This is a genomic window from Dokdonia sp., assembly GCF_039945015.1.
Classification (GTDB): domain Bacteria; phylum Bacteroidota; class Bacteroidia; order Flavobacteriales; family Flavobacteriaceae; genus Dokdonia.
This window is the reverse complement of record NZ_JBDUXP010000020.1, coordinates 173,015-219,093: the sequence shown is the minus strand read 5'-3', so window position 1 is coordinate 219,093 and position 46,079 is coordinate 173,015. Positions and strand designations below refer to the sequence as shown.

46 protein-coding genes and 1 pseudogene (1 of these 47 cut by a window edge) are annotated in these 46,079 nt (G+C 35.0%); 28 read left to right on the top strand and 19 right to left on the bottom strand.

All coding sequences use genetic code 11. The features are described 5' to 3' along the window. The 4 genes and pseudogenes from ABJD27_RS16220 to ABJD27_RS16205 form a co-directional block, all read left to right on the top strand. Positions 1-2,687: pseudogene (locus tag ABJD27_RS16220) on the top strand (hypothetical protein); the annotation flags it as partial. 3 nt (positions 2,688-2,690) lie between these two features. Continuing rightward, complete coding sequence (locus ABJD27_RS16215; RefSeq protein WP_348166025.1) at positions 2,691-3,842, top strand: gliding motility-associated C-terminal domain-containing protein; 1,152 nt, start codon at positions 2,691-2,693, stop codon at positions 3,840-3,842. 73 nt (positions 3,843-3,915) lie between these two features. Beyond that, positions 3,916-4,878, top strand: coding sequence for a GNAT family N-acetyltransferase (locus ABJD27_RS16210; RefSeq protein WP_348166022.1), 963 nt, complete (start codon positions 3,916-3,918; stop codon positions 4,876-4,878). Beyond that, complete coding sequence (locus ABJD27_RS16205) at positions 4,878-5,618, top strand: M15 family metallopeptidase (protein WP_348166019.1); 741 nt, start codon at positions 4,878-4,880, stop codon at positions 5,616-5,618. The genes ABJD27_RS16210 and ABJD27_RS16205 overlap by 1 nt, the downstream gene beginning before the upstream one ends. Here ABJD27_RS16205 and ABJD27_RS16200 read toward each other — a convergent pair. From ABJD27_RS16200 to ABJD27_RS16180, 5 genes are all read right to left on the bottom strand, one after another. Beyond that, the gene (locus tag ABJD27_RS16200) at positions 5,615-6,583 is read right to left on the bottom strand and encodes a tetratricopeptide repeat protein (protein ID WP_348166016.1); all 969 of its coding nucleotides are present in this window, start codon (positions 6,581-6,583) and stop codon (positions 5,615-5,617) included. The two genes, ABJD27_RS16205 and ABJD27_RS16200, sit on opposite strands and share 4 nt — an antisense overlap. A 58-nt stretch (positions 6,584-6,641) precedes the next feature. After that, the gene (locus tag ABJD27_RS16195) at positions 6,642-7,166 is read right to left on the bottom strand and encodes a DUF4136 domain-containing protein (protein WP_348166013.1); all 525 of its coding nucleotides are present in this window, start codon (positions 7,164-7,166) and stop codon (positions 6,642-6,644) included. Positions 7,167-7,221: 55 nt separating this feature from the next. Beyond that, entirely contained in the window at positions 7,222-9,351 is a 2,130-nt protein-coding gene (locus tag ABJD27_RS16190; RefSeq protein WP_348166010.1) for a T9SS type A sorting domain-containing protein, read from the bottom strand. 142 nt (positions 9,352-9,493) lie between these two features. Then, positions 9,494-10,492 (bottom strand): GTPase ObgE, encoded by a 999-nt coding sequence (gene obgE, locus ABJD27_RS16185; RefSeq protein ID WP_348166007.1) that lies wholly within the window; start codon positions 10,490-10,492, stop codon positions 9,494-9,496. Between the two features lie 106 nt (positions 10,493-10,598). Further along, positions 10,599-11,711, bottom strand: a complete 1,113-nt coding sequence (locus tag ABJD27_RS16180; protein ID WP_348166004.1) for an adenylate kinase — start codon at positions 11,709-11,711, stop codon at positions 10,599-10,601. A gap of 213 nt (positions 11,712-11,924) precedes the next feature. Between ABJD27_RS16180 and ABJD27_RS16175 the strand changes: the two genes are divergently transcribed. The 3 genes from ABJD27_RS16175 to ABJD27_RS16165 all read left to right on the top strand — a co-directional run bounded on the left by ABJD27_RS16175 (position 11,925) and on the right by ABJD27_RS16165 (position 15,861). Beyond that, on the top strand, positions 11,925-13,070 hold the full coding sequence (locus ABJD27_RS16175) for a 5-(carboxyamino)imidazole ribonucleotide synthase (protein WP_348166001.1): 1,146 nt from the start codon (positions 11,925-11,927) through the stop codon (positions 13,068-13,070). An 18-nt stretch (positions 13,071-13,088) separates the two neighbouring features. Further along, positions 13,089-13,568: a 5-(carboxyamino)imidazole ribonucleotide mutase gene (purE, locus tag ABJD27_RS16170; protein ID WP_348165998.1), complete on the top strand. Its 480-nt coding sequence runs from the start codon at positions 13,089-13,091 to the stop codon at positions 13,566-13,568. A gap of 259 nt (positions 13,569-13,827) precedes the next feature. Further along, the gene (locus ABJD27_RS16165; RefSeq protein ID WP_348165996.1) at positions 13,828-15,861 is read left to right on the top strand and encodes a M3 family metallopeptidase; all 2,034 of its coding nucleotides are present in this window, start codon (positions 13,828-13,830) and stop codon (positions 15,859-15,861) included. A gap of 33 nt (positions 15,862-15,894) precedes the next feature. Here ABJD27_RS16165 and ABJD27_RS16160 read toward each other — a convergent pair whose 3' ends face one another. Continuing rightward, on the bottom strand, positions 15,895-17,124 hold the full coding sequence (locus tag ABJD27_RS16160; RefSeq protein ID WP_348165993.1) for a glycosyltransferase family 4 protein: 1,230 nt from the start codon (positions 17,122-17,124) through the stop codon (positions 15,895-15,897). Between the two features lie 109 nt (positions 17,125-17,233). Here ABJD27_RS16160 and ABJD27_RS16155 point away from each other — a divergent pair, with 109 nt between their 5' ends. From ABJD27_RS16155 to ABJD27_RS16105, 11 genes are all read left to right on the top strand, one after another. Continuing rightward, the gene (locus ABJD27_RS16155; RefSeq protein ID WP_348165990.1) at positions 17,234-17,737 is read left to right on the top strand and encodes an ArsR family transcriptional regulator; all 504 of its coding nucleotides are present in this window, start codon (positions 17,234-17,236) and stop codon (positions 17,735-17,737) included. A 56-nt stretch (positions 17,738-17,793) separates the two neighbouring features. Beyond that, the gene (locus tag ABJD27_RS16150; RefSeq protein WP_348165987.1) at positions 17,794-18,120 is read left to right on the top strand and encodes a hypothetical protein; all 327 of its coding nucleotides are present in this window, start codon (positions 17,794-17,796) and stop codon (positions 18,118-18,120) included. A 12-nt stretch (positions 18,121-18,132) separates the two neighbouring features. Next, positions 18,133-18,567, top strand: coding sequence for a hypothetical protein (locus tag ABJD27_RS16145; RefSeq protein ID WP_348165984.1), 435 nt, complete (start codon positions 18,133-18,135; stop codon positions 18,565-18,567). Between the two features lie 11 nt (positions 18,568-18,578). Further along, positions 18,579-19,466 (top strand): methyltransferase domain-containing protein, encoded by an 888-nt coding sequence (locus ABJD27_RS16140; protein WP_348165981.1) that lies wholly within the window; start codon positions 18,579-18,581, stop codon positions 19,464-19,466. Positions 19,467-19,474: 8 nt separating this feature from the next. After that, positions 19,475-19,804 carry a hypothetical protein gene (locus ABJD27_RS16135; RefSeq protein ID WP_348165978.1) on the top strand — a complete coding sequence of 110 codons (330 nt, stop codon included), beginning with the start codon at positions 19,475-19,477 and terminating at the stop codon, positions 19,802-19,804. Then, entirely contained in the window at positions 19,794-20,147 is a 354-nt protein-coding gene (locus ABJD27_RS16130; RefSeq protein WP_348165975.1) for a hypothetical protein, read from the top strand. Before ABJD27_RS16135 ends, ABJD27_RS16130 begins: the two co-directional genes overlap by 11 nt. 11 nt (positions 20,148-20,158) lie before the next feature. Continuing rightward, on the top strand, positions 20,159-20,557 hold the full coding sequence (locus ABJD27_RS16125; protein WP_348165972.1) for a hypothetical protein: 399 nt from the start codon (positions 20,159-20,161) through the stop codon (positions 20,555-20,557). 3 nt (positions 20,558-20,560) lie between these two features. Continuing rightward, positions 20,561-21,487, top strand: a complete 927-nt coding sequence (locus ABJD27_RS16120) for a TIGR01777 family oxidoreductase (RefSeq protein ID WP_348165969.1) — start codon at positions 20,561-20,563, stop codon at positions 21,485-21,487. Continuing rightward, a complete protein-coding gene (locus ABJD27_RS16115) occupies positions 21,484-21,933 on the top strand; it encodes an SRPBCC family protein (RefSeq protein WP_348165966.1) in 450 nt (149 codons plus the stop codon). The genes ABJD27_RS16120 and ABJD27_RS16115 overlap by 4 nt, the downstream gene beginning before the upstream one ends. A 561-nt stretch (positions 21,934-22,494) precedes the next feature. After that, positions 22,495-23,046, top strand: a complete 552-nt coding sequence (locus tag ABJD27_RS16110) for a sigma-70 family RNA polymerase sigma factor (RefSeq protein WP_348165964.1) — start codon at positions 22,495-22,497, stop codon at positions 23,044-23,046. A 28-nt stretch (positions 23,047-23,074) separates the two neighbouring features. Beyond that, positions 23,075-23,317 carry a hypothetical protein gene (locus ABJD27_RS16105; RefSeq protein ID WP_348165961.1) on the top strand — a complete coding sequence of 81 codons (243 nt, stop codon included), beginning with the start codon at positions 23,075-23,077 and terminating at the stop codon, positions 23,315-23,317. On the opposite strand, the gene ABJD27_RS16100 is transcribed toward ABJD27_RS16105, so the two are convergent. Next, positions 23,306-23,956: a hypothetical protein gene (locus ABJD27_RS16100; protein ID WP_348165958.1), complete on the bottom strand. Its 651-nt coding sequence runs from the start codon at positions 23,954-23,956 to the stop codon at positions 23,306-23,308. The genes ABJD27_RS16105 and ABJD27_RS16100 overlap by 12 nt on opposite strands. A 308-nt stretch (positions 23,957-24,264) precedes the next feature. Between ABJD27_RS16100 and gcvP the strand changes: the two genes are divergently transcribed. The 7 genes from gcvP to ABJD27_RS16065 all read left to right on the top strand — a co-directional run bounded on the left by gcvP (position 24,265) and on the right by ABJD27_RS16065 (position 32,621). After that, a complete protein-coding gene (gene gcvP, locus ABJD27_RS16095) occupies positions 24,265-27,114 on the top strand; it encodes an aminomethyl-transferring glycine dehydrogenase (RefSeq protein ID WP_348165955.1) in 2,850 nt (949 codons plus the stop codon). Between the two features lie 226 nt (positions 27,115-27,340). Continuing rightward, complete coding sequence (locus tag ABJD27_RS16090; RefSeq protein WP_348165952.1) at positions 27,341-28,399, top strand: 3-oxoacyl-ACP synthase III family protein; 1,059 nt, start codon at positions 27,341-27,343, stop codon at positions 28,397-28,399. Positions 28,400-28,481: 82 nt separating this feature from the next. Beyond that, positions 28,482-29,009 carry a methyltransferase gene (locus ABJD27_RS16085; RefSeq protein ID WP_348165949.1) on the top strand — a complete coding sequence of 176 codons (528 nt, stop codon included), beginning with the start codon at positions 28,482-28,484 and terminating at the stop codon, positions 29,007-29,009. Then, on the top strand, positions 29,006-29,857 hold the full coding sequence (locus tag ABJD27_RS16080) for a glycosyltransferase family A protein (RefSeq protein ID WP_348165946.1): 852 nt from the start codon (positions 29,006-29,008) through the stop codon (positions 29,855-29,857). The genes ABJD27_RS16085 and ABJD27_RS16080 overlap by 4 nt, the downstream gene beginning before the upstream one ends. Before the next feature lie 71 nt (positions 29,858-29,928). Then, positions 29,929-31,044, top strand: coding sequence for an alkaline phosphatase (locus ABJD27_RS16075; protein ID WP_348165943.1), 1,116 nt, complete (start codon positions 29,929-29,931; stop codon positions 31,042-31,044). 75 nt (positions 31,045-31,119) lie between these two features. Further along, positions 31,120-31,857, top strand: a complete 738-nt coding sequence (locus ABJD27_RS16070; RefSeq protein ID WP_348165941.1) for an ABC transporter permease — start codon at positions 31,120-31,122, stop codon at positions 31,855-31,857. Further along, positions 31,857-32,621 carry an ATP-binding cassette domain-containing protein gene (locus ABJD27_RS16065; RefSeq protein ID WP_348165938.1) on the top strand — a complete coding sequence of 255 codons (765 nt, stop codon included), beginning with the start codon at positions 31,857-31,859 and terminating at the stop codon, positions 32,619-32,621. Before ABJD27_RS16070 ends, ABJD27_RS16065 begins: the two co-directional genes overlap by 1 nt. Before the next feature lie 31 nt (positions 32,622-32,652). Here the strand turns inward: ABJD27_RS16065 and ABJD27_RS16060 are convergent, their stop codons facing one another. The 3 genes from ABJD27_RS16060 to ABJD27_RS16050 are packed head-to-tail and all read right to left on the bottom strand — an operon-like array spanning position 32,653 to position 35,828. Next, positions 32,653-34,095: a DUF389 domain-containing protein gene (locus tag ABJD27_RS16060; protein ID WP_348165935.1), complete on the bottom strand. Its 1,443-nt coding sequence runs from the start codon at positions 34,093-34,095 to the stop codon at positions 32,653-32,655. Between the two features lie 35 nt (positions 34,096-34,130). Further along, entirely contained in the window at positions 34,131-35,219 is a 1,089-nt protein-coding gene (locus tag ABJD27_RS16055; protein ID WP_348165933.1) for a mannose-1-phosphate guanylyltransferase, read from the bottom strand. Positions 35,220-35,231: 12 nt separating this feature from the next. Next, positions 35,232-35,828 (bottom strand): SprT-like domain-containing protein, encoded by a 597-nt coding sequence (locus ABJD27_RS16050; protein WP_348165931.1) that lies wholly within the window; start codon positions 35,826-35,828, stop codon positions 35,232-35,234. A gap of 315 nt (positions 35,829-36,143) precedes the next feature. Between ABJD27_RS16050 and ABJD27_RS16045 the strand changes: the two genes are divergently transcribed. Then, on the top strand, positions 36,144-36,350 hold the full coding sequence (locus tag ABJD27_RS16045) for a hypothetical protein (protein WP_348165929.1): 207 nt from the start codon (positions 36,144-36,146) through the stop codon (positions 36,348-36,350). Between the two features lie 63 nt (positions 36,351-36,413). Here the strand turns inward: ABJD27_RS16045 and ABJD27_RS16040 are convergent, their stop codons facing one another. After that, complete coding sequence (locus tag ABJD27_RS16040; protein WP_348165926.1) at positions 36,414-37,268, bottom strand: DUF4349 domain-containing protein; 855 nt, start codon at positions 37,266-37,268, stop codon at positions 36,414-36,416. Positions 37,269-37,535: 267 nt separating this feature from the next. Between ABJD27_RS16040 and ABJD27_RS16035 the strand changes: the two genes are divergently transcribed. Together ABJD27_RS16035 and ABJD27_RS16030 are read left to right on the top strand one after the other, a co-directional pair. Next, positions 37,536-38,306 (top strand): hypothetical protein, encoded by a 771-nt coding sequence (locus ABJD27_RS16035; protein WP_348165923.1) that lies wholly within the window; start codon positions 37,536-37,538, stop codon positions 38,304-38,306. Then, on the top strand, positions 38,299-38,751 hold the full coding sequence (locus ABJD27_RS16030) for a hypothetical protein (protein ID WP_348165920.1): 453 nt from the start codon (positions 38,299-38,301) through the stop codon (positions 38,749-38,751). The genes ABJD27_RS16035 and ABJD27_RS16030 overlap by 8 nt, the downstream gene beginning before the upstream one ends. A gap of 19 nt (positions 38,752-38,770) precedes the next feature. Here the strand turns inward: ABJD27_RS16030 and ABJD27_RS16025 are convergent, their stop codons facing one another. The 8 genes from ABJD27_RS16025 to porU all read right to left on the bottom strand — a co-directional run. Then, positions 38,771-39,268, bottom strand: coding sequence for an NAD(P)H-dependent oxidoreductase (locus tag ABJD27_RS16025; protein WP_348165917.1), 498 nt, complete (start codon positions 39,266-39,268; stop codon positions 38,771-38,773). Positions 39,269-39,284: 16 nt separating this feature from the next. Continuing rightward, complete coding sequence (locus ABJD27_RS16020) at positions 39,285-39,965, bottom strand: SDR family oxidoreductase (RefSeq protein WP_348165915.1); 681 nt, start codon at positions 39,963-39,965, stop codon at positions 39,285-39,287. After that, the gene (locus ABJD27_RS16015; protein ID WP_348165912.1) at positions 39,965-41,005 is read right to left on the bottom strand and encodes a M28 family peptidase; all 1,041 of its coding nucleotides are present in this window, start codon (positions 41,003-41,005) and stop codon (positions 39,965-39,967) included. The genes ABJD27_RS16020 and ABJD27_RS16015 overlap by 1 nt, the downstream gene beginning before the upstream one ends. A 67-nt stretch (positions 41,006-41,072) precedes the next feature. Next, positions 41,073-42,707, bottom strand: a complete 1,635-nt coding sequence (locus ABJD27_RS16010) for a pyruvate dehydrogenase complex dihydrolipoamide acetyltransferase (protein WP_348165909.1) — start codon at positions 42,705-42,707, stop codon at positions 41,073-41,075. Positions 42,708-42,710: 3 nt separating this feature from the next. Further along, positions 42,711-43,709: a pyruvate dehydrogenase (acetyl-transferring) E1 component subunit alpha gene (gene pdhA, locus ABJD27_RS16005; RefSeq protein ID WP_348165906.1), complete on the bottom strand. Its 999-nt coding sequence runs from the start codon at positions 43,707-43,709 to the stop codon at positions 42,711-42,713. 185 nt (positions 43,710-43,894) lie between these two features. Beyond that, positions 43,895-44,377, bottom strand: a complete 483-nt coding sequence (locus tag ABJD27_RS16000) for a cytidine deaminase (RefSeq protein WP_348165903.1) — start codon at positions 44,375-44,377, stop codon at positions 43,895-43,897. A gap of 33 nt (positions 44,378-44,410) precedes the next feature. Beyond that, on the bottom strand, positions 44,411-45,559 hold the full coding sequence (gene porV, locus ABJD27_RS15995; protein WP_348165900.1) for a type IX secretion system outer membrane channel protein PorV: 1,149 nt from the start codon (positions 45,557-45,559) through the stop codon (positions 44,411-44,413). Positions 45,560-45,606: 47 nt separating this feature from the next. Then, positions 45,607-46,079, bottom strand: the final stretch of a protein-coding gene (porU, locus tag ABJD27_RS15990; RefSeq protein ID WP_348165897.1) for a type IX secretion system sortase PorU. 3,343 nt of this gene lie beyond the right edge of the window; the window shows 473 of its 3,816 coding nt (coding positions 3,344-3,816); its start codon lies off the right edge, out of view; the stop codon is at positions 45,607-45,609.

The window sequence follows — 46,079 nt, the reverse complement described above, 5'->3', positions numbered from 1 at the left end:
ATGGAATCGATGGCGCACAAGGACCACAAGGTGATGTTGGACCACAGGGACCGGCAGGAAATGATGGTGCGAACGGAGCTGATGGTGCTGACGGAATAAATGGAACTGATGGAGCTGACGGCGCACAAGGTCCACAAGGCGATGTTGGACCACAAGGACCAGCAGGAAACGATGGTGCGAACGGAGCAGATGGAATTGACGGAATAAATGGAACTGACGGTGCACAAGGACCACAAGGTGATGTTGGCCCGCAAGGACCAGCTGGAAATGATGGTGCGAACGGTGCTGATGGTGTTGACGGAATAAATGGAATCGATGGCGCACAAGGATCACAAGGTGATATTGGACCACAAGGACCAGCAGGAAACGATGGTGCACAAGGACCACAAGGTGATGTTGGACCGCAAGGACCAGCAGGAAATGATGGTGCTGACGGAATAAATGGAACCGATGGAGCACAAGGACCACAAGGTGATGTTGGACCACAAGGACCAGCAGGAAACGATGGTGCAAACGGTGCTGATGGAGCTGATGGTGCTGACGGAATAAATGGAACAGATGGTGCACAAGGGCCACAAGGAGATGTTGGGCCTCAAGGACCAGCAGGAAACGATGGTGCGAACGGTGCTGATGGAACTAACGGAATAAATGGAACTAATGGAACTGACGGCGCACAAGGACCTCAAGGAGATGTTGGACCGCAAGGACCGGCAGGAAATGATGGCGCAAACGGAGCAGATGGTACTGACGGAATAAATGGAGCCGACGGTGCACAAGGACCACAAGGTGATGTTGGGCCGCAAGGACCAGCAGGAAACGATGGTGCGAACGGTGCTGATGGAACTGACGGAATTAATGGAACCGATGGTGCTGACGGCGCACAAGGTCCGCAAGGTGATATTGGACCGCAAGGACCAGCTGGAAATGATGGTGCAAACGGTGCTGATGGTACTGACGGAATAAATGGAACTAATGGAACTGACGGTGCACAAGGACCGCAAGGTGATGTTGGACCACAAGGACCAGCAGGAAATGATGGTGCGAACGGTGCTGATGGAACTGACGGAATAAATGGAACCGATGGTGCACAAGGACCACAAGGTGATACTGGACCGCAAGGACCGGCAGGAAACGATGGCGCAAACGGTGCTGATGGTGTAGACGGAATAAATGGAGCCGACGGTGCACAAGGACCTCAAGGTGATGTTGGACCGCAAGGACCAGCAGGAAACGATGGTGCGAACGGAACAGATGGAGTTGATGGAACCGATGGAGCCGATGGTGCACAAGGACCGCAAGGTGATGTTGGACCGCAAGGGCCGGCAGGAAATGATGGTGCGAACGGTGCTGATGGTACTGACGGAATAAATGGAACGGATGGAGCCGACGGTGCACAAGGACCGCAAGGAGATGTTGGACCGCAAGGACCAGCAGGAAACGATGGTGCAAACGGTGCTGATGGTGTTGATGGAACTAATGGAACCGATGGAGCTGACGGCGCACAAGGACCGCAAGGTGGTATTGGACCTCAAGGGCCGGCAGGAAATGATGGTGCGAACGGAGCTGATGGTGCTGACGGAATAAATGGAACTGATGGAGCTGACGGCGCACAAGGACCACAAGGTGATGTTGGACCACAGGGACCGGCAGGAAATGATGGTGCGAACGGAGCTGATGGTGCTGACGGAATAAATGGAACTGATGGAGCTGACGGCGCACAAGGTCCGCAAGGCGATGTTGGACCACAAGGACCAGCAGGAAACGATGGTGCGAACGGAGCAGATGGAATTGACGGAATAAATGGAACCGATGGAGCACAAGGGCCACAAGGTGATGTTGGCCCGCAAGGGCCTCGAGGAATACCTGGAAATGACGGAACAAATGGAATTGATGGCGCACAAGGACAACCAGGACAGGACGGGCAAGACGGAGCAACTGGACCTCAGGGACAACCAGGTCAAAATGGACAGGACGGAGCAACTGGACCGCAAGGACAACCAGGACAAGATGGCCAAGATGGTGCAACAGGGCCAACAGGTGCTACTGGACCACAAGGAGCCCAAGGACCTATAGGACCACAAGGAGTACCTGGTGCTCAAGGACCACAAGGACAAACTGGAGCAACAGGGCCAGCAGGTACAGATGGAGCAGATGGTGCAATTGGACCACAAGGTGAGGTTGGACCGTCTAATGCATATACTGGATTTTTTATAATAGACAATACTACACTAACGGACACAGGTACTTATGAACAAGTAATTGATATGCTACCTTTTGAACCTTCTCAAGTCACCTTTGTCGCTCATCCAAATATTACCGGGTTTGATATAAATGATGATAATGGTACATCAGGTGATAATACCGCTTTATTAGAAAATACATTTGGAACGATGAATGGTTTTGCACGTGCGGGAACACCTCTTAGCCAGGCAGTTATTTTTAGTGGAGGAAGCGGAAGCTCTATAAATGATATTTCGAGATATTCAAATGATGACCAATGTATTGGACTACGCTATACGAATAACAACGGTGATAATATGGGAGTCATTGCTGCAAAATTAACTTCATTTGAAACTGATGGATTTAAATTAGATGTCACATATACTGAGGGAACATCAGGCAATGCTAACAGGCAAGATGATATCTTAGATGAATCTATCGTTGTAATGTTCACTGCTTATAAATAAAAGATGAAAAAAATAGCTTTAAGTTTTATAAGTATTGTTTTTGTTTTTGCTTTCGCGAAAGCGCAAACAGCATTTCATAATTTTGGAAATGTACAGATACACGATGAAGGACAAATAGGCTTTCATATTGATGTGATCAATGATGGAGATTTTGATAACAATCTTGGTTTAGCAGGATTTTATAATGTAGCTAATAGTCTCACCATATCTGGAACCAACGAACCTATATTTTTTGATATGGAGGTAGATGTTTCTAATGATCTATTTTTTGAAGTGTCTACAGGAGTAGATAATTTTTTTGACTTTATAAATGGCAGAATCATTACACCTAGAGATAATATTGGTGTTACTTTAGATTTTAGGAATAACGGAATCTATTCTGGCGAAGGTGATAATACACATGTAGATGGGTATGTAAATAACGCAGGTGATTTGGATTTTAGATTTCCAATAGGAGATGATTTTAGACTACGAACAATGACTGTACTTCCATTAGATAATACTTTTACTTTATATAAGGCAGCCTATTTCTTTGAAAATCCAAATTCTCCTTCTACCCTAACTGGTTTTTTTAATACAGATTCATTTCAAAATACATTATCCATTATTAGTGAAAAAGAATACTGGGATTTAGATGGGACACTACCTGCAAGAGTTACATTAACGTGGGATGAACAAAGTGATATCCCAATACTAGCCGATGAATTATCATCACTGAGGGTTGTTGGTTTCTCTACAACTCTTAATCAATGGATTAACCTAGGTAATAGTTCATTTTCAGGGACTATGAACTCTGGGGAAATTACATCAGATGTTATAGAACCTAATTTATACAGTGTACTTACTTTTGGATCTGTATTAAAGGGTAATGGAGCCATTACTGTATATACCCTTATCTCTCCAAATGGAGATGGGAAAAATGACACCTTGATTATAGAAGGACTAGAAACTAGTCCTGACAATGAGCTAATACTTTTTAATAGATGGGGTGTTGAAGTATTTAGAAAAAAGAATTATGACAACTCTTTTAACGGAATTTCTAATGGGCGAGCAACCATAGATGGAAGTGCAGAACTTCCTGTAGGCACTTACTTTTATGTTTTAAAATTACAAGATCAAAAAGATCTAGCGGGTGCATTTTATATTAATCGTTAGACATTATACTATCTAGAAAGTGTTTTCTTAGGATGCTTCCAAGTTTCTTGTTATTTTTAAACAAAAAGGAGACGTGCTTTCTAGAAACAACACAAATAGTAGACAAGCAATTATAGAAACAGATAGGCTCTATTTACGAGCATTTACTGAAGGTGATGGGGTCCATTTTTATAAGATAAATGCTGATCCTGAAGTGATACAATATACTGGAGATGTTCCTTTTGAAGATCTTGCTAGTGCTCATAAATTTATTGCCAATTATGATGCATACGTAAAAACAGGTATTGGTCGTTGGGCCGTGATACGTAAATCCGATCACGAGTTCTTAGGTTGGTGTGGTTTAAAATATCATCCTGAAGAACGAGTTGTAGATATAGGCTTCCGTTTTTACAGATGTTATTGGGGACAAGGATATGCTACTGAAATAGCAAAAGCAACTATAACATATGCTTTTGATGAATTAAAATACCCTTTTTTGGTTGCTCATGCACACCTAGACAATAGCGCTTCACATAAAGTGATTAAAAAATGTGATATGCTTTTTGTAAAAGACTTTGACTATGATGGACTTCCTGCAAAGTTATATCGTCTTGAGAATTCTAAGTATGATTTGAGACAAATCACTTCTGAAGAAACGTGGCCAGTACGTCATCCTGTTTTACGTAAAGGGAGACCCCTTGAAGATGTCTACATGGAGGCAGATGAAAAAGAATCTACATTTCACGTAGGCATGTATTATAATGAAAACATTATAGGTGTGGCATCATTTATGAAAGATGCAAATAGTATTTTTACAGGAACGCAATATAGACTTAGAGGTATGGCAGTATTACCTGCATATCAAAAACGAGGTATTGCTGAACTCTTACTAAAAAAAGGAGAGAAAATTCTAAGAGAAAGAAAATGTACGTTACTTTGGTTTAATTCACGAATTATAGCTGTACATTTTTACCTAAATTTAGGATACAAGAAAATAGGTGCCGAATTTAATATTCCATTAATAGGACCACATTATCTAATGAAAAAAGAATTGTAATGAACCGTAGAAACTTTACCAAAATAACTTTTTTAGGAGGTATTGCTACTACTCTTCCCTTAGATCTTTTTGCTTCCATTGTAGGTGATTCTATTTCTGAGGAAGAATTGTTAGGAAAAGGGTCTCCGCTATTGCATACTGGGACAAATTATAGATTACGACCCGAAGCAGCTACAGCATTTGAAGATATGAGAAAAGCTGCTTTAAAAGATAAAATTCAGATTAAAGCGGTATCAAGTTATAGGGATTATGCGCATCAAAACAGAATCTGGGAGCGCAAGTATAATCGTTTTCGCGAAAGCGGACTTTCCCCAATAGCATCGATTCAAAAAATAATAGCATACTCTACAATACCTGGTACTTCAAGACACCATTGGGGTACAGATATAGATCTCATAGATGGAACTCCAAAAGTAAATGGAGATGTATTGGTCCCTTCAAAGTTTCATGGATCTGGACCTTTTTGCGATTTTAAAGAATGGATGGATGAACACTCTCAAGAGTTTGGTTTTTACTTAGTATATACAGATACTCCCTCTCGTAAAGGATTTAAATACGAGCCTTGGCATTATAGTTATGCACCTCTTTCTAAAAAATATTTAAGGACATATAAAACCCTAGATATCAAAGCAATTTTGCAAAAAGAACAACTAGTAGGTAGTAATGATTTTACCTCATCATTTATTGAACATTATATAAATGAAAACATTCTGGATATTAACCCTGATTTGTTAGGTTAAAGGTTTTTGATAATTTCTTTTTCGGCGAGTGCTTCTTTAAAATCTGGGCGATCTTGTAATGCTTTTGTAATCCAAGTAGTAGCTTCCTGTTTTCTTCCTTTATGTTTATAAATTTGAGCAAGTCTGTAATATGCCCAATCTTTAGGAACTCCATCTTCAGGAGAATAATTCATAATATACTTATCTAGGCATTCTATTCCTTGATCAAGTCCTATTCCGTATTGTCCTGCAATCTTACCTAACTGATAGTGTAACCTGTTTTCTGCGCTATGTTTTTTACGAGCTTCATCTAGTACTTGGATTGCTTTTGCAGGGGCTTCATTTTTTTCATAATGCTCGTAGAGTTTTGTATAACAGATTACAGATCCTCCTACAGCAACAGCATCTTTATAATGACGTTCGGCATCTTTAGGGCGATCGTTATACTCTGCTATATATCCATGGGCTAGAAATCCATCTACGGGGGACAACTTTGCGAGTTCATCGGCATATTGTTTTGCTTTGCTTTCGCTTCCTCCTATAATCCCTGGTAATTGAATATAGAATTCTACAAGAGCCCACCGAGTTTCTATGTGCTTAGGGTCTAAATTTGCGGCTGTTATAAAGGCTTCTTTAATATCTCCTATAAGTCCTAGCGCTCTTATTTTACTAATCGCTAATGCCTTCATCCCTAAAACTCCTCCGTATTTATAGTGATAATTTGCCGTTTTAGGAGAGAGTTCTACCAATTTCTCGTAATAGTCTATTGCTGTATCCCAATCTTTTGCATATCCGGAAATATCACCTAAATATTCTATTGTCTTAAGATCATTTGGGTGTTGTTTTAGATAGGTCTTAAAGATCGGTTTTGCATGTGTATATTGTTTATTGTTAAAGTAGGTTTCTGCTTTCGCGAAAGCAGAATTAGTATCAGATACTTGTCCAAAACAAAATATAGGAAAGCACAAAAAAAGTAGCCACTTCATGGTATTCATCATTTTTGCAAATATATACGAAAATAGTGCCAAGATAGTTCTAGTCGGATTAAGATTTTGGAGGGTATTTTTTAAAGATTTTTTCTATGAGTTTTTTAAAGTACGCATCTCTTTGGTTTGGGGTTGATTTTACCTTTACGTCACTCTCACTAATGGCTTGCCAAACAAGTGTACCACCATGATCCATATCATAAAACTCAAGAATAATTTGTTGGTGTTGCTCTCTCCCTCCTATAGGAATTCCTCCACTCACTCCTACCCCAACATTACCACCTCCACTACCAATACCTACTCCTAATGTATTACGGGATGTAGTCTCATATTCTGACGCTTGAATCACAATAGAGAGACTATTATAATCTGTTCTTTGGTATCCTCTTGACTGAAGAACACTATCTGTAAATTTTACAAAACGACGTTCGTCAAATTCTGAGAGTCCAGAAGGTTCTCTAAAATCATATTGATAGGTTTTATACGTATCAAAAGAAGCTTTCTCATCATAATCATAGTCTACAAAAGTAGATCCACAACTAGTTATAAAAACTGCTACACTAAGCAAAAGTAGTAATCGCATCACGGTATTATTTGTTTAAAAGTAAACAAAAGGATACGAGTTATATTGTGTTTTGTTATTTCTTAACTATTTTTTTTGTGATCACTCCTTTACTAGTTGTAACACGAGCAAAATACATTCCCTTTGCTAATGATGAAAAATCAATAATTACATCTTGAGTTGTATATACCTTTTTCCCAGTTACAGAAAATACATCTATAGCCTGTAGTTCTATCTCAGATGGAAGTGCGATATTTAAAATACGTGTTGTAGGATTAGGATACAATTTGATACTACTTTCCAGAAACTCTTCTTCTATTCCTAGCAAGCACTGCTCTTCTACCTCTTCTACAGAGTTGCAATTTGTAGCGTTATTATTTATTGATATATCCTGAGATGGTTCTAGATTACTTATAAATGAGCATACCACTTCTATATCGCAAACAGATAAATTAGGGTTATTAGTAATAACGACATACATTGATGGGTCTAGCAATTCTGATAAGGCAGTAATATCTATAAGCGTTTCATTTCCTGAAATAGTAAATCCAAAACCAACCGAATTTAAATTCTCTAGCCCTTCTAAAGAAGTAAGGTTATCATTATTTACAATCTCTAGAATTTCTCCTATATTTTCAACTTGATTTAATGATAGGATATCCACCATTGATGGATTATTACGTATGCTTAAAGCTAATGTGCCAAAAGCCCCTATACCATCCATTGAGGTAAGTGCTATGTTATTTACTATAGAAAGAGCATCTCCACCATTATAATTCATCAAACCTCCTAGGTTTTCTAAGGAATCATTATCTTCTATAGATAAATCTCCATCTGTAGAAGTTAAAGATCCTAAACCTATTAAGTCTTCAAGACTATCATTATTTATGATAGACAAATCATCTGTATGTGTCAAATTATTCAATCCTGATAAGGATGTAAGTGCTGCATTATCTCTAATAACTAACATATCTTCCATAGATGTAAGACCTTCCAGCCCTTGAAGATTTTCTAAAGATGGGTTATTTAAAATCTGTACATCGCCCGCTGTTTGATTGATTTCAAGACCTGTTAATGTAACAAGGTTTACATTATCTCTTATGATTACACCTTCTATCACTGATGTAATTCCTGATAGTGGAGATAAGTCTGTTATATCATCTCCAGAAATTTGTAATTGTCCTTCTATTATAAAACAGCTTAAGGAATTTAATCCAAATTCATCTACTTCAGCTTGAGAGGTTAAGATAACATTTCCAGAAGAGCAAAGGGAGCAATCTTCAGCTACTTCTTCTACAGTACCACATCCAGGTGCATTATTAGCAATAGTAATTAAGTCTGTATCAGCAATGTTATTACACAATAAAGCAATTCTACAATCTGAAAGGTTTGGATTATTAGTTACCTCTATAAATTGTGAAGGTGTTTCAAAATCAGATAATGCAGATATATCTACAAGAGCATCATTATCAGAAATTATAAATCCAGCTGAAGCTTCAAAAGTGGCACCTGCAGTTTGCAAACCGTCTAAATTAACTAATAAATCATTATTTATAATTTCAAACAAAACTACTATTTGTTGTAAATTTTCTAATGAAGAAATATCTGTTAACATAGGGTTATCTTCAATTATTAAATTTTCAACAGAACTTAAAGCATTCAATCCATCTAAAGAAGACAGACTTATATTATTCCTTATTGTATTTTCTCCTCCAATACTATAGTTATCTAAACCTGATAAACTTTGCAACAAATCATTGTCCTCAACTACTATAGAAAAACTCTCTATCAATTCTTCTAAGCCTTCTAAGTTGACTAAAGCATCGTTGTTAATGATTTGTACTGAAGAAAAACCAAAACCACCTAATCCATTTAAAGATGACACCATTGGATTATTAGATATTACTAAGTTATTACCAATATCAGCAAGGTTCTCTAGCCCTTCTAAACTAACTAATTGCGAATTATTGTCTATAGTCAAATTATCATCTATAGAAATGATTTGAGACAATGGAGTTAAATCAACAATATCTGCCCCAGAAATGGTTACATTGTTTGGAAAAGAAATCGTAGTACAGTCAGGAAAATTAATAGGAAAAGCATCTATTTGAGCTTGAGAAGTAAATATTACATTCCCTGGAGGGCATTGTCCAAATCCAACAAAAAAAGAAAATAAGAATCCTATAAAAAGTATAAATTGTCTCATAAAGTAAGTTAATTACTTCGTGAAAATATAGAATATTTTACCTCTATCAATTCGAAATCATCATAAATACATCACATTACTTATAAAATACGTAGTTACACGTATATAATTCTCACCTGTTTTTATACATTAATAGTAATTACTACTCATTAAGCATTTTCCAAAGCGCATCTTTAAGCTCCACAAGACCTTGCTGTGCAACAGAAGAGATAAACATATAGGGTATAGGTAGCTCTCTATCTAATTCTTCTGTAAGTTCTGCTTTGAGTTCCTCATCTAGCATATCACTTTTAGTAATAGCTATAAGGCGAGATTTATCCAGCATTTCTGGATTGTATCTTTGTAGTTCGTGTAGTAATATATCATATTGACTAGAGATACTATCTGCATCTGCAGGAATCATAAACAATAATGTAGAATTACGTTCTATATGACGTAAAAAACGATGTCCTATTCCTTTACCTTCGGCAGCGCCTTCTATAATTCCAGGAATATCTGCCATTACAAAAGATTTATAATCTCTGTATTGTACAATTCCAAGGTTAGGCTTGAGAGTCGTAAACTCGTAGTTGGCAATTTTAGGTTTTGCGGCTGTAATTGCAGCCAGCAGTGTCGACTTTCCTACGTTAGGATATCCTACTAATCCTACATCGGCTAGGACTTTAAGCTCTATAGTAAGCTGTACTTCATACCCATCTATTCCAGGTTGTGAATATCGAGGCGTTTGGTTTACACTATTTTTAAAGTGCCAGTTACCACGGCCTCCCATACCACCTTTGGCAGCGATAAATTCTTCACCATCTTCGGTGATTTCAAAAATCACTTTATCTGTTTCGGTATCTCGTAATGTTGTCCCTAATGGCACATCGATATACTCATCTTCTCCATCATGACCTGTAGATCTAGATTTTGCTCCATTACCACCATGTCCTGCACGTAAATGTTTCTTATACTTAAGATGTAATAAGGTCCAGAGATTAGAATTCCCTCTTAATATGATATGACCTCCTCGTCCTCCATCTCCTCCATCGGGACCTCCTTTTTCAATAAATTTTTCTCTATGTAAATGTGCAGATCCAGAACCTCCATTTCCAGAGGTTACGTGTATTTTTACATAGTCTACAAAATTCCCTTCAGTCATATCCTTAATTTAAAAATTGAAGTGCTTATATATACGTATAAACCCTTCTTAATATCGCTTTCGCGAAAGCGTAAGAAATCAAAACAATCTCTTCTATTTTGTGTTTTTATAACGTATTAATCACAGTACTTAAGCGTTCTGTGATATCTGCAACACTCCCAACTCCATCTACTCCAAAGTACTTATTTTGCTTCTCATAGTATTCTTTGAGAATAGCAGTCTCAGTATAATATACTTTTATACGATTGCGTATCACATCTTCATCAGCATCATCTGCTCTCCCAGAAGTTTTTCCTCTTTCTAGAAGGCGTTGCACAAGTACCTCATCATCTACCTCTAAAGCCACCATTGCAGCAATTTCCGAATTTTTTGAAGCTAGTAATGTAGCTAAAGCATCTGCTTGTGCTTCTGTACGTGGGAATCCATCAAAAATAAATCCTTGTGCATTTGGATTTTTTTCTACCTCTGCATTAAGCATCTTTATCGTCACAGCATCCGGTACCAATTGTCCTTTATCCATATACGACTTTGCTAGCATTCCTAGCTCGGTAGCATTTTTTATGTTGTATCTAAAAACATCTCCAGTAGAGATATGGACAAGATTGTACTTTTCTTTTAAGACTTCTGCTTGCGTCCCTTTCCCAGCACCTGGAGGGCCGAACAAAACGAGGTTCTTCATTGTTGACTTTTTAAGTTTATAAATAGAAGTAAGATTACGTCCTAGTCCGTTATAATCTAGTCCAAATCCTACTACAAAATCATTTTCTATTTCTAAGCCTATATAATCTATCGTATAAGGCTTTGTATATGCTTTAGGTTTGTAAAATAGTGTGGCGATTTTAAAAGAAGCGACTTGTTCTTGCTCAAGAATCTCGATAATAGTTTCTATTGTATTTCCAGAATCTACGATGTCTTCTATCACAACAACATCACGGCCTTTAAGCGATGGTTCTGCTCCCATAACCGTAAAAATCTCATCACTTTGCTCAAGTCCATCATAACTCGCCACCTTAATAAAGCTCATCTCGCACTCCCCATCAAACTTTTTTATAAGCTCTGCGGCAAAAAGGAAAGCCCCATTAAGCACCGTAAGAAACACAGGTCTTCTTCCTTTGTACTCATCATTTACAAGTACAGCAACCCCATTTACGGCTTGTTGTACTTCGGTTTTTGAAATACATTCTTCAAAAGTAAGTTCGTGTAATTGTACTGTCTTCATAAAGTTTTACAAAGGCGCAAAGATACTACCAGAAAACCACAAATCACAACTTCAAATTCTTTAAACTTTAATTATCCAAGAAGGTGATAAAATCTGAAAGAAAGAAGCAAGATTAGAAACAAGGTTTTTTGTATTTTTGAGTTTTAATTTTTTATGCTTGTCGTACTTCGGCAAGCTCAGCATAAACCTCAACATTGTTGAGAGCGTACTTCTATGAAAAACTATTTTTCTTCTCAATTTACATTAGGCATTTTAGGTGGTGGTCAACTAGGCAAAATGATGCTCTATGACACCCGAAAATACGATATCAAAACAGCGGTACTTGATCCAAGTCCAGATGCTCCTTCTAGAATCGCTTGCGATTATTTTGAGCAAGGAAGTCTCATGGACTATGATACGGTTGTTCAATTTGGAAAAAAAGTAGATGTACTTACTTTTGAAATTGAATCTGTAAACGTAGATGCATTAGAAACTTTAGAAAAAGAAGGAATTACTGTATATCCCTCTTCTGGGACATTGCGTAAGATTCAAGACAAAGGTGTGCAGAAACAATTTTATACAGATCAAGATATTCCAACAGCATCCTTTAAGAAATATACATCTTCTAAAGAAATTTTAGAAGACACCCCTTCATATCCGTTTGTATGGAAATCCTGTCAAGGTGGATATGATGGAAAAGGAGTTGCTGTGATACGAAATGCGCAAGACTTAGAAGAACTACCACAAGTTCCTTGTATAGCAGAAGCTATGATTCCTTTTAAAAACGAACTTGCTGTTATTGTAACTCGTAATCCATCTGGAGAAGTAACGACATATCCCGTTGTAGAGATGGAATTTCACCCAGAAGCAAATCAAGTAGAATATGTGATTTGTCCAGCTCGCATCAATGAGCAAGTTGCACAAAAAGCACGTGCTATTGCAACGCAAGTCTCAAAAGCATTTGCCCATGTAGGATTACTAGCTGTAGAAATGTTTCAGACAGAAGATGATCAAATTCTTGTAAATGAAGTTGCTCCTCGACCACACAATAGCGGTCATTATAGTATAGAAGGTAGTTATACAAATCAATTTGAACAACACATACGTGCCATCTTAGATTTACCATTAGGAAAAACAGCGAGCAAGGCTGCCTCTGTGATGGTCAACCTAGTAGGTGCCGAAGGGCATCAAGGTCAAGTACATTATAAAAATATAGAAGACATTATGAGTATGGACGGTGTTACTGCCCATATATATGGCAAAAAAGAAACACGCCCTTTTAGAAAAATGGGACATGTAACGATCATAGATGAAGATATAGCTATTGCCAGAAAAAGAGCCGAAGAAGTAAAGAGTCTGATTAAAGTAATCGCTCAATAATAATATAAATATATAAGTATGAAAGTAGGAATCATTATGGGAAGCACGAGTGATCTTCCAGTAATGCAAAAAGCGATAGATGTTCTTGAGCATTTAGGCATTACTACAGAAGTAGATATTGTAAGTGCTCATCGTACACCAGAAAAACTTTTTGATTACGGAAAAAATGCGCATACAAGAGGTGTAAATGTGGTTATTGCTGGAGCTGGAGGTGCTGCACATTTACCTGGTATGGTTGCATCTTTATCGCCATTGCCCGTTATAGGAGTTCCAGTAAAATCTAGAAATTCTATAGATGGTTGGGATTCTGTACTCTCTATTTTACAGATGCCTGGTGGTGTTCCTGTGGCTACAGTGGCACTAGATGGAGCTCAAAATGCAGGAATACTTGCTGCTCAAATTTTAGGAGCTACAAACACAGAAATACGAGAACGTATTTTAGCCTATAAAGAAAGTCTTAAACAAAAAGTAATCGAAGGGGCTAAAAGCTTGAAATAAAAGAAAAAGAAAAGACCACTCTTACGAGTGGTCTTTATCAATGTAATTCGGGTATTGAATTAGTATTTATTAACCATTCTAAATAGTATCAAACCTTATTATTTTACATTGAATTGGGGAATTCTCACTAAAACTCCCTCCAAAGATATTATTCCGTTTCAATATTGTTTAAAACACGGGTGATGTTTTACTATTATCGATGAACTGTATGTAAAAATCGATGAAATACATATAAATTCAACAAAAAAAATTGCTTATCATGAAGCCTACAGATAACCCATTATTACATTCTTTTAACGAAGCTCCATTTTCTTCTATTAAGAATGAGCATTTTAAGCCTGCATTTGAGACAGCGATCAGCATGGCAAGAGAAGAAATAGAAGAGATTGCAAATAATTCGAAAACTCCTACATTCCAAAATACCATCGTGGCCCTTGATTATTCAGGCGCACAATTAGATCGTATCTCTAGTGTGTTTTTTAATCTCAACAGTGCAGAGACCAATGAACATATTCAAAAAATAGCGCAAGAAGTCTCCCCATTACTTTCTGAGTTTGGAAATGACATTACGCTTAATGAAGATTTATTTAAACGTATCAAAACGGTGTATGATCAAAAAGAAGGTTTAAACCTTTCTGTAGAAGAGCATACTCTTTTAGATAAAAGGTATAAAAGCTTTTCTCGCAATGGAGCCAACCTCCCTGAAGATAAAAAAACAAGGCTTAGAGAGATTGACGCTTCACTAGCAAAACTTAAACTTACCTTTGGAGAAAATGTACTTGCCGAAACAAACAGTTATGAATTACACCTTACCCAAGAGAGTGATCTAGACGGTCTTCCAGAAAGCGCAAAAGAAGCTGCTGCAAGCGAAGCTACATCTCGAGATAAAAAAGGATGGATCATCACATTAGATTATCCTAGTTATATTCCATTTATGAAGTATGCTACCAATAGAGCATTACGTAAGGAACTCTCTATTGCCTTTGGTAGCAAAGCATTTAAGGACAACGAGTTTAGTAATAAAAATAATGTCTTAGAGATTGTTAAGCTAAGACACGAACGTGCCAATCTTCTAGGATATGCAACGCATGCCAATTTTGTACTGGAAGAGCGTATGGCAGAAACTCCTGAGAAAGTAGTTTCGTTTCTAAATACATTATTAGAAAAAGCAAAACCCGCTGCTGAAAGAGAATTTGCACAATTAGAAAATTTTGCAAAAACAGAAGATGGTATTGATCGATTAGAAAAATGGGATGGCTCTTATTATTCTGAAAAATTAAAGCAAAAGTTATTTAGTCTAGATGACGAGCAACTCAAACCCTATTTCAAACTAGAAAATGTGATCGATGGCGTTTTCCAAGTAGCTCAAAAATTATTTGGACTACAGTTTGAAGAAGTATTTGACATAGATATATATCACGAAGAAGTAAAAACATATCGTGTGCTTGACATCGACGGAAATTTTGTCTCCTTATTTTATGCAGATTTCCATCCACGTAAAGGGAAACGAGGAGGCGCTTGGATGACGTCATTTAAATCTCAGATGATAAAAGATGGAATAAATGAACGCCCACATGTATCAAATGTATGCAACTTCACTCCTTCTACACCTAGCAAACCATCATTACTTACGTTTAATGAAGTAACAACACTCTTTCATGAGTTTGGACATGGATTGCATGGAATGTTAGCAAATACAACCTATCCTAGTTTATCAGGAACATCTGTATATTGGGATTTTGTGGAGCTTCCTAGTCAAATGCTAGAAAACTGGTGTTATGAGAAAGAAGCTTTAGAACTTTTTGCAACACATTATGAAACGGGAGAAGTTATCCCTATGGAGTTGGTTCAAAAAATTAAGGACTCTGCTACTTTCCAAGAAGGGTTACAAACCCTCAGACAAATAAGTTTTGGATTATTAGATATCGCTTGGCACGGTAATGATCCGTCAGGGATTACTGATGTAAAAGCATTTGAAAGCAACGCTTTCTCAGATACTAGTTTGTATCCAAAGACTCCAGAAACGTGCATGAGTACCGCCTTTTCTCATATTTTTCAAGGAGGATATTCTTCGGGATATTATAGTTATAAATGGGCAGAAGTACTAGATGCAGATGCCTTTGAATACTTTAAAGAAAACGGTATTTTCAATAAAGACGTTGCTCAAAAATTCCAAGAGCACGTTTTATCAAAAGGAGGCACTGAGAATCCTATGACATTGTACAAACGTTTTAGAGGACAAGAACCTCAACCAGAAGCATTACTTAGGAGAGCTGGATTATTGAAAGATTAACATCACTACCTAATTCATTATAAATCCCAAGAGTCAGGTAGATTCTTGGGATTTATTTTTTTCGGTAATCCACTTAGACATAAACTTGGTGCTTTGCATGGTGTGATGTTGTAACATCTGTCCTGTAAAGTTTTTTAGTCTTCGTTCTACAAGTGTCTTTTTATAATGAGTTATAGTATCATAAAAATCTTCTTCAAAATCCAATTTCTGAAAACGATTATTGATAAGGATTCGTCCATGATCCTGAGCTACTTTCCATACATTTTTATAGGTGTATAAAGTTGTGGCCGCTTTCGCGAAAGCGTATACATCATCCTCAATAGTTCCTCCCCATCTATATTCTCCTTGCATCGCCTCTGCTCCTATTGCTGTAGTCACACTTGGGGTACCACACTGCATGGCATCTATAAACTTCCCTTTAAGACCAGCGCCAAAACGTAAAGGCGCGAGTAACACTTTTGCTTTTGAAATGACTTTTTTTGCATTTTCTGCGCGTCCTTTTATATAAAACCCATCTTTGGGATTATGCAACTGCAATACTTTTTCTGAAGGATATGCGCCATATACGTGTAACTGTGCATCAGGAATTGACTTACGTATTTCTGGCCAGATTGTATGTTTGAGAAGTAAGGTTGCATCCCAATTGGGTGCGTGTAAAAAATTACCTATCGATATAAAATGCGCTCTTGCGTCAAAAGAAGTAAAGTCTTCCAATAAAGGTGATAACAGAAATGGCACATAATACAATACATCTTTAGGAACGCCAAAAACGTTTTGAAGCAATTCCATCTCATATTCAGAAATCATCAATGTCAGATCACATCTATATATACTTGCAATCTCTCTCTTTGCAACATCAGACATAAGGTCTATTGTTGTCATTTCTCTTTCTTCTTTAATTGCTTGATGTCTTGCTTTGCGAAGACAGTGTAAATCTTCTGTATCTAGTATGCGTAACGCCTGAGGGCACTGCTTTGCAATACGCCATCCAAACTGCTCTTCGACCATAAAGCGATCAAAAAGAACTATATCCGGCATGAGTTCTTTTGCAAAAACATCAAAGCTTGGATCATTCATCTGGACGGTTCCTGTTGTAATTCCCATTTCCTGTAAATCAACAGCATAATGACTCTCTGAAGCAGTAGATACGTATGTAACTGTCCAATTTTTACTAAGGAACAAGTCCAATAACTGCAACATACGACTGCCTGCCGCCGAAGAATCTGGCTCTACCCAAACATTTGAAATAACTAATACATTCACTTGGTAAAAATAGAGCTTGAAAAATAAAGAATGAATTGCTTTAAAAATATTTTTATTATTAAACTTTCAAAACATTTTGAAAGTTAGAAAATATATGTATATTTGATCTATGAAATTTGAAGAAGCAAAATCAAAATTTATTCAAACCTGGGGAGCTTTAGGTTCGCAATGGGGTATTAATAAAACAATGGCGCAGATTCATGCTTTATTAATGGTTTCTCCAGATGCCCTTAGTATGGAGGATATCATGGAACAACTTCAAATTTCTAGAGGGAATACAAGTATGAACCTTCGTGCTTTAATGGACTGGGGAATTGTGTACAAAGAATACAAACCTGGGGAACGTAAAGAGTTTTTTGCCGCCGAAGGAAATATTGATGAACTGGCTCGTAAAATTGCAAGAGAGCGTAGTCGTAGAGAAATTAAGCCTACCCTACGTGTACTTAAAGATGTAAGTTCTATCGATAAATCTACCTCTAGTGAAGCAGCTCATTTTAAAGCAAAGACAGAAGAGTTATATGATTTTGTCTCAAGAGCAGATAATATGCTAGAGAAAATAACAGAACAAAAAGAAAACTGGATTACAAAGACAATTCTCAAGCTAATGCGTTAAATATATTTTTTAATTATAAGTTTCACTATTTTCTGAAACTTTAAAAATTTATGATTATGAAAACACTACAGAATATGAATAACATCATTCTCACTATTTGTATAGTGTCTGGGCTTCTAGGTTTTATGGATAGTGGTTTCTGGGCTGGCATTGGATGGCTTAGTGCTCCTTTGGGTTTATTTCAATCTGTTACAGGAATCATTCTTTTTATTTCTAGGCCTAGAAGTATACGATTTCAATTATATATAGGAGGTCTCATTTTATTTATTATTACCTGTTACCTCCCTATCGAGAATGCTTGGATGATTTTACCGGTACCACTTGCTCTGTATTTTACATTTATGATTCATACCGTGCATCAAAAAAGAACATTATCATTCTAAAAACTAACTATCATGAACTTTTCTATTCCAAATTGGCTGATTATTATAGGAGGATGTGGACAGATATTTACAGCACTTATTTATCCATATATCCGTCATCGTGTTTTTGATTGGTATACAGATGTAAAGCAATTAAAACCACTTAACCAAGAAATAGCAAAAACGTATGGACGGTACATTCAAGGACTTAATTTTTCTTTTGGAATCATTGCACTTACGCTTACTAATGATCTTAAAAACCAAACGCCCTTAGCCTTAGCAATCACTGGGTTAATTGGCGCATACTGGGTAGGAAAAGTAATTACTCAGATTGCCTATTATCCTATGTATGAGATCCCTCAAAAGTTCATTTTCAAAATAGGAAGTTATTTTATGAATGCACTTTTTACACTCTTTGCTATCGTATTTACAGTATTGTTTATCTATAATCTTATAGGAATCCTTTAAAAGAAACCAACATGAGAACGACCTTACAGCATACCATATCTACAAACTCAAAAAGGGTAACAGCAACTCAAAATGAAATCAAGGCTTTTTATGATGAGGCTACAGAAGATTATTCTTTTTGGAGTCATGATCTTAATATGCATTTTGGATATTTCTCTTTAGGAAAAACAAATCCTTTACGACGTGATACTATGCTTAATGAGATGAATGCTCAAGTCTTAAAAAGATTACAGCTTACCTCTTTAAAACAAATGGTAGCAGATTTAGGATGTGGTATGGGAGGAACTATGCGTTATTTTTTAAATAGACACTCATCATTATCTATGATTGGTGTAACCCTTTCTGATTTTCAAATAGTAGAAGGGAACAAACTATTAAAAAAATATCCAGCGGTCATTATAAAAGAAGATTTTCGAAATACTTCTATACAATCCAATAGTGTGTGTGGTGCTATTGCTATGGAAAGTTTTTGTCACGCTGGGCATAGTTACTCCTCCCTAAAAGAGGCGTATCGCATCTTACAACCTGGAAAACGTTTTGTAATGGCAGATGCGTTCTTAAAAAAAAATCCTGACCAACTCTGTTTAGGGAGTCGGTATAGTTATCGAAATTTATGTAAAAAATGGAGTTTAGAAGGTCTCGGAACTATTTCTGAAGTAGAAAAAAACTTAAAGCAAATTGGTTTTTCAAAAGTAATTATAGAAGATATATCGTTGCGAGCTGCACCATCGGTTTTACATGTTCCATTTGCAATTCCTTTATTCTTAATAAAGAAAATACTAAAAGGAGAATCTATCAAAACACAAAGCTGGAACAATCTAAAAGCTTCTTTTTATGCACTTATATCTGGATTACACCTGAGAAGCTTTGGATACTATATCATCACAGCAGAAAAATAATTAAGATTATGAAACATATATATAAAATCAATAAATGGTGGATTATTACAACCATTGCTTTATACTTCACTTTTTGGGGAGGTATTCTATTCCAAATTCTTCTTGGAATACTACAACTCATCTCTTTTAGTATATATATCGCAAATTGGTCTAAAATAAAACCTTCCATAAAATCATTTCTATATATCTACGGTATCATTACATCTCTCCTCATAGCATTACTGTTTTCAAGACTCAATGAATCGGTATTTATTGTTTGGGTAATTTCTGGAGGTGTTGCGTTTTACTTTTTATATATCACATATCAACAAAACAAATTCTTAAGCCGTGAATTATAACATCATCACCTATCTTATTTATGGATGCATGATGACCTATATCATATACAAAATAGGTCTTATATGTTATCGTAATGGGAACATCTTTGTCTTAAATCTTATGCCAAATAATGCACAATTATGCTTATATATAAATAACATTTTACTCACCGGATACTACTTAGTAAACATAGGATATGTCGTCTTTATAATCTCTACTTGGGAAACTGTACAGAATATACATGCTATCATAGGATCAATAGCATCACATTCAGGAAACATTATACTCATTCTAGCGATGCTACATTATATGAACATCGTAGCATTACAACTTTTATTTAAATCACAAAAACAACACTTATAAATTACACTACTATGGAAACTTCAAAAATTATTATTGGTTATCTTATTTACTTACCTGTTATTATTTTACTCACCTTTTTTGTTTCAAAAACTTTATTTAAAAATGGACGAATTTTTATGATCGAAATTTTTAAAGGACGGGAAGAAATTGCACTATCAACAAATCGATTATTTGAGGTAGGCTTTTATCTACTCAATATTGGTTTTGGGCTCTCAATACTCAAAATATCTAGTTATGGTTTTAATGAAACTTATCAAGAACTCATTGAGATATTGAGTACAAAAGTTGGTGGATTTTCAATCTATCTTGGGATCATGTTGTTCTTAAATTTATTCCTATTTTTAAGAGGTCGTAAAAAGTCTAGACCAAATATTGTTCAAAAGATTCAAGGGCCAACAGTTAATCTATAATTCATGAAAAAATTAATCATAGCTGGAGGTTCAGGATTCTTAGGCGCTGTTATTACAGATGCTTTTAAAGATACGTTTGATGACATTGTTTTGCTTTCGCGCCTGCCTGCCGGCAGGCAGGAAAGCAGCATCAAAAATAATATAAGAACTGTAATTTGGGATGCAACATCTCTAGGTCAATGGGCTACTGAATTAGAAGGGTCTAATGTTGTGATTAATATGACAGGAAGGTCTGTAGATTGTAGGTATACCAAAAAAAACAAAGATATCATTTTAAGGTCTCGCGTAGAGAGTACTCATATTTTAGGAAAGGCAATTACGCAATGCAAAAATCCTCCAAAAATATGGTTTAATTCCTCTACGGCTACTATCTATAGACATTCTTTAGATAAAGAAATGGACGAAGAAACTGGAGAAATTGGTCAAGGTTTTTCTGTACAAGTCGCAAAGGCTTGGGAAGAAGCATTCTTTAGCCATCATACACCAAATACTAGAAAAGTGGCTTTACGCACATCTATTGTTTTGGGGAAAAATGGAGGCGCTTTAAGACCTATGATTACTATGACCAAACTAGGTTTAGGAGGTAAACAAGGATCTGGTAATCAGAAATTCAGTTGGATACACGAAGAAGATTTTGTAAGAATCATTCAATTTATTATGGATGATACAACAATAGAAGGCCCTATTAATGTAGTAGCTCCAATACCATCTGATAATAAAACACTCATGCGTATATTACGAACTTCTTTAAAAATTCCTTTAGGTCTTGCTGCGCCAAGACCATTACTGGAAGTAGGTGCTTTTTTAATTCGCACAGAAACAGAGTTGCTATTAAAAAGTCGAAATGTGGTCCCAAAAAAATTAATAAACAAAGGTTTTAAGCATATATATAGTAATTTAGAACACGCAATAAAGGATTTGACTTCATGACAACCATACAACTAGATACAGAAATACATACTTCTATAGAAAAAGCATTTAATCTTTCGTTAGATATTGATTTTCATAAAAAATCTGCCGCTCAAACTAATGAAGAGGCTATTGCTGGTGTAACATCTGGTATCATTAAATTAAATGAAACAGTTACTTGGAGGGGAAAACATCTTGGAATAGTTCTAACTCACAAATCTATTATAAGTGCATTAGAACATCCATATCACTTTATAGATGAAATGGTACAAGGGCAATTTAAATCCTTTAAACATCGACATTATTTTGAAGAAAAAAATGGTGTTGTACATATGAAAGATATTATTACATACACAACGCCTTATGGTATTTTGGGAAAATTACTAGATGTTTTATTTATTAAAAATCATATGACACAATTTATAACACATCGTAATTTAGCTTTAAAGAACGAGCTAGAAGCGTAATGACATTTATTATGATTTTACCTAAATACGACAGAAGTCACTTTGGTTAAACATCACTTTTTCTAGGATAATCTATACTTCTTTTTGATCATAATTTAACTTTTTAGAAAGTTTATTACTTCTTTAACAAATCAGGAGTATCTTCCATATAAATTCATTTTTTTACCATCAATATTAAAAATATAATCTATGTGTTTTTCCTGGAGTAAATAGATGTTATATTTTTATATTAAAAAAAGCGATTTTAATTAAGATTTATGTGAAAAATAATTATAAATATATGATAAACAGACATCTATAATCATTTTTAAATATTAAAAATTAAAGTAAACATATTCGTAAAATTATATAAATTCTTTTTAAAAGAGTTCATATGATTAAGAAAAAACAGTTTTTAACCCATCATTTCAAGCAATATTTAAAAAAATCAATTTAATGCCAATTCTCATAAAAATGGTACTATTTGACCTATAAAACTGAGGAATTAGACATTAAAAAATATATTACCGTGTCAATTTTGTCAAAATTGTTATTTTTGCGTGAACCCTCGATAAAACGGCTATGCCATCAAACTTAATAGATCCTACAAAATGGGTCGATCAATATTCAGATTATCTTTTTAATTATACCATCGCTCGTGTAAATGATCGAGAGATGGCTCAAGATTTAATATCAGAAACTTTTTTAGCTGGTCTTAAATCCATGAAAAACTTTAAAGGTGATGCAAGTGAACGCACTTGGCTCATTTCTATACTTAAACGTAAGATCATTGATCATTACCGTAAATCTAACTCTAAGAAAGGAAAAGCCGAAGTTCATATTAATTATAAAGATGATGAGAGTGAAGGAGATTGGCTAGAAGAAAGAGTTGCCGATCCTTTTGATAAAACAGCAGAAGACCAAATTCAAAATGAAGAACTAGGAGAAGCGATATACCGCTGTCTTTCTAAACTTCCAGAGAAACAAGCACGTATTTTCAGAATGAAAACAATAGATGGTTTTGATACCGAAACAATTTGTAATGAATTTGATATCACTCCGTCTAACTTTTGGGTAATCATCCATAGAGCCCGTACAGCTATGGCAAGTTGTATGGAAAAAGATTGGTTTTAATACCCCAAAATATTAAGAAAGAATACTTATGAAAGTAAAATTAGAATGTCACGAAGCTAATCACATATGTGACAAAAATCAATATCAAGAAGCATCCTTTTGGCAAAAGGTAAAGCTTACATTTCACTTGGCATATTGTAGAGCTTGTAGGACATATACTGCAAATAACACAAAGCTCACCAAAACAATGAAAAGCCCAAAGGTTCATACTGTAAGTCAGGATGAAAAAAATGCGCTTAAAGAAAAACTTGCGCGCGAACTACAATCGTAACATATTAAACAAGTACAATAAACCAACCCAAATCATAGGCAAGCCTTCTACAAAAAAAGAAGCATAATACGTATTCTGTTTATCAGAAGATGCTACCAGTAATATTGCAGAAAGTATGCTTATCAAAACAATACTAAAAAGATTAATCATTACTAATTGATCTTTTATATATTCTAAAATAAAGAATACCACTAGTAACACGATCCCTAAAAATTTAGCACCTTTTACTCCTAGATTTTTAGGGATCGTATTTATTTTCTCCTCTATATCATAATTCAAATCCCTAATATCAAACGGCAGTGTAATCACAATTACAAATAAAAACCGTTGTACAAAAGATACCCAAGCATCTACTGGAATCACAATTCCATTTTGTAAAACAGGAAGTAATACAGATACTCCAGCCCATACAAAAGCAATGGTATACATTTTTGCCCCATAAAATGATCTTAGATTACGCTTACGCGAAAAAATAGGCAACGCATATAACAAGGTAAATCCACCAAAAATAACACAAGCAAGCATTACCTCACGAGAAAGCTGAAGCCCAAAATAAATCATTCCTACAAAGGAGAATAATGAGAATATCTGAATAATTCTTAACGATTCTGTGAGGCTTCTATGGTGTAATTTAGCCAACCTTGAATATTTAATAAAGTTATATCCCGTTATACTAGCAAAAAAAACAAACAACAATAAGTATACATCACACAAAATATCTAATGTCTTGTAGGTTACAAAAACTAGGGAGACTACCGCCAAGCTAACGTGTATGCTACTATTGATGTAAAAATTAAAAACGCGTTGTAACCATTTCATGACACAAAAATAACATAACTGTTAATAAGCCTATAAAATCGTTTAAAACTTACAGGTCGACAAACTCCAAAAGGTATTTTTTTTCACTTTTAAGTCGTAATTTTGTTATACAAAAATTTGAAACAACTATGAATACCGATTCGTTTGCTTTACGCCACATCGGCCCAAGAAGAGCTGATCTTCCTGCAATGCTTAAAACAGTAGGTGTAGAAACTATAGATCAACTTATTTTTGAAACTATTCCAAACAATATAAGACTTGAAAAATCACTTGCGTTAGATCCCGCAATGAGTGAGCACGAATTTGCAGCTCATATTCAAGAACTTGCTTCTAAGAACCAAGTATTTAATTCATATATAGGACTCGGGTATCATCAAGGAGTTACACCAGCCGTGATACAACGTAATATTCTAGAAAATCCAGGATGGTATACTGCATATACACCATATCAAGCAGAGATTGCTCAAGGTAGACTAGAAGCATTGCTTAATTTCCAGACAATGATTACAGATCTTACTGGAATGGAACTAGCAAATGCATCTTTACTTGACGAAGCTACAGCTGCTGCAGAAGCAATGGCATTGTTATTTGCAATACGCAGTAGAGATCAAAAAAAGGCTGGAATTAAAAAATTCTTTGTCTCAGAAGAAATACTACCGCAAACGTTATCGTTATTACAAACCAGATCAACACCTATAGGCGTAGAACTTGTCGTAGGAGATCATCAAGAATTTAATTTTTCTGAAGAATTTTTTGGAGCTATTTTACAATACCCAGGAAAATCAGGACAAGTACACGATATTTCAAATTTTGTTACACAAGCAAATGCAGCAGGAATTAAAATTGCTGTTGCAGCCGATATTTTAAGCCTTGTAAAATTGAGAGCTCCAGGAGAAATGGGAGTTGACGTTGTAGTAGGAACCACACAACGTTTTGGTATACCATTAGGCTATGGAGGTCCTCACGCTGCATATTTTGCAACAAGAGAAGCTTATAAACGTAATATTCCGGGACGTATTATTGGTGTCACAAAAGACATGAATGGAAATCGTGCTTTACGCATGGCTCTTCAAACAAGAGAACAACATATAAAACGAGATAAAGCAACATCAAATATTTGTACAGCACAAGTGCTACTTGCTGTTATGGCTGGAATGTATGGAGTTTATCACGGACCAAAAGGACTCACATATATAGCAAATAAAGTTCATAATACAGCCTCTACACTAGCAAATGCTCTTGAAAAACTAGGGCTTTACCAAATAAATACTGCATACTTTGATACTATTCAAGTAAAAGTAAATGGTGAGAAAGTGGCCTTTTTTGCGAAAGCAGAAAAAATAAATTTCTATTACCCAGACGCAGAAACTGTTGCTATTTCTATACATGAAGCAACAACCATCGCCGATCTTAATAAAATCATATCCGTTTTTGCAAAAACACTAGATAAAGAAACTATCACAGTAACTGAGCTTTCTGAAGGAACTACTCTTACCAAAGAAATAGCACGAGATACTGATTTCTTAACTCTCGATGTATTTAATAGCTATCATTCAGAAACTGAATTGATGCGTTATATCAAAAAATTAGAACGTAAAGACCTTTCTTTAAATCATTCTATGATTTCTTTAGGATCCTGTACGATGAAACTTAATGCTGCATCAGAAATGTTACCGTTAAGTAATCCTCAATGGGGAAATATTCATCCATTTGCTCCAATAGAACAAGCAGAAGGATATCAAATAATGCTTAAAAAATTAGAAGATCAGCTTACTGAAATTACAGGTTTTGCGGGGACTTCTCTACAGCCTAATTCTGGTGCCCAAGGTGAGTATGCTGGATTAATGGTGATACGCGCATATCATGAATCAAAAAATGAGGCGCATCGTAATATTTGTTTAATTCCATCATCTGCCCACGGAACCAATCCTGCGAGTGCCGTTATGGCTGGAATGAAGGTTATTGTAACAAAAGCCTTAGAAAATGGAAATATAGATCTAGATGACCTTCGTGCAAAAGCTGAAGAACATAAAGATCATCTAGCAGCACTTATGGTAACATATCCATCTACACATGGTGTATATGAAAGTGCTATTATGGAAATTACGACAATTATACATGATAATGGAGGTCAAGTATATATGGACGGTGCAAATATGAATGCACAAGTTGCACTTACAAACCCAGGAGCAATTGGCGCAGATGTATGCCATCTTAATTTACATAAAACCTTTGCTATTCCTCACGGAGGAGGAGGGCCTGGAGTAGGACCTATCTGTGTAGCAAGCCAGCTAGTACCTTTCTTACCTACTAATCCTGTGATACAAACTGGAGGAGAAAAAGCAATTACAGCAATATCTGCAGCCCCTTGGGGTTCGGCACTTGCTTGTTTAATTTCTTACGGATATATCACAATGTTAGGTGAAAGTGGTCTTCGTAAATCTACAGAATATGCCATCTTAAATGCAAACTATATTAAAGAAAGACTTAATGGTCATTACCAATGTCTATATACAGGAGAACGTGGTCGAGCTGCTCACGAAATGATTATAGACTGTCGTCCATTTAAAATAAATGGTATTGAAGTGACAGACATAGCAAAACGTTTAATGGATTATGGTTTTCATGCGCCTACCGTTTCTTTCCCTGTTGCTGGAACAATAATGATTGAACCAACAGAAAGTGAAAGTAAAGAAGAACTTGATCGCTTTTGTGATGCTATGATTAGTATTAGAAAAGAGATAGAAGCTGCAGCTGGTGACACAAATAACGTGATGAAAAATGCACCACACACAATGGCAATGATTACTGCGGACACTTGGGATTTTCCATATACAAGAGAAAAAGCAGCATTCCCATTATCATATATTGCAGATAATAAATTTTGGCCTACAGTAAGACGTGTAGATGACGCTTATGGAGATCGTAACTTAATATGTACATGTGCTCCAATTGAAGCGTATATGGAAGAAGCATAATACAATACTTATGTTGAAGATTATTAGGACTGCAGCTGTCTTATAAGATAGCTGCAGTTTTTTTTAAAGATCATCAAAAAAAGAAGGATTTAAAACATCTAAAAACTGATTTTTCAATATTTCTTTATAAATAATGATGATTTCACAAAAAAAGCGCATTAAAACATGTTAAATAAACTATTTAGCTGAGTTTTCTTACTTTTACCAATTAATAAAAGACCCTTGTATGGCAATTAAAATCACCGGAGTAGGAAGTTATATACCAAGTGCAGTTGAAAAAAATGAAGATTTTAATAATCATCAATTCCTAAATACTGATGGTTCTTCTATAAACTATGAGAACACTACCATCATAGAAAAGTTTAAAGCAATCACTGGTATTGAAGAACGTAGGTATGCAAAAGATCACCTTACTTCATCTGACCTAGGTTTTTTTGCTGCAGAAAAAGCGATTATAAATGCTAATATAGACCCTGAAACTATTGACTATATTATTGTTGCTCATAATTTTGGGGATGTTCAAAAAGGAAAAGAACAAAGCGATCTTGTTCCTAGTTTGGCAGCGCGCATCAAACATAGTTTAAGAATAAAAAATCCATATTGTGTAGCCTATGATCTTCTATTTGGATGTCCTGGATGGATTGAAGGTGTGATACAAGCACAAGCTTTTATAAAATCTGGTATGGCAAAACGCTGTCTTGTGATTGGGACAGAAACATTATCACGCGTTGTCGATGACTATGATAGAGATAGTATGATTTATAGTGATGGAGCTGGCGCTACTGTGATAGAAGGAGATGATAGCGACACAGGGATTCTTTCATTCCAATCTGCATCATATACCTATGATGAAGCGTATTATTTATTTTTTGGAAAATCCAATAACCAAGAAGGTTGTCAAGATACTAGGTACATAAAAATGAATGGTCGCAAGATTTATAATTTTGCCCTGACTCACGTACCACAAGCTATGAAAGCTTGCCTTGATAAAAGTGGAGAGAAAATAGAAAATGTCAAAAAGATTTTTATCCATCAAGCTAATGAAAAAATGGATGAAGCTATCTGCGAGCGTTTCTATAAATTATACGATTATCCTATGCCCGAAAATGTAATGCCCATGAGTATTCATAAATTAGGGAACAGTTCTGTGGCAACAGTACCAACTATATTTGACCTTGTTATTAATGGTCAAATGGAAAATCAGGAAGTTAATAAAGGAGACTTAGTCCTCTTTGCTAGTGTAGGTGCTGGAATGAACATCAATGCTGTTACGTACAGATATTAATCTCGAATATCATTTAAACATCTATATTCCGAAAAGACATTAGGTATCTTAAAATACTCAAATTAATTAAGTCGCTACAAAGATGTACGAGAATGCTTTCCCTAATAAACGTTATAAACATACTATTGACTTTCTAAAAGAAGTTATTCCAGATACGAATCAAAAAATTCTAGACCTAGGTATCCGCAATCCCTTTGTAGATGTTATGGAGCGTGAAGGATATACTGTTCAAAATACTACTGGAGAAGACCTTGATTTGGACACCTCTGTTGTTCAAACTGATTCTTATGACGTTGTTACTGCTTTTGAAATTTTCGAACACCTTCTTTCTCCTTTTCATGTTGTAAATGCTATTAAAGGAGATAAGATAGTTGCAAGTATTCCTCTTAAACTATGGTTTGCATCTGCATATCGTAGTAAGACAGATTCTTGGGATCGCCATTATCATGAATTTGAAGATTGGCAATTTGATTGGATTTTTGAAAAAGCAGGTTGGGAAATAAAAAAGAGTATAAAATTCACAAATCCTGTCAAAAAAATAGGCATCCGACCTATTTTAAGGAAGTTTACTCCTAGGTATTATTTAGTTTATGCTGAAAGAATTAAATGAATATTCAAATAGTCATACCGGTTTACAACGAAGCTGATCATTTGACTCAAGCATTACAATCTTTTGTTGAACAAACACTTTTACCTCAAAAGATCATAATCATAAATGACGGATCTACAGATGAGAGTCAAAAAATTATTGATACTTTCTCTTCCAACTACTCTTTTTTTGAAAGTATTCAAATTCCTTCAGAACAAAAACATTTACCAGGAAGTAAAGTTATAAATGCTTTTTACGAAGGGTTTGCTCTAGTAAATAGTTCTTATGATCTTATTGGGAAGTTTGATGCAGATATTATTCTCCCAAAAAATTATTTTGAAGTTGTTTCTCAGTTTTTTAAAAAGAATAAAAAAACAGGGATTGCTGGAGGTAATCTTTATATCAAAAAAAACAATAATTGGGAGTTTGAAGCTATCTCAGAAAAAACAAAAGTTAGAGGTCCTATAAAATTATATCGCAAAGCTTGCTTTGAAGACATTGGCGGTTTAAAAAAATCTATTGGGTGGGACACTGTAGATGGATTACTAGCCCAATATCATGGATGGACTATAGAAACAGATACTACACTTCATGTAAAACACCTTAAGCCTACAGGAAAAACATATACAAAAGAAGCAAAATACAAGCAAGGTGAGGCGTTTTACAGAATGCAATATGGTTTTTTGCTTACCACAATCGCAGCTACAAAACTTGCTTTGCGTAAAAGGAAAATAGTTTTATTCTTTGATTACATCCGAGGTTTTTTTCGCGCAAAGCGAAATAAACAAGAATTTCTTGTTACTAAAGCTGAAGGAACGTTTATTAGGAAGTTACGGTGGAAAGGGATTTGGAGTAAGATTACAATGTAATTTCTTAACGATATTCTTACATAACTTCATTAGGATAATTAGTATTTTTACAAGATTATAAATTATCAATTATGAAGGGAACCATACGTTTTGTCTTTTTAGGATGCATCCTATTATTTTTAAGCAGTTCATGTGCTACTAAAGCACCGTTAACTCCAATAAAAACTACAGAAGTTGTAGAGAGTCCTGCTCCTAAAAATATTATACTGATGATTGCAGACGGGACAGGTTTGAGTCAGATATCAGCCAGTTTATACTATAGTGAAGAGCCATCCAATTATGAACGTTTTAGACATATAGGGCTTATTAAGACATCATCGGCTAGTGATCTTATTACAGACTCGGCGGCAGGGGCAACTTCCTTTTCGGCTGGAATAAAAACATATAATGGAGCGATTGGTGTAAATACAGATACAATTGCAACCCCCACGATACTAGAAGAACTTTCTGAGCGCGGGTATGCTACGGGTGTTATTGCTACATCAACAATCACTCATGCGACACCAGCTAGTTTTTATGCACATGTAAAATATCGTAGAATGGAAGAAGAAATTGCTGAAGCTCTCACTTACTCTTCTGTAGATTTTTTTGCTGGTGGAGGTTTAAAATTTTTTAATAACAGGTCAGACAAAAAAGATTTACTCGCGCAACTAACTGTACAGGGTTTTGAAGTAGACACGACATCTTTATTTACAAATAGAATTTTGAGTAAAGACAAAAAATATGGATTTTTACTTGCAGATGGAGGAATGCCAAAAATGATTGATGGAAGAGGTCCTTTCTTAGGAGATGCAACTCAATTAGGGCTTACACATTTGTCAAAAGATCCTGATGGTTTTTTCTTAATGGTAGAAGGCTCTCAAATAGACTGGGGAGGACATGCAAATGATGGAGAATATCTTATAGGAGAAATGTTAGATTTTGACAAGGTCTTAGGAAAAGTATTAGACTTTGCACAACGAGACAAAAACACGTTGGTCATTGTTACAGCAGATCATGAAACTGGTGGATTTACGCTGGCTTCTGACAATAATAATTATAATAAAATCAAACCATCTTTTTCTACTGGAGGTCATTCTGCCACCATGGTTCCTGTTTTTGCATATGGACCTGGAGCCGAAAATTTTTCTGGAGTTTATGAAAATACTGCTATTTATAGAAAATTAAAACTATTGTTAGGACTATAGATCTATCATAAAGCAGTACTAAAATAGTTTTATCCGAGTTTTATTTTATTAATTTAGCTTTTCCAAAGTAACTAGATGACATATCTACACGATATAGGCAAATACTTTTTAATGATTAAGGAAACTTTTGTTAAACCAACAAAAGGAAAAGTCTTAAGGGTATTAATTTTCAAAGAAATTGATGATTTAATTATCGGTTCTTTAGGTATTGTTGCGTTTATCTCTTTCTTTGTAGGAGGTGTGGTTGCGATACAAACAGCTCTTAATCTTACAAATCCTATTATTCCAAAAGAGCTTATTGGTTTTGCATCAAGGCAATCTGTTATTCTTGAATTTGCTCCTACTTTTTTATCCATTATTATGGCAGGTAAAGTAGGTTCATTTATCACTTCAAGTATAGGAACAATGCGAGTAACAGAACAAATTGATGCGCTGGAAGTGATGGGAATTAACTCTTTAAATTACTTAGTATTTCCTAAGATTGTAGCAATGTGCTTTTATCCATTTGTAATTGCAATAGCCATGTTTCTTGGAATATTAGGAGCATATATAGCGGCTGTATATGGTGGTTTTACAACAGCAGATCAATTCTTGACAGGACTGCAAGATGACTTCAATCCTTTTCATATTACGTACGCATTTTTAAAGACATTTATCTTCTCCTTCTTACTGGCAACCATACCATCGTTTCATGGGTTTTATATGCGTGGCGGCGCATTAGAGGTAGGAAAAGCAAGTACAACTTCTTTTGTATGGACTAGTGTTGCTATTATTGTTACAAATTATTTTGTCACTCAAATGTTATTAAGCTAATGATAGAGGTACGCGATTTAAAGAAAGGGTTTGGTGATGTAGAAGTTCTTAAAGGACTTACTACTTCTTTTGACAAAGGGAAGACAAACCTCATCATTGGACAGAGTGGATCTGGAAAGACCGTATTTATAAAAAGTATGCTTGGACTTTTTAAACCAGATAGCGGAAAAATATTATATGATGGTATTTGTTATTCTGATCTAGATTTTGAAGAACAACGAACTATTAGAGAAAAGATAGGTATGGTTTTTCAAGGAAGTGCACTCTTTGATTCTATGACGGTAGAAGAAAACATTATGTTTCCGTTACAGATGTTTACAAAGATGAAAAAAGCAGAAATGAAAGAGCGTGCAAATATAGTAATCGATCGTGTTAATCTTGAAAACGCAAATCATAAATTACCTTCTGAAATCTCTGGAGGAATGCAAAAACGTGTAGCAATTGCAAGGGCAATTGTAAACAACCCAAAATACCTCTTTTGTGATGAGCCTAACTCTGGGCTTGACCCACATACAGCTACAGTTATAGACAACTTAATTAAAGAAATCACAGAAGAGTACAACATCACAACAATCATAAATACTCACGACATGAATTCTGTTATGGAAATAGGTGAGAAAATTGTATTCTTAAAAGAAGGACATCTTGCTTGGGAAGGTGATAAAACACAAGTATTCAGAACAGATAATGAGGAAGTAACAAACTTCGTATACTCTTCAAATCTATTTAAAATGGTACGTCAAGCCTTGAATACAAAAAAATAAATATAATGTTATTCTCTTTTAAAAGATAACACTACTCTACAATAAGCGTATCTAATTTAAGTTTATAATTAAGCCACTTATATAACTTTTCTTTATCCTTTTCTATAATACTTGTATCAATAGAATCTTTCCATTTTGCATTAAATACAGTAAGCGTATCTATACTTTGAAAATTAGACGTATACCTTTTAGAGTAACTAAGGATTTCTAAATTTTCATAATTAATTTGTGCTTCATCTACTATTTCTTGAAATGGTATTTGTTCTTCCTCATACTTACTAAGTTGCACAACCTTTTGTTCTAAGAAAATAATTTTTTGATCTTTATTTAAAATATCAAGAGAGTCACGCGAATGTAACTCTGCCATATACTTCACTTCATTTTCATAACTATTATCCTGAGTACTCTGATTCACATTTAATTTTGTATTCTTAAGTGCTCTATATGTTTGCATACGAGCTTGAAGTACCTTTCGGGTTTCTTCAGATATTTGATCACTTCCAAAAGAGGTTAGTCCTACCGTAGGAGCGTCACCGCCGTTATATTTAAAATCGGCATATTTTTTTATATATCCAGCATTAGGCAATGCACTTAGTTCTATTTCTATAAAACGTTCTGCTTCATTATTGAAAGTACTTTCTTTATATACACTCCAGAATGTCCAAGCTGGAAAAATCATTACAAGTAATGCTACAATTGATGTTAAACGAGCAATGTTTTTTCTACGTTTAGAATTTGCATATCGAATCATCGGGAATCGCAATACTTTAAGCACTATAAATGTTGCAAGCGCTATAAACACCGTATTAATTAAAAATAGATACATAGCTCCTCCTGCAAAACCAAGTCCTTTCTCATTACCTATAAAAGCTTCTGCAAGACCATACCCTACAGTACAAAGCGGTGGCATTAATGCCGTAGCAATAGCAACACCAAAAATCACACTCGCAATCGTTCCTTTTTTTGTTCTTGCAATAATGAGAGCCAATCCTCCAAAAAATGCAATAAGAACATCTCTAATATCTGGTTTTGTACGTGCTAATAACTCTGAGGATTCTTCTCTAAGCGGGAATATATAAAAGAATAAAAATGCAGTCAACACACTTAAAAGAATCATTACTCCAAAGTTGATAAGTGATTTTTTAAGTGTAAAAATATCATTAATGGCAATAGACATTCCTATTCCTAAAATAGGCCCCATTAATGGAGAGATAAGCATCGCCCCAATTACTACTGCTGTTGAATTCGCATTTAAACCAATAGAAGCTACAAAAATGGAGCATATTAATATCCAAGCCGTAGCACCCTTAAAAGGGATATCCGTTTTAATATGTTCTATTGTTACCTCGCGATCTGTATCTGCTCTAAAATCTAGTAATTCTAACAAAAAAGATTTAATACTCTGCCAAAGCCCTTTTGCATCTTGTTTTACTGCCTCCTTATTTTGTTGAATTTCTTTATCAGCTTCATCCATATTATACAAAAATATGCGTTTAACATTACTCTTAGTTACCCTAAATTACTACCAAATTTTGATTGTACCGAATTTCGTATTTCTTTGATATCTTGTTCTTTAGATTTTGGTACTATAACGAGAACATCTTCCTTTTCGACGATAATATAGTCCTGAAGTCCATCTACCACTACGACTTTATCACTTTCTGTTCGGATAATCGTTCCTGATGTATTTGTCGTTATTGCTCTAGCATTTACAATAGCATTTCCTCCTTGATCCTTATCCAGTTTTTCATATAATGATCCCCATGTCCCTAAATCATTCCAATCAAATGTAGCAGGTACCACTTTTACTTGTTTATGTTTTTCCATAATCCCGTAATCAATACTTATATTTTCTGCATCAGGATAATGCGTATTAATAAATGCTTGCTCATCTGGAGTATTATAAACTTCTTTTCCTTTTGAAAATAAATCGTACATCTCAGGGAGGTGTGCTTTAAATCCATTCAAAACAGTTTTAGCACTCCATATGAACATACCAGCATTCCAAAGGTATTCTCCGCTTTCAAAAAACTGTTTTGCTGTGGTATAATCAGGTTTTTCTGTAAAACGTTTTACCGCTTTCGCGAAAGCGGAATCGTCCTTATCATAATTTATATATCCATATCCAGTATTTGGAAATGTAGGTTTAATTCCTATCGTAGAGATGACATTGTCTTCTTGAGAAGCATCAAAAGCGATTTGTAAATCATGTACAAAAGCATCTTCATCTTCTATCCAAGCATCACTAGGAGCAACAATCATGACGGCATCTGGGTTCTCTTTTTCCACTTTAAGTGCCGAAAGCAAAATACAAGGAGCTGTATTGCGCATTGCAGATTCTAGTACTATATTTTTTTGTGGAATTTGTGGAATTTGTTCTTTAACAAGGTTATTATATCGACTGTTTGTCAAAACAAGTATCTGGTCTTCAGGAACGAGTTTTGATAACCGTTTAAATGTTTTTTGAAGCAGTGTTTCTCCGGTACCAAGCATGTCGTGAAACTGCTTAGGATATGTTTCTATACTTACTGGCCAAAATCGAGAACCAACTCCTCCAGCCATCAACAATGCATAATAATTCTTATTCTTTATACTCATACTTCTTACGTCTTAATCCAATTGTTCAATTTCTGCATTAGGCTGAAACAAATACACTTTTCCCGTAGCTAGCTCTACACATTCATAACGTTTTACTCGCTTATTCCCTTTTCTAAATATCTTTCCGTTATAAATCCTAAATCGTGCTCCTTTAGGAATCTCAAAGATATAGTTTTTATCAGTCGGAGGATCATACTTTTTAAGTGCCACAGAGAGATGAGCATCTGTATCACTACTCGCTTTAGGGTTTTTAAAATGTCTTGCGATATAAGGTAATACTTCTTGAGGAAATACTTCTGGTCTAATGAAAGGTAGCATTAATAATTGAAAAGTACGCTTCCATTCTTTTCCATGTGGTTTGATATATCTACCATATTTCTCAAAAGCAACTAGGTGTGCAATCTCATGAATCAATGTCATCAAAAAACGATACTTATTAAGACTTACATTAATTGTGATCTGATGTTGACCATCTGCCATTCTTCTATAATCTCCATGACGAGTGATACGTTCATTTACAATTTTAAGGTAAACTCCGTGTGTTTTGATAAGTTCAAAAGTAGGAGCTACTGCTCTTTCAGGTATGTATTTTTTAAGTGTTTCTACCATTATAATGCTGTTGTAAAGTAAGAATATTCTACTTTTCAAACAAGCATAAATACCATTCCTTCTAAAAATTATTTTCTATCTACCTTCTCCTATAAAGACACATTGTAAGAACTGTTATCGTTATGGTTACTGATCATATAGAAAATTAATTTTACCCTTTTCATGAATAATCAAACTAGAAACCTTTTTAGATTTTAATACCATAACTACTACCCTATTTTAAACAAAATAGGTACATAACATGTTGTTTGTCAGATATTTGTATTTAATAAATTTGTAACTTAACAATGTTATTAATTATAAAAACTATTATTTATGTTAAAGAAATCGTTAAATGTAAAAGGAGCTAGAGTTTTAACTAGTCTCGAACAAAAAGAAATTAAAGGAGGTTTTTGGGGAGGATGTCAACCGCAACTTCTTGAATGTGAAAATAACAGTGACTGTCCTCCATGTAGTTTTGGTTGTGGAATTTCCTTTGAAGTAAATGGACAATCTTTTTCTGCAAATGTCTGTGCTTTTTAAAAAATAAAAACACGTATCTCCTTTGATATCCTATCAAAGGAGATACATATTAAAAGCTTTTCTTTAATTTCTTGCTTTTCTTTTCTTAAGAAGCCATAGTCCCAGAATAATGCCTGCCAAAGTAACTGGCCATATGTGAAGTAACAAAAGAAGGAGTCCTTCTATAAGAGACAATCCAAAACTCAAACTATCTTTTACTTTATCAAAAAAACTTGGGCCTTTATCTTCAGGGGCATCTACCTCAGGAAGTACTTCATATAGATCTATTTGTATGGTGCTATATGTTATATTTGTAGACATATAACGCAATCTACCTTCTGCCACTTCTATTTCCTCTTGAAGGATACGAATCTTCTCTTCGGCTAATAAGACTTCTTTTACCGTTTTTGCTTTACTACGCAAAATAGCCTCATACCGTTCTTTTACTTCTCGTTTTGTTTGCAACCTACTTTCTATATCGACATACTCTTCTGTTACATCGATGGTAGAAACATTTTTTGTGTCTATGTTTTCAGAAAAACTACTTATACTATCGATGATAGTATCAAAATATTCTTGAGGCACTCGTATTGTAAATCTATTTTCTTTTAAGTATGAGTTATTCTCCATGCGCTCATCAGACACATATCCTGAATATTGTAATGCATAATTTCTTGCCAGACGCGTTGCTTCATTTACATTTCTGACCCTCATTCTCATCGTTGCATTTCTAATAATCTTTATATCATCTGGTGTATTTTGATTCTCACTCATTTCAGAATTGATCGCTACTGCTTTAAACTTTTCATTTTCTCCTGTACTTTCAATTGGTATATTATTAGCATTATCATACTCATGACTACGCTCACAGGAAATAATTAAAAACTGAAGGGTTATGAGTAAAAGAGTTATCTTTAAAATTGATGTGTTTGTTTTCATTTTTCTTTAGTATTGATTAATAGAAACAAACATATCTTTAGATTATAAAGAAGCTTTGTAAACCGCTTGTAAAAGAGTTGTAAATCAATTTACAGATCATAACCAACTATATTAAAACGAATTACAAAAATCACCGATCAAGAAAAAATACAATTTAATGCGCTTAAAAAAGCAGTTACCGATACTTTCAGAAAAAGTCATCCCGGTATAGACACCCCTCTTCATCTTTGGAAAGGACATGAAATCGCATTGTTTCAAGAAGATCTAATGCAGAAATCAAAAGGAACCATTAGCGAAAAATCCTTTTACACCTATTTTAAAAACACACCTAAAAAACTTCCAAGAGTAGATATTCTTAATCTACTTACTACATATACTGGAGAAGCATCTTGGCCTTCGTTTTGCAATAAAAATCAAATCAAAAAAGAAAAAAAGAAGACGTCTTCTTTATATAAATATGCACTTATAGCTATTGCTATACTTAGCCTTTCTTTTATCATCACAAGTTTATTACAAAAAGAAAATTCGTTTTCTTTTTGTTTTATAGATGCAGACAGAGGTACAGAAATACGCACTATACCTTTAGACATTATTGTCTTAAATAATGAAGAATCTCCAAGGTATTACAAAAGTGATAGTCTAGGTTGTTTTACTTGGAGTACAACAGATTCTTACATCCATTTTGTGGTACAATCTCCTTACCATAAAACCGATACTATAAAAAGATATAGTGATGTCTCCACTACAGAAGATGTACGTCTACTTACAGATGATTATAGTTTAATGCTCTATTACTATGCAAATAATAACATCAAGGATTGGAAAAAAAGAAAGCAACAACTCAATGACCTAATTGCTGAGAACGCTATACTTATTCAAGTACTACCTCATGATCTAGGCGTAGAGATCTTTTCTAAACAAGATTTTATAGAGAAGTTAACAACGCCTACAAAAAGCCTAAAGAATTTTGAAATTATAGAATCTCAAAAACAACAAAACAAGATTGTTAAACTTAAATTTAAAACTCGCTATGAATAAGTTTATCATACTATTATTATCCATATTATTTTTGACAAGTTGCTCTGAAAACCGATCTTATGAATCTTACGAAGATAAAGCGATTGAATCTGAAACCCCCATTCCTACAATGGTATCTACAGAAGAGGCATATACTCATTTGATTTCAGAAAAGCTTCAAGATTATTTTGAGAAACAAAAAATCACAAAAAATCATCCAGATTTCAAATCTAAACTCGATACAGGTATCATTTTATCACCTAATCAAGATAGCATATCAAGCATATTAATCCTTGAGAAAATTAATACCAAAGAGTTTGACTCTTTAGCATTAAAAACTGTAATTTCTTACTATAATAGTGTCAAGAAAGATACTATTATTTCAAAAATAGAGCGTACAAAAGTTATAATTGAAGGAGAAGAAGTCATCTCTTCAAAAGTGACATTTAAGAATTATCAAGATTAGCTTATTGTAATAAACAGTATTATTCTTTAGCTTCAATTTCCTTTATAAATCCTGTAAATAAAGCATCATTTTCAAGAGAATTTATATGTACATTTCCCAAGTATGGCATTCCTAAATATCCAGATGTTTTTTCAAATGGATGCCAAAACTCCTTATCAACACCAGAATTAATACAACAACTTATAACGCCAAATCCTTTTCCTCGTAACTGTCTTCCTAAATCTTTCTCTATAGTTAAAAGATCAGAAACTCTATCAAAAAATACTTTTAGAATTCCGCTCATGGTATACCAATACACGGGAGTTGCTACAATGATATTTTGATAGTCCTGAATCACTCTCTTCATTAAAGGAAGGAAATCATCTATCTTGTTTTCGTGTTCATAATCATAGTAACTTATATCGTAATCATTCAGGTCGATATAATCACAACCTGTAATATCTTGCATTTTAAAAACTGCTTTTGCAGTGTCTCCATCTGATCGAGAACTTCCTAAGATAATAACTGTGTCTTTCAATATATACTCATTTTTATTAGGGCGTACTTGCAGAGACTTGCAATAATTTACCATTGTAAAATTTATTTCCAGTCAAGGAGAAATCGGCTAAGTATTCTGCCATTTCTTCAGCAGTTAATGGAGCTTGATATCCTGGAAAGGCTTCTTCAAGCATCTCTGTTTGCACAGCTCCTAAAGCAACTACATTAAAAGCAATATGCTGCTCTTTATATTCTTCTGCTAGGAGTTCACTCCAAGTAATAACGGCTCCTTTACTAGAGCTATATGCTGCAAGTCCTGGAAATTTCATACTTCCCTGGACTCCACCCATACTACTTACAGTTACGACATGAGATCCTGATGACATATACGGTAATACGACACGTGTAAGCTCTGCAACACCAAAGACATTTACTTTATAGACTGCTTCAAATTCTTCCATGGTCGTTTGAGCAAATGGTTTATTTAATAAAGCACCTGCATTATTAATTAATACATCTACTCCTTCCCAATCACTTTCTATAAAATCGATTACTTTTTGAAAATGCGATGCTTTGGTAATATCAAAAGAAAAGGCTGTAATATTCTGTTTTTGTAAACTTTTACAAGGAGTTTCATTTCGCGAAAGCGCAAGAACTTGATGTCCTTGATTTGCAAGTATTTGAACAAGTTCATACCCTATTCCTCTACTCGTACCTGTTACTATAATACGCTTCATTAATTTTTAATTTCGTTCATTTTTATTTCTTGACTAGGGGTATTTGCCATACGTTCTAAGCCAGGAATTATTTTTTGTATCACTGTCTCCATAAATGAAAAATCCATCTTATCTGCCTCGTCTCCAACACCGTGATAATGGTCAAAATTTGTAAAATCAAACGAAGAAATTGTATGTGCAGGTATTCCAAACTCTTGATAAAAAGGATAGTTATCACTACGTCTAAAGAGATTAAATTCTTTTGCTTTTGGCAAGAATCCAATTACTTTTTCTCCTGCATACTCATTAAATTTTGCAGGCATATTTGAAAGATCGTATCCAGAAATATACACCAAGTGATCTTTACCTACCATAGGTACTCCTATCATTTCTATATTAAACATCACATATGGAGTAATGTTCTTTTTCTTAAAACTCTTTGCAAGATGTTTTGAACCTAGAAGTCCTTTTTCTTCTGCAGAATAAAGTGTAAATATAATAGTACGTTTATTTGATTTCGCTTTCGCGAAATAGTCTGCAAGAGCAAGCACTGCTGTAGTTCCAGCTGCATTATCATTTGCTCCATTTGCAATGGTATCGTCACCTACTGGTCTTCCCTTTCCTATATGATCATAATGAGCTCCAATAATGATAATCTCATTTTTAAGTTTAGGGTCATTACCTTCTACTTTACCTACGATATTAAATGCTGGTTTCCCTTTGGCATCAAAGTTATTTCTATATGTTTCAAAATAAGGTTGTACTCCCACATTTTTAAAACGTGTTTCTATAAACTGTGCTGCTATTTCTATTCCAAGACTTCCAGTATCTCTTCCCTGCAATTCATCAGATGCAAGAAACTCAACTGTTTTTTGCACAGAAGTCATCTTTTTAATATCTGGTAACACCATGGTTACTTGATCTACTTTAGGATCAGGCTTAGGAGTTTTTGGAACTGCTGGAGGGGTCGGTGGCACGTTAGACTCATTTACAGGCTGTAATGCAGAACCGCAAGAAATAAGGGTAAATGCAAACCCAAAACATAGAACTATTTTTCTCATAGGTTTAAAGATAAAAAAACCCATCTTAAGGATGGGTTTTTGTTTTATAAAAGTATACTAAATATTATTATGCCAGCATTAATACTGGGTTTTCTATATATAATTTTAATGTTTGCATGAACTGTGCTCCTGTAGCACCGTCTACCGTACGGTGATCACAAGCCATCGTTAACTTCATTGTATTTCCTGGTACTACACGACCATCTTTTACAACAGGTTTTTCTACAATAGCCCCTACAGATAAAATGGCAGAGTTAGGTTGATTTATAATAGATGTAAAGTCTGTAATTCCAAACATTCCAAGATTTGAAATAGTAAATGTACTCCCTTGCATCTCATCTAAAGTCAGCTTTTTATTACGTGCCTTTCCTGCTAATTCTTTTACCTCAGCATTAATTTGTGGTAATGATTTTTCATTTGCAAAATTAACCACTGGTACTACAAGTCCATCTGGCACTGCTACGGCAACACCAATATGCACGTGATGATTTAACTTCATCTTATCATCAAACCATTGTGAATTTACTTGTGGATGCTTCTTTAATGCGATTGCTGTTGCTTTTACAATTATATCATTATATGATACTTTTACATCAGGCAATTGATTAAACTGTTTTCTAAATGCAATTGCATTCTCCATATCAAACTCTACATTCAGGTAGTAATGTGGTGCAGAAAACTTAGAGTTTGAAAGTGCTCTCGCAATTGCTTTGCGCATTTGTGAGTTTGGTATTTCTTCAGAACTTTCTTCTCCTGTAGCAACAAATTGTGCAACATTTGCTCCTCCAGCTGCTACAGCACTTGGTGTAAAGTTCTCGACATCTGCTTTTACAATACGTCCATTCTCACCAGAACCTTTTACCTGTGATAGGTTGATCCCTTTTTCTTCTGCAATTTTCTTTGCTAGTGGTGAAGCAAAAACACGTCCTCCACTAGAAGTAGATTTTGCTACTGCTTTTGACTCTTCTTTTACAGGAGTTGCTACCGGCGTAGTTGTTTTAGGCGCTTCTTCTTTTTTAGGTGTTTCAGTAGTAGCTGCTCCTCCTACTTTATAATTTGCAACAACAGCAGAAACATCAGTTCCTTTAGGTCCTATTACTGCAAGAAGTTCATCTACTTTTGCTGTCGCTCCTTCTTCCAGTCCTATATGCAATAATGTACCTTCATTAAAGGATTCAAATTCCATTGTTGCTTTATCTGTTTCAATTTCTGCAAGGATATCTCCTTCAGAAATTTCATCTCCTATCCCTTTAAGCCAAGAAGCAACTGTACCCTCTTCCATCGTATCTGACAGACGAGGCATTGTTACAACCACTACTCCATCAGGAATTGTCGTTGTTGTAGTATCTTCTACAATTTCTGTGACATCAGGAGTTGTTCCTTTATCTAAAGTCGCTTCTTTTGGTGCTTCTACAGGAACCTCAGCAACTGTTTCTCCATTAAGTAATCCCGAGATATCTTCTCCTTCTTCTCCTATAATAGCCAATAATTTATCAACTAGCGCTGTCTCTCCTTCTTGAATACCAATATGAAGTAATGTTCCATCATAAAAAGATTCAAACTCCATTGTCGCTTTATCAGTTTCTATTTCAGCGAGAATATCTCCTTCAGAGATGACGTCACCAACTTGTTTTAACCAAGTTGCAACTGTTCCTTCTTCCATAGTGTCGCTAAGTCGCGGCATATTTATTACTTGTGCCATAGCTTATAATTTATGAGGTAAAAATGGGTAGTCTTCTTGATCGTATACAATGTCGTACATCACATTCTTATCTGGATATGGACTTTCTTCTGCAAATTTTTCACATTCAGCAACGCGTTCTTTCACTCGTTTATCCATTACCTTAATTTCATCTTCTGTAGCGTACTCTTTTTCCAAAAGAATATCTTTTACTTGCTTAATAGGATCTATTTTTTGGTATTCTGCTACTTCGTCTTTTGTTCTATAATGCTGTGCATCACTCATAGAGTGTCCTCTATAACGATATGTTTTCAGCTCTAAAAATGTAGGACCATCACCACGACGTGCGCGATCTATAGCTTCATCCATCGCTTCAGCTACAGCTACTGGATTCATAGCATCTACAGGACCACAAGGCATTTCATATCCAAGTCCTAATTTCCATATATCTTCATGATTTGCAGTACGAGCCACAGAAGTTCCCATTGCATATCCGTTATTTTCTACACAGAAAACAACAGGCAATTTCCAGTTCATAGCCATATTAAAAGTCTCATGTAAAGACCCTTGACGTGCTGCTCCATCTCCAAAGAAACATAAAGTCACTGCTTCACGTTTGTGGTATTTATCTCCAAAAGCCATTCCAGCACCTAGAGGAATCTGACCTCCTACAATACCATGACCTCCATAGAATCCTTTTTCTTTAGAAAAGATATGCATAGATCCTCCTAATCCTTGAGAAGTCCCTGTTGCTTTTCCATACAGCTCTGCCATCACACGTTTAGGATCTACTCCCATGCCTATAGGCTGTACGTGATTACGGTATGCAGTAATCATTTTATCTTTACTTAAATCCATAGCGTGTAACGATCCTGCAAGGATAGCCTCTTGACCATTATAAAGGTGTAAAAACCCTCTTACTTTTTGCTGGATATATACTTGAGCGAGCTTATCTTCAAACTTACGCCAGAAGAGCATTTCTTCGTACCAATTAAGATACGTTTCTTTGGTGATTTCCTTCATCTATAACGAGTATAAAATTAGCTTTACTAAAAAGCTAATAACAAAAATAAGGTATTAGATAGATACCGCAAAAAGGGTTTCAATTAAAAGTTACGAAAACGAGGTAGTAATATGATTTCTTTGATAAATTATACGCTTTCGCGAAAGCGTACCAACACAACTCATCAAGTATTTACTCTTAAGAGTTACAAATACTTAGAGGTAAAAAGCAGTGGAAGCAAGTTTTCTAAAGAATCGCTTTTCCAAACTTCTCCTTGATCTCCCATAAAATATATCGGAATGGGTGCATCTTGTCTAATTTCATACTCAGCGATGGCTTGTCTACACGATCCGCATGGTGGAATGGGTTGTACTGTTGCTTTTTCTTTTGCTCTTGCACTTATCGCTATTGCTTTAAAAGTAACATTAGGATATTGTGCCGAAGCATAGTAAATAGCTGTACGTTCTGCACATAATCCTGAAGGATATGCCGCATTTTCTTGATTACTTCCTCTAACAACGATGCCATTATCTAATAAGATGGCTGCCCCAACATAAAAATCTGAGTATGGAGCATATGCAGTATCTCTAGCAAGAATTGCTTCTTGCATTAACGAAAAAATCGTTTTTGGAAGTTCATCCATAGATGAGTATACTTCCAAAAACGATTCAATCTTAATTTTTTTCATATATAATTTTGCGTATAGACGCAAATGGTATTTCTAGTACTCGTCAAATTCGTCTCCAAAGTGGAATGTAAGTCCAAAACGTAAGGTGTTTTCTAGTGGACTACGCACAGAACCTGTTGAAAATAAGTATGATAAATCTATATCAATAGCATTAAATTCAAATCCTGCTCCTAAAGTTGCAAATTTACGAGCTCCTTTAATATCACTTTCATTAAAGTATCCAGCACGTAAAGAAAATACATTATCATACACATACTCAGCTCCAAGAGACCAAGTAAATTCTTTAATTTCTTCACTAAATCCATCAGGAGCATCTCCAAATGATTGGAAAATTCCTGAAAAGAAATTTACATTATCATCTTCACCAGCTATAATATTACCATCTGCATCTCTTATTGGAGGCGTAGGTACTAGTAACTTATTAAATTCTAATCCTAGAAATATTTTATTATAGCCATCTAAGATAAAATCAAATCCTGCTCCTACTCGTAAGTTTGTAGGAATAAAATCATCGTCATTGTCTGCATCACTATAAGAAACTTCTGGACCTATATTAGAAATATTAATTCCTCCTCTCCAACGACCGTCAAAGCTATTATAGGTAATCTCCTCAGATTGATAATATGCTGAGACATCAACTCCAAAAGAACTTGCTGCAGAAGCATCAGGATCTAATTGTTGGATTCTTAAATCACTTCGTAAGTATCTTCCAGAAACTGCCATTGAGATACGCTCGCTCAATTTAAGAGCATAGGTTCCATCAATTGTAAATTCATTTGGACGTATATCTAACCCCGGATCATTAGGTCCTGTAGTGGTCGTAATAGTTCCTAAACTAAAATAACGCAGACTCACACCAAAAGCACTTTTTTCGTTTAAACGATTTGCATATGCTGCTTGTAATATGGCTATATCATTCACAAGATTTCCTAAATAAGGGGTATAATTTACTCCTACATTATGTTTCCTGTCTAAGAATGCCAGTTTTGCGGGATTCCATTGTACTGCATAAACATCTGGACTCGTAGCTACACCTTGTTCTCCAAGTCCTGCAGAACGTGCATCTGCAGCAATAACTAAAAATGGGACAGCCGTTGTAATTGTATTAGGCTCGTCTTGGGCTTGTACTGTTGCACTAAAAGCTAAACATGCTCCTAAGCACAGCATCATCAGTTTCTTCATAAAAATTTCAAATTTAAACAAATATAGACTTTTTATAGATTTCTATTTTATAGAATGACAAGCTTTTCAAACTTTTCTACTCGCTTGTTAGTTAACGTTGATTTAACGGTTATCTTATATACATACACTCCTTTTCCTATTGCTTCCCCAAAATCGTCCAGTCCATCCCACACAATATCTCTAGAAAGAAAGCCTTCTGTCACTACTGTTTGGTTAATAGTTTTAACTACCTTCCCACTCACCGTAAATATTTGAACTTGAACATCCAAAGGCTCAAATGCACGGTTATGATTAAACCAAAATTCTGTGTAATTAACAAAAGGATTTGGGTAATTAAGAACATTTTCCAATTGTAATTCCTCATCTCCTACTACTACAAATTGTAATTCTGCTCTAGATGAATTATTATATACATCCCAAGCTATAAAGGTTAGAGTATGTAATCCTTCTTCTAAATCTCTAAGTCTCCTACTAGCTGTTCCTCTTGTAAAATCATCGACCTCTGTCTCATAAAAATCAT

Bases quoted from the DNA above. Each gene is read 5' to 3' on its own strand.
- ABJD27_RS16215 (WP_348166025.1), top strand. From the start codon at position 2,691: ATGAAAAAAATAGCTTTAAGTTTTATAAGTATTGTTTTTGTTTTTGCT.
- ABJD27_RS16205 (WP_348166019.1), top strand. From the start codon at position 4,878: ATGAACCGTAGAAACTTTACCAAAATAACTTTTTTAGGAGGTATTGCT.
- ABJD27_RS16200 (WP_348166016.1), bottom strand. From the start codon at position 6,583: ATGAAGTGGCTACTTTTTTTGTGCTTTCCTATATTTTGTTTTGGACAA.
- ABJD27_RS16195 (WP_348166013.1), bottom strand. From the start codon at position 7,166: ATGCGATTACTACTTTTGCTTAGTGTAGCAGTTTTTATAACTAGTTGT.
- ABJD27_RS16190 (WP_348166010.1), bottom strand. From the start codon at position 9,351: ATGAGACAATTTATACTTTTTATAGGATTCTTATTTTCTTTTTTTGTT.
- obgE (WP_348166007.1), bottom strand. From the start codon at position 10,492: ATGACTGAAGGGAATTTTGTAGACTATGTAAAAATACACGTAACCTCT.
- ABJD27_RS16180 (WP_348166004.1), bottom strand. From the start codon at position 11,711: ATGAAGACAGTACAATTACACGAACTTACTTTTGAAGAATGTATTTCA.
- ABJD27_RS16175 (WP_348166001.1), top strand. From the start codon at position 11,925: ATGAAAAACTATTTTTCTTCTCAATTTACATTAGGCATTTTAGGTGGT.
- purE (WP_348165998.1), top strand. From the start codon at position 13,089: ATGAAAGTAGGAATCATTATGGGAAGCACGAGTGATCTTCCAGTAATG.
- ABJD27_RS16165 (WP_348165996.1), top strand. From the start codon at position 13,828: ATGAAGCCTACAGATAACCCATTATTACATTCTTTTAACGAAGCTCCA.
- ABJD27_RS16155 (WP_348165990.1), top strand. From the start codon at position 17,234: ATGAAATTTGAAGAAGCAAAATCAAAATTTATTCAAACCTGGGGAGCT.
- ABJD27_RS16150 (WP_348165987.1), top strand. From the start codon at position 17,794: ATGAAAACACTACAGAATATGAATAACATCATTCTCACTATTTGTATA.
- ABJD27_RS16145 (WP_348165984.1), top strand. From the start codon at position 18,133: ATGAACTTTTCTATTCCAAATTGGCTGATTATTATAGGAGGATGTGGA.
- ABJD27_RS16140 (WP_348165981.1), top strand. From the start codon at position 18,579: ATGAGAACGACCTTACAGCATACCATATCTACAAACTCAAAAAGGGTA.
- ABJD27_RS16135 (WP_348165978.1), top strand. From the start codon at position 19,475: ATGAAACATATATATAAAATCAATAAATGGTGGATTATTACAACCATT.
- ABJD27_RS16125 (WP_348165972.1), top strand. From the start codon at position 20,159: ATGGAAACTTCAAAAATTATTATTGGTTATCTTATTTACTTACCTGTT.
- ABJD27_RS16120 (WP_348165969.1), top strand. From the start codon at position 20,561: ATGAAAAAATTAATCATAGCTGGAGGTTCAGGATTCTTAGGCGCTGTT.
- ABJD27_RS16115 (WP_348165966.1), top strand. From the start codon at position 21,484: ATGACAACCATACAACTAGATACAGAAATACATACTTCTATAGAAAAA.
- ABJD27_RS16110 (WP_348165964.1), top strand. From the start codon at position 22,495: ATGCCATCAAACTTAATAGATCCTACAAAATGGGTCGATCAATATTCA.
- ABJD27_RS16105 (WP_348165961.1), top strand. From the start codon at position 23,075: ATGAAAGTAAAATTAGAATGTCACGAAGCTAATCACATATGTGACAAA.
- gcvP (WP_348165955.1), top strand. From the start codon at position 24,265: ATGAATACCGATTCGTTTGCTTTACGCCACATCGGCCCAAGAAGAGCT.
- ABJD27_RS16090 (WP_348165952.1), top strand. From the start codon at position 27,341: ATGGCAATTAAAATCACCGGAGTAGGAAGTTATATACCAAGTGCAGTT.
- ABJD27_RS16085 (WP_348165949.1), top strand. From the start codon at position 28,482: ATGTACGAGAATGCTTTCCCTAATAAACGTTATAAACATACTATTGAC.
- ABJD27_RS16080 (WP_348165946.1), top strand. From the start codon at position 29,006: ATGAATATTCAAATAGTCATACCGGTTTACAACGAAGCTGATCATTTG.
- ABJD27_RS16075 (WP_348165943.1), top strand. From the start codon at position 29,929: ATGAAGGGAACCATACGTTTTGTCTTTTTAGGATGCATCCTATTATTT.
- ABJD27_RS16070 (WP_348165941.1), top strand. From the start codon at position 31,120: ATGACATATCTACACGATATAGGCAAATACTTTTTAATGATTAAGGAA.
- ABJD27_RS16065 (WP_348165938.1), top strand. From the start codon at position 31,857: ATGATAGAGGTACGCGATTTAAAGAAAGGGTTTGGTGATGTAGAAGTT.
- ABJD27_RS16060 (WP_348165935.1), bottom strand. From the start codon at position 34,095: ATGGATGAAGCTGATAAAGAAATTCAACAAAATAAGGAGGCAGTAAAA.
- ABJD27_RS16055 (WP_348165933.1), bottom strand. From the start codon at position 35,219: ATGAGTATAAAGAATAAGAATTATTATGCATTGTTGATGGCTGGAGGA.
- ABJD27_RS16050 (WP_348165931.1), bottom strand. From the start codon at position 35,828: ATGGTAGAAACACTTAAAAAATACATACCTGAAAGAGCAGTAGCTCCT.
- ABJD27_RS16045 (WP_348165929.1), top strand. From the start codon at position 36,144: ATGTTAAAGAAATCGTTAAATGTAAAAGGAGCTAGAGTTTTAACTAGT.
- ABJD27_RS16040 (WP_348165926.1), bottom strand. From the start codon at position 37,268: ATGAAAACAAACACATCAATTTTAAAGATAACTCTTTTACTCATAACC.
- ABJD27_RS16035 (WP_348165923.1), top strand. From the start codon at position 37,536: ATGCAGAAATCAAAAGGAACCATTAGCGAAAAATCCTTTTACACCTAT.
- ABJD27_RS16030 (WP_348165920.1), top strand. From the start codon at position 38,299: ATGAATAAGTTTATCATACTATTATTATCCATATTATTTTTGACAAGT.
- ABJD27_RS16020 (WP_348165915.1), bottom strand. From the start codon at position 39,965: ATGAAGCGTATTATAGTAACAGGTACGAGTAGAGGAATAGGGTATGAA.
- ABJD27_RS16015 (WP_348165912.1), bottom strand. From the start codon at position 41,005: ATGAGAAAAATAGTTCTATGTTTTGGGTTTGCATTTACCCTTATTTCT.
- ABJD27_RS16010 (WP_348165909.1), bottom strand. From the start codon at position 42,707: ATGGCACAAGTAATAAATATGCCGCGACTTAGCGACACTATGGAAGAA.
- pdhA (WP_348165906.1), bottom strand. From the start codon at position 43,709: ATGAAGGAAATCACCAAAGAAACGTATCTTAATTGGTACGAAGAAATG.
- ABJD27_RS16000 (WP_348165903.1), bottom strand. From the start codon at position 44,377: ATGAAAAAAATTAAGATTGAATCGTTTTTGGAAGTATACTCATCTATG.
- porV (WP_348165900.1), bottom strand. From the start codon at position 45,559: ATGAAGAAACTGATGATGCTGTGCTTAGGAGCATGTTTAGCTTTTAGT.